The following is a 54,765-nucleotide window of genomic DNA, read 5'->3' as shown; positions in this document are numbered from 1 at the left end:
CAGAGTTTGGCGATATCCTCGCGGATCAGACCAATGTCGTCCAGCTGATCGTCGCTGAGCTTCGACAGAAGGATCCGTGTTTTACGTGCGTCGTTCCAGTTGACAACAGATTTGACGACGTTGGTGAAAGTGTCCGCCACGTGCAGGATGGTAGCTGCTCCGAGCGGCGCATGGATATTAGCGGTGGTTGCCATGTGCGCAGTCCTTTTTGAAGAAACAGCCGACCCGTTGTCGGTTGTGAGCCTCATGTAGTACCTCTGTGCCGGACTCACAATTGCTGGTCTGGTAGACCCGAATTGCATTTCTTGCATATCTTTTGGGCGGTTTCGGAACGGGTTGCGTCAACACCGCGCCCAGCCCATATATAGCGCCAGTGAAAACGGAGACGATCATGGCAGATAACGACTTTCCCGGTTGGCACGGCACGACGATCATTGGCGTCAAAAAGGGCGGTCAGGTCGTGATAGCCGGTGATGGTCAAGTCAGTCTGGGCCAGACGGTGATTAAGGGAACGGCCCGCAAGGTACGCCGCCTGTCACCCGGCGGGTTTGAAGTTGTGGCTGGGTTCGCTGGATCGACCGCGGATGCCTTCACGTTGCTGGAACGTCTGGAATCCAAGCTTGAGGCCACACCCGGCCAACTGGCCCGCGCCTCGGTCGAACTGGCCAAGGACTGGCGCACTGATAAATACCTCCAAAAGCTTGAGGCGATGCTGATCGTCACCGACGGCAAGGACCTTCTGGTGATCACCGGGGCAGGGGACGTGCTGGAGCCAGAACACAATGTGGCTGCCATCGGGTCAGGCGGAAACTTTGCCCTCGCCGCGGCCCGCGCGATGATGGACGGCGACAAAGAGGCCGAGCAGGTGGCGCGTGAGGCCATGGCAATTGCCGCCGACATTTGCGTCTATACCAACGGCAATCTGACGGTTGAGTCGATTTCAGGCTAACAGCGCCTTAATCTCTTTCCCCTTCCAGCGGCGGTGCATTCCGATCAGGCCTAAGATCGCGGCGAATACCACGATGTAGTAGGGCACACGGATGTCGATACTCATCAGCCCGCCGCCGATCAGGGACATGATGCCTCCGGCCAGACAGAAGACAGCGGTTGTCACGCCCATGACCCAGCCTTGATCCGTCTCACTGACGCTGGAGGAAAACAGGCCCAGCATCGTCGGATAAGCAACTCCGAACAGGAAGTAGAAGAAAAAGACCGGCACATAGCTGAAGACGCCGCTTGGGCTGAAGGCGAAAGCAAGTCCGCAAACCACCATGACCACAAGTGATGTGTAGATAATCGCATGTTTGCTGAATCTTTCCTGCGCGGGTTTCACAAGGAAGGTACTGGAGAAGGCCAATGCCACACCAATGACAACCATCGCCATACTGCCTCCGATGACTCCGTACCCGAAAGCACTGGTCAGGAAATTGTCGACGAACACGTAGAAAGTGACGTTTGCAATCATAAAGAACGAATAAACAGGCAGGATCTTCAGCACCATCGGGTGACCTCGTACCGCGACCAGGCTGTCTGCAATGTCACGGGGCCGGAACACAAAAGGCGCACGATCTATTCGGGTATCCTGGAAGAAGAAAAGCACCAGAAAGATAGCGATCAACACCAAAACGAAAGCGCCATAAAATGGGGTTTTCAGCGTCGCGAAACTGCCCAACAAGGCAGCATCTGACAAAACCGCTCCGATAATCGGCCCGCCGACAAGGCCAAAGCTGACGCCCGTTACAATATAGCCCATGTTACGGTCTCGATCCGCGGCATCAATACTGCCATCTATCATCGCGGCTTGAGCAATGGGCTGGTTGCCCGCAGTAAATCCGGTGATCGAACGCCCGACAATCAACAGAAGAAGGCTGTTCAGGTAAAGAGCGGCAATGGTCAGAGCATATCCGGCCAATGCCCCACAAAGACACACGAGCAAGGCGTTCTTGCGTCCGATCGAATCCGACACTTTCGAGACGTAGACAACGCCCAGAAACCACGACAGGAAGAAGCACCCGATTACCAGCCCATAATAGAAATGGCGGCGACCTACCGACGTGCTGTCAGCCAGGAAGCCAGATTTGGTTTCCATGATCAGGGAATTGATGATCGGAAAGACCAATCCTTGCCCGATCAGATCAACAAAAACTACAAAAAGTAGCGTGATCTTGGCAATTTTAGTCATAAAACGCCCCCGGTTCCAATGCCTTGGGGCGAGTGTAACAGACAGTTGCCCTGTTACCTAGCTGCGCGTCAGAGGCCGAAGCGCTCGGCCTCTGACGATCGTGATTACTTCAGTGTTGCCACACCCAGCGGTACACCGGCGACCTCGCACCAGATATAGACTTCGTTGTAGCCCGACACATCCATTGTCGGCGGTACAGCATAAGATTGCTTGCCCGTCAGATGCAGCAGCGCACCCAGCTTGCTGTCAGAAGCGTATTTGCCATCTTTGCCGAAGGCCACGCGCGGGTCGGGACCACCGTCCAGCGAAAAGTCGTCGCCCAGCTCAACGATGTAACGGTCGCCTTCCTTGACCAGTTTCACCGACCCGGTGGTGATGTGGTTCGAGCGGCCCTCGAACGAGCCTTTCTTTTTGGCGCCGCCTGCCACAGCAGCGGTGGTGCCGGCCAGGGTCAGCGCCGCGCCAGTTGCGGCGGCTTTCACAAAAAGCGAACGACGAGTCATCATGATGAGGTATCTCCATTTGTAAATTCAGGCTGGTTTGCCTGTTGTGAAAATCTATGCCTCACATGCCGTAGGTGTGACGATTCACATCACATCGATTTTTCGTGTGCTCGTGGTGAGTTGGCGTGAGATTTTCGCGATCAGCTTGTGTTTTCGCGTCGTATGATTAGGTTCCGTTGCGAAACAACGGATAGAATACCTATGACAGACCTGACCCCGCGCGAGATTGTCTCGGAACTGGACCGCTTCATCATTGGCCAGAAAGATGCCAAACGTGCGGTGGCCGTTGCCCTGCGCAACCGTTGGCGACGCAAGCAGTTGGCTGATGACATCCGGGATGAAGTCTATCCGAAGAACATCCTGATGATTGGCCCCACCGGTGTGGGCAAGACCGAAATCAGCCGCCGTCTGGCCAAACTGGCCCGTGCGCCGTTTATCAAGGTCGAAGCCACCAAGTTTACCGAGGTTGGGTATGTCGGGCGCGACGTGGAACAGATCGTCCGTGATTTGGCAGACGCAGCGATCCTCCAGACCCGCGAATACATGCGCGAAGACGTCAAAGCCCGCGCCCATCAGGCCGCCGAGGATCGCGTGATCGAAGCGCTCGCCGGAACGGATGCCCGTGAAGCGACACGTGAAATGTTCCGCAAAAAGCTCAAATCGGGCGACCTGGACGATACGGTAATCGAACTGGAGGTTTCCGACAGCGCGAACCCGATGCCGATGTTCGACATTCCGGGCCAGCCCGGCAGCCAAATGGGAATGATGAACCTAGGCGATATTTTCGGAAAGGCGTTTGGCGGTCGTACCGTCAAAAAACGCCTGAGTGTCGCCGAAAGCTATGACGTGCTGATCGGAGAAGAGGCCGACAAGTTGCTGGATGACGAAACCGTCAATCGGGTGGCGTTGGAGTCGGTCGAACAGAACGGCATAGTCTTTCTGGATGAAATCGACAAGGTTTGTGCTCGTTCGGACGCGCGCGGCGGTGATGTCAGCCGCGAAGGGGTTCAGCGTGATTTGCTGCCCCTGATCGAGGGCACAACTGTCTCGACCAAGCATGGCCCAGTGAAAACCGACCATATCCTGTTCATCGCGTCAGGGGCGTTCCACATCGCCAAACCTTCGGACCTGTTGCCGGAATTGCAGGGCCGTCTGCCAATCCGCGTGGAACTGCGTGCCCTGACAGAACAAGATTTTGTGCGCATCCTGACCGAAACGGACAACGCACTGACCCGGCAATACACCGCGCTGATGGGCACCGAAGAGGTAGCAGTCAGCTTTACCGAAGACGGCATCGCCGCGCTGGCGAAAATTGCGGCAGATGTAAACCAAAGTATCGAAAACATTGGCGCGCGGCGGCTTTACACGGTCATGGAACGGGTTTTCGAAGACCTGTCCTTTGCGGCCCCCGACAAAGCCGGAACAGAAATCACCGTCGATGCGCAGTTTGTCAGCGACAATCTTGGAGAATTGACCAAGTCCACCGACCTCAGCCGTTACGTTTTGTAACGGGGCAGGCCGGATTTCGCCGTTGTTTTTGCTCGGCCCTGCTGGACGCTGGGCGAGAATAAGATAGCGTATGCACGAACCACCCCGAGGGTTGATCCGTGCTGCGCTATTTCATCATTTTGTTCGTATCTCTTTCGCTCAGCGCCTGCGTTGACCGGACGGTGTCCGAGGTTGTGCCTGCTGCTGCAAGTATCGGCACACCCGAAACCATCTTTGCCAGCACGACCCGAGCGCGTGAGGCTGACGGATCATATGGGTTCCGACGTGGCGAAACGTTAAGGTTTTTGGAAACTACGGTTTCGATTCCGCCGACACATACTCCGGGTACACTCAAATTCTCCTACGCGAACCCTAATCCGCAAAAAGAATTTGTTCTGGCAGATGTGACAGAATTGGACGGCCCTAAAGGGCTGCGCGAACATCTACGAGGTCAGGATGACGTCACCATTTTTGTGCACGGCTACAACTCGACCCAGACCGAAACGATCTTCCGCGCCGCACAGCTGACGCATGACATCGGCCTTCCGGGATCGACGCTGGTGTATTCTTGGCCAAGCCGTGCGACGGGCTACGGATATGCCTACGATCTGGACAGTATGTTGTTTGCCCGCGACGGGTTGGAGCAAACCATCCGCGAACTGAAATCCATGGGTGTAAAACGCGTTATTCTGATCGCGCATTCTATGGGTGGGGCCTTGTCGATGGAAATGATGCGGCAAGCTGAATTGCAGGAACCCGGTTGGGCCAAACGAAACATCGAAGGCGTCGTGCTGATCTCACCCGACCTGGATCTTGATCTGTTCCGTTCACAAATGAAGCGGATCGACAACCCCCCCGATCCATTCCTTGTAATGGTGTCCCAAAAGGACAAGATTCTGAACATCTCGGCCCGCCTTCGCGGCACGCATGAGGGGCAAAGGCTGGGAAACATCAGCTCGATTGATCCGCTTGAGGAATTCCCGATCAGCGTCATCGATACAACAGCATTCAACAGTGACGCGGCGTCCTCGCATTTCGTTGCGGCGACATCCCCGGCATTGCTGTCGATCCTCAACTCGTTGCGGCGCGTCAACAGTACCTTTGGACGTGAGGACCGACCGGCAATCGACATTCTGGTGCCACCCTCCGAGCGCAATCCTGATGGTGCAACTGGAATTGTACTGACAGAAACAGGGCAGGCGGAGGTCGGCTCTCCGTGACGCGGTTCAACCTGCGTCAGTATCTGCTGGACAACGCAACCTGGCTTGGTGCCGGCGTTCTGCTGACTTTTCTGTCCAGCTTTGGACAAACCTTTTTCATTTCGATCTTCGCTGGCGAGATTCGCGCGGAATTTGGCCTCAGCCATGGTGCCTGGGGCGGGCTATACACATTGGGCACAACCCTGTCGGCCATTGTGATGGTTTGGGCCGGGGGGTTAACGGACATCTTCCGGGTCCGGGTATTGGGCCCTGTGGTTCTGGCAGGATTGGCCTTGGCCGCCATTGCCATGTCACTGAACACCTGGTTGCTGGTGTTGCCAGCAGTGATCTTTCTCCTGCGCTTGTTTGGTCAGGGAATGAGCACACATCTGGCCGTTGTCGCAATGGCGCGGTGGTTCACCGTTACGCGGGGCAAAGCGCTCTCCATTGCCTCAACGGGTTATGCGATCGGCGAAGCTTTGCTGCCGCTGATCTTTGTCGCTGCGATGGTTTACCTGGACTGGCGGTGGCTGTGGATTGTTGCTGCGGGTGTCACGTTGTTGGGCATACCCATGCTTATGCGCTTACTGAGTGACGAACGAACACCGCAAAGCTTGTCCAGCGAATCCTCTGCCACAGGCATGCAGGACCGTCACTGGAGCCGCCGCGACGCCCTGTTCCATCCTCTGTTCTGGTTCATGGTGCCATCGGCCCTGGGACCATCGGCATTCATCACCGCGTTTTTCTTCCACCAGGTTTATCTGGCTGATGTTAAAGGCTGGCAGCATATCCAACTGGTAGCGTTGTTTCCGGTCTATACCGGAGTATCGCTTTTGTCCCTGTTTGCTGCGGGCTGGGCATTGGATAAATGGGGCACCGCGCGCATCATGCCCTATTACCAAATCCCCATGGCGATCGGATTTGTCATTTTAGGCATGACCAATTCTATTTCAGGAGCAACGATTGGATTGATCTTTCTGGCTCTGACCGTTGGGGCGAACAGTACATTGCCCAGCGCTTTCTGGGCAGAATTCTATGGAACCCGGCACATCGGAGCAATCAAGGCAATGGCGGCAGCAGTCATGGTACTTGGGTCGGCCATTGGTCCGGGCCTGACCGGGCTTCTGATTGACGTTGGTGTATCGCTGAACACCCAGTTTATCTGGGTAGGCATGTTCTTCGTACTGGTATGCGGTCTGGTTTGGGTCGGAATTTCCCGCGCCCGTCGTGATCTTTAGCGCACGCGCCTGAGATACACATAGTAAGCCCCGTCGCCGCCATGGCTGATATGGGCGGGCGTGACCTGCATCACCGCCTGTGACAGTGGCGGGATGGACAGCCAGTGCGGCACCTGATTGCGCAGGACACCGCGTGGTGTAGGGATCGGGCCGGGCTCGTCCCGATCCTTGCCCTTACCAGTTACAACCAGAACCAGCCGCTTGCCCTGCGCCTGCGCCGTCAGGACAAAACGGATCAGCGCAGGATGCGCCGTGTCGACCCGCATACCGTGCAGATCCAGCTTGCCTTCGGGTTTCAGCTTGCCCCGCTTCATCCGGCCGAAGGCTTTGGTATCCATCTGAACCGGCAAATTGCGCAGCGTATCTGTGACCGATGGCTTCAAATCGTTCGGTTTCGGTTTGGCCTGATGGACCTGACTCATTTCAAACGCTTCAAACCGGGGTTTCGGCGTTTTCTTGGGCTTGGGTTTCGGCAAAGAAGTCGGATGGACCGTCTGCGGGATTTCCGGGTGCATCCGCTCGGCCTGTTTGGCGACCTTGCGCCACAGCTCGATCTCTTCGCTCGTCAGTTTGCGCCGGGTCATCAGAATTCATCCGGCAACAAAGCATAAGCACGCTGGATTGGTAACAAAACGACCATCCGGCCCGGATCTTTCAACCTGCCCGCCGCTTGTCCGGCTTCGTCACCCGTTCCGAAAAAGATGTCTGCCCTTTGCGCGCCTTTAATGGCCGCACCTGTATCCTGCGCGATCATCAAGCGCCGCATCGGGTCCTTTCCGTCTTTCTCAACCCAGACCGGAGCCCCCAACGGGGTATAGGCCGGATCCGCCGCAATGCTGCGCATCGTAGTGATCGATCGGTTCATGGCACCCAGCGGCCCAAGCTCAGGCGCAACGCGCGAGATTTCGCGGAAGAAAACAAAGGAAGGGTTGTGGAACAGCAACTCGGCACCAGCTTCTGGGTTCTTGCGTACCCATGCTCGGATCATCTGGGCGCTAACTTCATGCGCACCCAAGACCCCGCGTCGTACCAATTCAACTCCTATGGACCTGTAGGGGTGGCCATTGGCACCGCCATAACCGACGCGCAACGCACCACCATCAGGCAACCGGACACGCCCCGAGCCCTGAATCTGTAGGAAAAACAGTTCAACCGGGTCATCGACCCAGGCAATCTCAAGCCCGCGTCCCTGCATCACATCACCGGTCAGGATTTCCCGACGGCTGAGCCATGGCCCATTCCGCGCTTCGGGGGGCATTTTGTAAATAGGGTACTTGAAGCGATCAGTCCGGCTACGCGCACCATCAAGTTCAGGCTCAAAATACCCTGTAAAAACGGCATCCTTGCCATCCTCGACCAGAACCGGGCGGAAGAAGAGCTCAAAAAACGCCTGCGCAGCATCCGCGTCATATGTCGCCGCTACTCCGCATAACGCGCGCCAATCCGGGTCCTTCAGATCACCACATGTGTTCAGAAAAACGGAAAGGGCTGCACCGTGGTTATCGTCGGCCCAGCCCTGCAGATCGTCGAACGCCAGAATGGATCGCGTTGCCTCGGCTCCGGCAGCGCTGGCAGCGGTCATCGCAGCCACCAGAAAAAGCGACCGGAGCGTAGCAATCATGCGTCCGTGGCAACAAGCAGCCAGTTCGGATCGTCCTTGCCCATCACGCGGGCAAAGGTCCAGCTGTCCTTTTGGCGTTTCACGGTGTTCGGGCTGCCTTCAATGATGTCACCACCGCGATCTCGCACAACCGAGGTCAACTCACCCACAAACTTCATGGTGATTTCGGCCTCATTGGTATCCTTGTCGAACTTCACATCCGACAGGGCAGTCTCTCGGACGCCGATAAATTCGGCCTCGATGGTCAGTCCCTGATCTTCGCGTGCGGCCACGCCAGCAACGAAGGATTCAAAAACCTCTTCCGACAGGAACGGCTGGATGTCGTCCAGATTTCCCTTTTCGAATCCCATCACGATCATTTCATACGCACCACGTGCGCCATGAACAAATTCACCGACCGAAAAACTGGGCTCCACTCGTTTCATGGCGGCCAGGGTTTGCGCCTGCTCGCTGTCTTCTTCGACATGGTCAGTGATGTCATGATCCGGGCCGCCTTCGATCACCTCGAAATCGCGGCGCGACTTGTGCGCTTCGGGCTGTTGTTGCACAGGTGGTTTTTCAAAACCTTCACGCGTACCCAATACGCTTTTGAGGCGCAGGATCAGGAAAACGGCAATTCCGGCCAGGACCAGTAGCTGGATCATGGGTTCGTTCATTTCATCCTCTTTTCAGAACCGCGACTTTGTATACGCGGCCTCATGCTACTATGTAGGTGAGCGTGGGTGGCAAGTCCACAGCCCGGCCTTAGGGAAAGGATAACGTAAATGTACCTGTTCTTGGCATTTTTGTTGGTGCCTATCATCGAGATTGCGCTGTTTATTCAGGTTGGTGGCCTGATCGGCCTTTGGCCAACCCTTGCTATCGTTGTGCTAACCGCTGTGTTGGGTACGATTTTGGTGAGGACACAAGGTCGCATGGCGCTGGGGAATTTGCAGCGTTCGTTTGCTGAACTGGACGACCCGACCGAGCCCTTGGCCCATGGTGCGATGATCCTGCTGTCCGGTGCACTATTGCTGACACCGGGGTTTTTTACCGACGCCGTGGGATTTGCATTGTTGGTTCCGGGCGTTCGTGTTGCTGTATTTCGTTATCTCAGGTCGAAAGTCACCGTGGCTCATTTCCAGATGGGGCCAGGAGCCGGATTTCAGTCGCGCGAGAATCCTTTCGGGCAAGGGGACATCATTGACGGGGAATTCAGCGAAGTTCGCCCGAAAAAAGAGCCTTCAAAGCCGTCGAAATGGGTGGAAGGCCCCCACCAGCATTGAGGTGCCGCGCCCAACTTGCTAAGCAGTGGCGAAATTCAATTTTGGAGTAGATCCATGGCCGAAGAAAACGCTGCAGAAAACACTGCGGCCCAAGCCGCCCCGCAGGTTCAGATGCGTGTTCTGGGGCAGTTCATCCGTGACATGTCCTTTGAAAACGTGATGGCGCAGAAGGGTGTGTCAGGCGACGTGCAACCGGAAATTGCGGTTCAGGTGAACCTGGACGCCAAGAAACGCAGCGCCGACCATCAGTTCGAAGTGTCCATCAAGCTGAACCTGACATCAAAGGCCAAAGGCCTGGATGACGTGCTGTTCATGTGCGAGCTGGACTATTGCGGTCTGTTCCACGTGGAAGGTGTGCCGGAAGATCAGCTGCACCCGTTCCTGATGATCGAATGCCCGCGGATGCTGTTCCCGTTCCTGCGCCGTATTGTCAGCGACATCACCCGCGATGGCGGTTTCCCGCCAGTGAACCTGGACAATATCGATTTCGTGGCTCTGTATCGCAACGAATTGATGCGTCGTCAGGCCGAACAGGCCCAGAAAACAGACGCCTAAGGGTTTGACCCGTGCCTGAACTGATCAGGCGCGGGTCCACAGGGCGCTTTCGCCCAGTTTTCCAACAAATGCTTCGTGTGCTGCGCGTTCATCCTCGGTGATCCGGGATGGCAATGGTATCGCGCGCGGTGTTGGTCGCCAGTCATCGCTGCCGCCCGCCGCAGAAGACGCAGAAGCCGAAAGGCCGAAATCTGGCTGCCGCCCACCGATCAGCTCCAGATACACTTCGGCCAGAATTTCAGAGTCGAGCAAGGCGCCGTGCAGAACGCGGTTCGAGTTATCGATGTTGAAACGACGACACAGCGCATCCAGTGACGCCGGAGAGCCGGGAAACCGTTTGCGGGCGATTGCCAGCGTATCCAGCGCTTGCTCCATCGGGATTAACGTCGCGCCCATCCTTTTCAGTTCGGCGTTCAGGAACTTCATATCGAACGACGCGTTGTGGATCACCAGCCGCGCATCCCCAACAAAGTCACGAAACCCATGACCAACCTTGGCAAAAACCGGCTTGTCTTTCAGCGTCACCTCACCCTTTTCCGGTGGGCGCGGGTTGTCCAACAGGTCTGGACCAATGCCATGCACGCCAAACGCCTCATCCGGCATACCCCGTTCAGGATTGATATAGACGTGATACGTCTCACCCGTGGCGACGTGGTTCCGCAGCTCAACGGCACCGATTTCAATGATCCGGTCCCCGCTTTCGGGGTCGAATCCGGTGGTTTCGGTATCGAGTACAATCTCACGCATTGGCCATCCCCGCCCGTATCTGCCTGACCACATCCTGCACCTGCGCGCGGGCGTGGTCCAGAGTGTCTGTCACGATCACAAAATCCGATCGCGCGCATTTCTCTTCATTTGGCATCTGCTTGGAGCGGATCTGTTCGAACTGCGCCTCGGTCATTGTTCCACGCTTCAGGACGCGGCGCTTTTGTTCATCTGCCGGGATCGAAACACATGCTATCGCGTCCATCGCTGCATCTCCGCCGGTTTCAAACAAAAGCGGAATGTCGAACACTGAAATATCGGTTGATGTGCTTTCGCGGAATTCCGCGCGGTCGGCGGCGACCAAGGGATGAACAATGGCCTCAATAACCTTCAACGCATCAGCATCAGCGGCAATAATCTGTTTCAACCCATCCCGGCTGACAGCTTCGTCAACAATCGCGGCGGGGAAGGATGCGCGCATAGGTTCAACCGCTGCGCCTCCGGGCGCATACAACCGATGCACTGCTGCATCCGCATCCCACAGGGCGCAACCTTCTTCGACAAACATCTGCGCCGTGGTGCTTTTCCCCATGCCAATGGAACCGGTTAGGCCAAGGGCAAAGCTCATGCCAAAGCCGCCTTGCGCGTTTCCGCGTCCACTTCGGGGCGGACACCGAACCAGCGTTCAAAGCCGGGAACTGCCTGGTGCAGCAACATGCCCAAACCATCGACCGTGGTGCAGCCAGCCTCTTCTGCGGTTTGCAACAGATATGTTTTCAAAGGGGCATAAACCAAATCTGTGACAACGGCGCCGGGCTGCAACCCATCCAGGGGAACCCGCAACTCGGGCTGGCCCTGCATACCCAATGAGGTTGTGTTCACCACCAGTTCCGCGTTTTCGATGACATTCCCGGCCTGAACCCAATCGACAACACGGATGCGCTGACCGAACTCTTCTTTCAGATGATCCGCACGGGCGCGCGTTCGGTTGGCCAACAGGATTTCCGGCACACCTGCATCGGACAAGGCTTGCAGAACCGCACGTGCCGCCCCGCCGGCACCGAACACAACGGCTGGTCCGTCTTTGGCATTCCAGTCCGGCGCTCCGCTGCGCAGGTTTTCCATGAAACCGTACCCATCGGTGTTATCCGCGTGGATCGAGCCATCTTCACGGAACACCAGTGTATTCGCAGCGCCAATCACAGTCGCGCGGTCGGATACGTGATCCGCGATCTTCAAAGCTGCTTCTTTATGGGGAACGGTAACATTCGCCCCAACAAAACCTGCTTTGGGTAGAGTGCGCAGCACAGTCTCTAGGTCCGCGGATGCAACATCCATCGGGATGTAATGTCCGGCAAGGCCGTAGGTCTTCAGCCAATGGCCATGCAGTTTCGGGGAACGGGAGTGTCCGATGGGATGTCCGATCACCCCGGCCAGAGGAACCCGGTAGTCCGTCATTGATCGATCACCCCTTTGACAGCCAGAAAGTTGAGAAGCTCCAACAGGGGCATACCCAAAACGTTAAAATAGTCGCCGTCAATGGTGGCGAACAGGCGGACACCTTCTTCTTCCAGCTTATATGCGCCGACCGCATGACGGATACTGTCCCAGTTCCGAGAAACATAGTCCTTCAGATAGGCATCAGAACTGGCCCGCATCCGCAATCGCACCTGTCCCACATGCCGCCAGATCGGTTCGCCATCCTGATAGATCACCGCCGCCGACAAAAGCATGTGCCGCTTGCCACGCATGGCTTTCAGCTGAGCCATTGCCTGTTCGGGGGTTTCGGGCTTCGACAGCAGCTGACCGTCAAAATCCAGAACCTGATCACAACCCAGAACCATAGCACCAGGGTTCTTGTGACTGACCTTGCGGGCTTTCATTTCGGCAAGCGTATCAGCAATATCCCGTGATGATGCATTTTCGGCCAGTAGGGCGCGTTTGGCCATCTCTTCATCCACGCGTGCGGTTTGAACCGTGAATGGAACACCTGCGTTCTTGAGCAGCTGCGCCCGAATGGCAGATCCCGAGGCGAGAAGAATGGGGACAGACATGTGGAAAACCCCGTGTGCAAGTCGATGAGAGTTCTGGGGTGCTTTGTATGGTTTTCCGGTTGACACGCAACCCCGGGAAATTCGCAACAAAGATCCTCGAGTCGCTCAAATCCCATCCAGCCGGGACAAGGATAACTTAGAAAACCGGGATAACCTGATTATCCCATGATACCCAAAGAGTTATCCCCAAATCTCATCTTAGTATCAGCGTCATAAGATATTGTTTTTATTGTATAGTTTTTAATTTCAACAGAATCACCCTAAATTTCGAATGCTCTGTCCACATGGGGAAAACACTTGTGTAAAAAAGTAATCCACGGAATTTGCCTGCCCTACAAAACCATCATCCTTTTTCTTTTCTTATTTTTTTATTAGGGAGAGTCCCGAACAACGCCCGGAGCCGAAATGACAGATCTTCTTTTCACGCTGTACCCGTGGGTGAAGTCACTCCATATCATGGCTGTGATCTCATGGATGGCAGGTCTGTTCTATCTACCTAGACTATTCGTCTATCATGTTGAGAAAGCGCAATCAGTCGAAGGTGCGCAGGACATCTTCTTTGAAATGGAAGAAAAGCTGCTGCGTGTGATCATGCGCCCTGCGATGATCGTGGCTTGGGTCTGTGGCCTGATCATGGTGTTCACGCCGGGCATTGTTGGATGGGATTGGGCGTGGCCCTGGGTAAAGGGTGCCGCAGTAATCGGCATGACCTGGTTTCATCACTGGCTGATGGCACGGCGCAAAGATTTTCTGGAAGGGCAAAACAAGCTCACTGGGCGGCAGTATCGCATGATGAACGAGGTTCCCACCATTCTGATGGTTGTCATCGTTCTGGCGGTCGTTCTGAAGTTCTGAGGGCCTATTTGACTCCGAACGCTGTCGCGCTTATGTAAGGACCAACACGCCCGTCCGGGCGGCGTATCTTCCGTACTGAAATTCCACTTCATGCCGCAAACTCAGCGGTGAAGGTTTGTATCATGACAACAGAATCTCTGAATCTGGCCGATCTGAAAGCCAAAAGCCCCAAAGACCTTTTGGCGATGGCCGAAGAGCTGGAGATCGAAAACGCCTCGACCATGCGAAAAGGCGAGATGATGTTCCAGATCCTGCGTGAACGCGCGGATGAAGGCTGGACCGTTGGCGGCGATGGCGTGCTGGAGGTTCTTCAGGACGGTTTCGGTTTCCTGCGCTCGCCCGAGGCGAACTATCTGCCGGGTCCGGATGACATCTATGTGTCGCCCGAGATGATCCGCCAGCACTCGTTGCGGACCGGGGATACGGTTGAAGGCGATATTAAAGCTCCGGACGAAAATGAGCGCTATTTTGCACTGATCAAAGTTACAAAGATCAACTTTGAAGATCCTGAAAAGGCCAAGCACAAGATCGCCTTTGACAACCTGACACCGCTCTATCCCGATGAGCGTCTGAAAATGGAGGTCGAAGATCCCACCATCAAGGATAAATCCGCGCGTGTCATCGATCTGGTGTCTCCCATAGGTAAGGGCCAGCGTTCTTTGATTGTGGCGCCACCGCGGACCGGTAAGACCGTGATCCTGCAAAACATCGCCAACTCGATCGAGAAGAACCACCCTGAGTGCTATCTGATCGTCCTGCTGATCGATGAACGTCCCGAAGAGGTGACTGACATGCAGCGCTCGGTGAAAGGTGAGGTTGTATCCTCGACCTTTGACGAACCGGCAACGCGCCACGTGGCCGTGTCAGAAATGGTTATCGAAAAAGCCAAGCGTTTGGTCGAACATAAACGAGATGTTGTTATTCTTCTCGATTCGATCACAAGACTTGGTAGGGCGTTTAACACTGTGGTCCCGTCCTCGGGTAAAGTTCTGACCGGCGGTGTGGATGCCAACGCCCTGCAACGGCCCAAGCGGTTCTTTGGTGCCGCTCGGAACATTGAAGAGGGCGGTTCGCTGACCATTATCGCCACCGCGCTGATCGACACCGGCAGCCGGATGGACGAGGTGATTTTTGAAGAATTCAAAGGCACAGGTAACTCGGAAATCGTTCTGGATCGCAAGATTGCAGACAAGCGCGTGTTCCCGGCCATCGACATCCTCAAATCCGGCACCCGGAAAGAGGACCTGCTGGTCGACAAGGGTGATTTGGCCAAGACTTTTGTTCTGCGCCGTATTCTCAACCCGATGGGAACGACAGACGCAATCGAGTTCCTGCTGTCGAAGTTGAAGCAGACCAAGACAAACTCGGAATTCTTCGATTCAATGAACACCTGACGTCGAACCGGTTCTGACGCGGGGGCTATTCATGGATACGATATTTGCCCTGGCCAGCGCGCAAGGCAAAGCTGGAGTGGCGGTTATACGCCTCTCGGGCCCGGACTCGCATTCTGCGGCGGCGCGATTGACAGGTGGCACGCTACCTGAGCGTGGAATGGTTCTGCGTACCCTGCGAGATCAGGGCGGAGCACGTCTGGACGACGGATTGGTCCTCACATTCCAGGCTCCGGCCAGTTTCACCGGCGAAGATGTGGCAGAGCTCCAGATCCATGGCAGTACTGCGTCCGTCAACGCTGTGCTGCGATGCTTGTCGGATACTGATGGGCTGCGCATCGCGGAACCGGGTGAGTTCACGCGCCGGGCGCTTGAAAATGGTAAAATGGACCTGACGCAGGTCGAAGGTTTGGCCGATCTGATCGACGCCGAAACCGAGGCGCAGCGCAAGCAAGCACAAACCATTTTGGCTGGCGAGCTGGGCACTTTGGCAGAACGGTGGCGTCAGGATTTGATACGGGCTGCGTCCTTGTTGGAAGCTGTTATCGACTTTGCTGATGAAGAGGTTCCAACAGATGTAACGCCTGAAGTCCGTGAACTGATCCAGGGTGTCACGTCTGACCTTCGCCGCGAGGCAGATGGTGTGAAAATCGCCGAACGTATACGCACAGGGTTTGAAGTTGCAATCGTGGGGCTTCCGAATGCAGGTAAATCTACTCTTTTGAATGCCTTGGCCGGTCGAGAGGCCGCAATTACCTCAGAATATGCTGGGACCACGCGTGATGTGATTGAAGTTCGGATGGATCTTGCTGGATTACCAGTGACTTTGTTGGATACGGCCGGGTTGCGAGAAACCGAAGACCATGTCGAAAACCTGGGCATCGAGTTGGCGCGCAGCAGAGCAGAGGCTGCCGACCTACGTGTTTTCCTGTCAGATACACCGGAAGAACTTGGTGTTGGGAAGCAAGAGGGTGATATTCATGTTCTGCCAAAGGCTGACCTTCGAGGTGAAAAAAGTCACGGTGTATCTGGAAAAACAGGGCAGGGGCTCGATGCGCTTATAAACCAGATTTCGTATGAACTGGGTGAAAGAACCACTACCCATGGTATTGCAACACGGGAACGCCATCGCGTTGCGATCAATAGGGCGTTGGATTCTCTCCAGTCGGCGATCTCGGTTCTGGAATCAGGCCCGAACTTGTATGATATCGCTGCAGAAGAACTGAGAACCGCCATACGGGCTCTTGAATCTCTGGTTGGCAGAATAGATGTCGAAACACTGCTGGATGAAATCTTCTCTAGCTTCTGTTTGGGAAAGTAAGGAGTGTTTCACGTGAAACATTCGAAGTTTGATGTCATCGTAATTGGCGCAGGGCACGCCGGGACCGAGGCCGCTCATGCCTCTGCACGGATGGGCGCCAATACCGCGTTGGTAACCCTATCTGCATCAGACATAGGTGTTATGTCTTGTAACCCAGCGATTGGGGGCTTGGGGAAAGGTCACCTGGTTCGCGAGATTGACGCGCTTGATGGCGTTATGGGACGTGTCGCGGACCAAGCGGGCATTCAATTTCGTTTATTGAACCGACGAAAGGGACCGGCAGTGCAGGGTCCCAGAACACAAGCAGACCGCGCCCTTTATCGGGCGGCGATGCAGAGAGAAACGCAGAATCAGATCAACCTGTCTGTTATCGTCGGTGAGGTTCTCGACTTTCTCATGGATGGATCGCGCGTTTCCGGCGTGCTACTTTCGGACGGATCAGAGATTGCTGGTCGCGCAGTTATACTGACATCTGGGACATTTTTGCGTGGCGTCATTCATATCGGTGACGTGTCCCGCCCTGGTGGAAGGATGGGAGACCGCCCCTCTGTCAAGCTTGCCGAACGTCTGGATAGTTATGATTTACCGTTGGGACGTTTGAAAACAGGTACGCCACCTCGCCTGGACGGGCGGACAATCGACTGGTCCGACCTAGAGCGTCAAGACGGGGACGAAAAGCCAACACTGTTCTCGTTTCTATCTACGGACGTGGTCGCACCGCAGATTTCCTGTGGAATCACACATACCAACGCAAAAACACATGAGATCATCGAGGCCAATCTTTCGAAGTCAGCGATGTATGGCGGCCATATTGACGGCATAGGTCCTCGATACTGTCCCTCTATTGAGGATAAGATCGTACGATTTGCAGACAAAGAATCGCATCAGATTTTCCTGGAACCCGAAGGGGTAAACGATCACACGATCTACCCCAATGGTATTTCGACGTCGCTTCCTCAAGACGTGCAGTTGCAGTATGTCCGATCCATAAAAGGCCTTGAAAGCGCAGAGATCTTACAGCCGGGTTATGCTATCGAGTATGACTACGTCGATCCTCGTGTTTTAACTGGAACTCTGTCGCTGCCCGATGTTCCGGGACTGTACTTGGCGGGTCAGATCAATGGAACCACAGGGTATGAGGAAGCGGCCGCGCAAGGTATGGTTGCCGGCCTCAATGCCGCACTGGAAGTGCACGGCCGTGATCCTGTACATTTTACCAGATCCGACAGCTATATCGGAGTTATGATAGACGACCTGACAACACGCGGCGTGGCTGAACCCTACCGGATGTTTACCTCGCGGGCAGAGTTTCGTCTTTCCCTTCGCGCAGATAACGCCGACCAACGCTTGACGCCAATCGGGATAGAGCTCGGATGCGTTGGATCTCACCGCCAGGCACATTTTGAAGACAAAATGAACCAACTTGATGAGGTGAAGGCTAAGCTGACTAAGCGAACCTACACGCCAAAAGAAGTGCTTTCTGCCGGGATAAACGTCAACCAAGATGGGAATCGCCGCGACGGGATGGCGATCCTGGCCTTTCCGGACGTATCTTTTGACAACTTGTTGCGTTTGATCCCGGATCTGCAAGATGTAGATGAAAAAATCAGGCTTCAGGTCGAACGTGATGCGCTTTATGCAAACTATATTGCTCGCCAGAAACGCGATGTGGAAGCAATGAAGCGGGATGAATCATATGTTATTCCACGCGATTTCGATTATTTCTCTTTGGAAGGCTTGTCATCGGAGATGAAGCAAAAGCTTTCGCAGGCGAAACCTTCAAATATCGCCCAGGCAAGTCGGGTCGAGGGGGTTACACCTGCTGCGCTGACGCTTGTGCTCGCAAAGCTCCGCCGTGATGACAGGGCGCGACGGGCATGACTGCAGAATATTCCACATTTGAGCGTTTGAATGTTTCACGTGAAACATTCGAGCGATTGGAAGTCTATGTTGATCTCGTAAAACGCTGGAATCCCAAGATCAATCTTGTGTCCCGCAATAGTCTGGAGCACATCTGGGATCGCCATATCCTCGACTCCGTGCAAGTTTATAAATGCGCCGATCAGTTCGAAAACTGGGTGGATATCGGAAGCGGAGGCGGGTTTCCGGGGATGGTGTGCGCTTTGATTGCGGCTGATCAATCACCAGATTCCAAGTTTTCCTTCGTTGAAAGCGATCAAAGAAAGTCCGCTTTCTTACGTAGTGTTGCACGGGAATGTGGAATTAAGTGCACTGTGGTTTCAAAACGAATCGAAAGCGTTGATCCTTTGTATGCAGATATCCTTTCTGCCCGCGCACTGGCAGAATTGCGGGTTTTATTGTCCTTTTGCGACAGGCATTTAAGCAAGAATGGTACCGCTTTGTTGCCCAAAGGCGCAAACTGGAAAAAAGAGCTGTCAGAGGCTCAAGAAGAATGGAAATTCGATGTCGAGCCGATTACAAGTTTAACTGAACCTCAGGCCGTTATCCTTAAAATCAAAGGAGTATCACGTGGTTGATCTGTCCCGACCTTCAGGACCTCGGATAATAGCGGTCGCCAATCAGAAGGGCGGGGTAGGGAAGACAACGACGGCAATCAACTTGGCAGCGGGTTTGGCGGAATCCGGTTGCAGGGTTTTGGTGGTTGATCTTGACCCTCAGGGGAATGCGTCCACCGGTTTGGGTGTAGAGGATCGGGATTGGACAACTTATGATCTCATCCTTGACGATGCTCCGTTGGAGGCCGTCGTTCAGGAAACGGAAATCGAAAATCTTCTGGTTGTTCCGGCTACAGTCGATCTGAGTTCGGCTGACATTGAATTGATTTCGAACGAAAAGCGTAGTTATTTGCTGCATGATGCGCTGCGGCAGACTGCGGTTGATGTCTACAACCTGGACTTTATCCTTATTGATTGCCCGCCGTCGTTGAACCTGTTGACCGTCAACGCGATGGTGGCGGCGCATTCGGTCCTTGTGCCGCTGCAAAGTGAGTTCTTTGCTCTGGAAGGTCTCTCTCAGCTGATGCTGACGATCCGGGAAGTTCGACAAACCGCGAATCCTGACCTGAGAATCGAAGGTGTTGTGTTGACCATGTATGACAACCGCAACAACTTGTCCCGTCAGGTCGAAATGGATGCGCGTGACAATCTGGGTGAGATGGTCTTTAAGACAAAGATACCCAGGAATGTGCGGGTCAGTGAGGCACCGTCGTATGCGCTGCCTGTCTTGCAATACGACTCGGGTTCGCTTGGTGCGATGGCTTATCGGCATCTGGCCCGCGAGATCATGCACAAGAACAACAAGACCGCTGCTTAGGCGGAAGTGAGGAGGGCGGCATGAGCGCCAAGAAAGCAAAATCCAGAGGGTTGGGGCGCGGGCTGTCCGCTCTTATGGCAGATGTAAATCCCGAAACGGAAGGGCGAGTACTGACCGAAGCGCGTCGGCCTGATCTGAAGGTTCCTGTTGAAAAGCTGAAGGCCAACCCCAATCAGCCCCGCCGCACTTTCCTGCCCGAACAGCTGGACGAGCTGGCCGCTTCGGTTAAGGAAAAGGGCATTATCCAGCCTTTGATTGTGCGTTCAACCGGGGTCGATGAATATGAGATCGTTGCAGGTGAACGCCGTTGGCGCGCGGCGCAAATGGCTCAGCTGCATGAAATTCCGGTCATTGTGCGGGATTTCGACGACACCGAAGTTCTGGAAGTTGCAATCATAGAAAACATCCAGCGTGCGGACCTGAACGCCGTGGAAGAAGCCGCTGGCTATAAGCAGCTAATGGATCGCTTTGGCCACACGCAGGAAAAACTTGCCGAGGCCTTGGGTAAAAGTCGTAGCCACATCGCCAACCTTCTGCGTCTTTTGTCTTTGCCGTTGGATGTTCAAGATCTTGTTATTGAAGGGAAAATATCGGCAGGACATGCGCGGGCGCTGATTACGGCCGAAAACCCTTCGGAGTTGGCGAAGCAGATCGTCCAAGGGGGTCTGTCGGTGCGTGCAACCGAAGCTTTGGTTAAGAAGCAGCAACAAGGTGATGCTGAGCGTCCTGCACCGCGATCCAGAAACCTGGACGCGGGCAAGGATGCCGATACACGGGCGTTGGAAAAAGATCTGTCTGCAATTTTGGCGATGAAGGTCTCGATCAATCACAAGGCTGGAACTGAAACGGGTCAGGTTGTCCTGACGTATGAGAACCTAGACCAGCTTGACGATCTGTGTGCCAAGCTCAGCCGTTAGGTCGCGTCCAGATAAAGGCCATTACACCGCCCAGGACGACGGCTTGAATGGCCAGAACGAAATTCGGGGCGGACATCCAAATTGAGAGACCAAAAACGGCGGCGACTGAAACAGTCGCCGCCTTTTTTGCCGCAGGTCGAATAGCGCCAGAGCTCTGCCAGTCTTGTATCAACGATCCGAACAGTTGATGAGTCAGCAGCCAAGTGTGCAAGCGTGAAGAAGATCGGGCAAAGAAAAATGCAGCCAATAGCAGGAATGGAACAGTAGGCAGAAGGGGAAGGACTACCCCAACCGTCGCCAGCGCAACACATAAAAGTCCCAGTCCGGCCCAAAGGTAATGCATGGTTAGCTCAAAAGCTCCCGAATGACGGCGTTCAGTACGGCACGACCGTCAGCTGTTGCCCGAAGCCTGCCGTTTTCATGTTCAATCTTTTTGATCCCGATCAGGTGGTCAATGGTATCTTCTGAGAGTTTTCGACCCGCTAAGCGCTCCCACCTATCTATATCTAGACCTTCTGAAATCCTCATACCCATCATAAGGTATTCATTGGCCTGATCTTCAAGAGATAGCGCTGTTCGCCCCTTCTCTCCGCTGCTGCGCGTAGCCGCATCAAGCCAGCGCTGTGGATTCAGGTAGGTCTCGGTCGCGTATTTCTGTTCGTTCAGAGTAAGTCGCCCATGGGCACCGGGACCAATGCCCACATAGTCTCCGTAACGCCAATAGATCAGGTTGTGTTGCGATTGCGCGCGCGTGCGCGCGTGGTTGGACACCTCATAAGCGGGTAACCCATGTGCTTCACAAATTTCCTGCGTGATCAGATACATGTCGGCGGCGCTGTCGTCCTCTGGCAGACCACGTAGTTTTCCAACGGCATAGCGGTCGCCAAAGGCAGTTCCGTCTTCGATCGTCAATTGGTACAGCGACAGGTGGTCCACGGCCATCGACAGGGCTTCGTTTAGTTCCGCACGCCAGGCTTCGGGTGTTTGGTGCTGTCTGGCATAGATCAGATCAAAACTCACGCGATCAAAGCAGGTCCGGGCGATGTCAAAGGCGGCGCGGGCCTCGGCAACTGAATGAATGCGGCCCAGGCGACGCAAATCTTCGTCATTCAGGGCCTGAACCCCCATCGAGATTCTATTGACGCCTGCGTCCCGATAGGCCGCAAACCGGCCAGCCTCGACCGATCCGGGATTGGCCTCCAGCGTGATTTCCATGTCGTTGGAGGGGCGCCAGAGCGCGCGCGCCTCATCAATTACCGCAGAAACGGTTTCCGGGTCCATCAGGGAGGGGGTACCACCCCCAAAGAAGATCGCGTTCAGTACCCGACCTGGCGTTTCAGCGGCAGAGCGTTTCAGCTCGCTCAGATAAGATTCAAGCCATTGTTTTTGATCAATTTTATTCGAAACATGGCTGTTGAAATCGCAATAGGGGCATTTGGCCTCGCAAAAAGGCCAATGGACATACAGGCCAAAGCCCCCGTTGCGCCAATCATCCGCCAAAGCAGCCTTTCACGAACTTCTCAACCGCGCGGCCGCGGTGGCTGATCTTGTTCTTTTCCCAGCGATCCATCTCGGCAAATGTAATGTCGTATCCGTTAGGAACAAACATCGGGTCGTAGCCAAATCCGCCTTCACCACGAATGGGCCAGACCAGGTGGCCGGGGGCGATGCCTTCGAACACTTCATCATGGCCGTCGGGCCAGGCCAGCACAAGAGTACTGCGGAATTGCGCGGTGCGGGGGTGCGGGGCGTTTTTTGCCTCCAACTCATCATGCGCGCGGGTCATAGCCATCAGGAAATCGCGGCCGTTGCCGGTTTCCGCCCAATCCGCAGTGTAGACACCGGGCGCGCCGTCCAACGCATCGATGGTGATCCCGGAATCGTCCGACAGGGCAGGCAGACCCGTGGCTTTGGCGGCGGCGTGGGCTTTGATCCGCGCGTTGCCTACAAATGTGTCCTCGGTTTCTTCCGGCTCGGGCAGGTTCATATCCCCAGCACCCACAACAGTGACACCAAATGGCTCGAGGAGATGCGTCACCTCTTCAAGTTTGCCTTTGTTATGGGTGGCGACCAGCAGCCTGTCCCCATCGAACGTGCGGGTCATGCCGTTGCGGCTTTCTGGGCAGCAGCCAACTCGCCGACACCCTTTTCGGCCAGATCCATCAGCTGATCCATTTGCGCACGACTAAAGACAGAACCTTCGGCACTCATCTGCACTTCGATCAGTTTACCCGATCCGGTCATGATGAAGTTGCCATCGACACCGGCTTCGCTGTCTTCGGGATAATCCAAATCCAGCACCGGCTGACCGGCATAAATACCGCAGGACACAGCCGCAACAGGGTCTACCAAGGGATCCGAGATCACGTCGCCCGTTTTCATCAGCTTGTTCACAGCCAGGCGCAGGGCCACCCATCCGCCGGTGATCGAGGCGCAGCGCGTCCCACCATCTGCTTGAATCACATCGCAGTCGACGGTGATCTGACGCTCACCCAACGCAACGCGATCCACACCGGCACGCAGGGCACGGCCGATCAGACGCTGGATTTCCACGGTACGACCGCCTTGTTTACCGCTGGCAGCTTCGCGCCGCATCCGGGTGTTTGTGGCGCGGGGCAGCATACCGTACTCTGCTGTGACCCAGCCCAGGCCCGAACCCTTGATAAAGGGCGGCACGCGATCCTCGATCGTTGCAGTGCACAAAACGTGTGTGTCGCCCATTTTGATCAGGCAGGAACCTTCGGCATGTTTAGTGAACCCCGTTTCGATTGAAACGGCGCGCATTTCGCTTAAATCTCTTCCAGAGGGTCGCATCGGAATTCCTTTGTTTGCTGGGTTGGGGATAACGCCCCGCAGCGTTACGATGCAACCCCGATTGACCTTTCATTTGCCTGCTATTTAATGACGAACGAGCAGGGGAAGACGCATGAGCGAAGCAAGCAAGATTCTGGACGAAATGAACACCCGGTCACGGGAAGTGTTCCGGCTGATTGTCGAGAGCTATCTGGAAAGCGGTGAACCCGTCGGCAGCCGTACGTTGACGCGTACCTTGTCCGAGAAAGTAAGCGCCGCCACCGTTCGCAATGTGATGCAGGATCTGGAATTCCTGGGCCTTTTGGACAGCCCTCATGTCAGTGCCGGTCGAATTCCAACGCAGCAGGGTCTGCGGATGTTTGTGGACGGGTTGCTTGAGGTCGGAGATCTGGGCGCGGATGATCGGCAAAAACTGGAACAGACTTTAGGCTCTAATACGGGCGATGTTGGCGGGATGCTCGACCGTGTGGGTTCGGCTTTGTCACACGTGACACAAGGGGCCTCGCTGGTTTTGACGCCCAAGCATGAATCGGAAATCAAGCATATTGAATTCGTATCGCTGGGCCATGATCGGGCTTTGGTGGTTCTGGTTTTCTCGGATGGTCATGTGGAAAACCGTCTGTTCAGCCCGCCACCCGGACAAACCCCCAGTTCAATGCGCGAGGCCGCGAACTTCCTCAATGCGCTCATCGAGGGGCGGACGCTTAGCGAAGTGCGCCGGCAGATGCAGACGCAGATCGATGCACGCAAGCAGGAAATCGACATTCTGGCGCGTGAGATGGTGGAAAGCGGAATGGCTGCCTGGGACGGAGATGGTAGCGACTCGGCCCGTTTGATCGTGCGCGGGCGAGCGAATCTGTTGAACGAACCGGGTCAGGCCGAGGAACTTGAACGGATTCGGACCCTGTTTGATGATCTGGAACGCAAGCGGGACATCGCAGAATTTCTTGAATTGACCGAAGATGGCGAAGGTGTGCGCATTTTTATTGGGTCTGAGAACAAACTTTTCTCACTTTCGGGTTCCTCTTTGGTGGTGTCTCCATATATGAACGCTGATCGAAAGATAATCGGTGCGGTCGGGGTCATCGGACCCACGCGTCTGAATTATGGACGGATCGTGCCGATCGTGGATTATACGGCGCAACTGGTCGGAAAACTGATATCCGACCGGAGCTAGAGGGTAAGAGATGGCAGAGCCCAAGAACGAAGATTTTCTGGACGATATCGCAACCGCCGAAGCGGAAGAGCTGGCCGAAGAGCTGATGGATATCAGCGAAGAAGAACTGGAGCTGGACGCGCTGCGTGCCGAGCGAGACGACTACAAAGACAAGTTCATGCGCGCATTGGCAGATGCCGAGAATGCGCGCAAACGTGGCGACAAGGCGCGTCGCGATGCGGAACAGTATGGCGGGTCGAAACTGGCCCGCGACATGCTGCCGGTTTACGACAACATGAAACGTGCGCTTGAAGCCGCGACGGATGAGCAGAAAGAAGTTGCCGCCGGTCTGCTGGAAGGCGTTGAGCTGACGATGCGTGCGTTGAAGGATGTGTTCCAGAAGCACGGGATTGAGGTGATCACACCTGAGGTTGGCGACCGGTTCGATCCCAATGTGCATGAGGCCATGTTTGAGGCACCGGTTCCGGGAACCAAGGCCGGAGACATCATTCAGGTTTCCGCCGAAGGGTTTATGCTGCACGACCGCCTGCTGCGTCCGGCGCAGGTGGGCGTGTCTTCGATGCCTGCAAGCTAATTGGCTTCAAAGAAGCTAAGCATTTAGCGCAAGAATTATTGAAGATATAGGGGCGGTCAGGATCTGGCCGCCTCTTTCAGTTTGTAGATCAGGTCGAGCGCTTCGCGGGGGCTGAGTTCGTCGGGCAAGACATCGTTCAACATATCCGTGACAGGAGATGCCTTTGGGGCAGGTGGCGGAGGTGGCGACACGGCTGAAAACAACGGCAGATCGTCGATCAGGGCCTTCTGCTTGCCGCCTTCCCACTCGGTTTTCTCGAGTTGATCCAATACGATACGGGCTCGTTCCACGACCGACGTGGGCAGGCCTGCAAGCTGTGCAACTTGCACACCATAAGATCGGTCGGCGGCGCCTTTGTGGACCTCGTGCAGGAAGATCACCTCACCTTCCCATTCCTTGACCGCAACGGTTGCGTTGTCCACGCCTTCCAGTTTACCAGCCAAAGCTGTAAGCTCGTGATAGTGTGTGGCGAACAGAGCGCGGCATTTGTTGGTGGCGTGCAGATGCTCCAGAGTCGCCCAGGCAATGGACAAACCATCATAAGTTGCTGTTCCACGCCCGATTTCGTCGAGGATAACCAGGGCGCGGTCATCGGCCTGGTTTAGAATTGCAGCGGTTTCGACCATTTCGACCATGAAAGTCGAGCGTCCTCGGGCCAGGTCATCCGACGCGCCGACCCGGCTGAACAATTGGCTGACAACACCGATATGGGCCTGTTCAGCAGGCACATAGCTACCTATTTGTGCCAGCAGAGCGATCAGGGCATTTTGGCGCAGGAAGGTCGATTTACCAGCCATGTTGGGGCCGGTCAGCAACCAGATGGCGGCACCGTCATCCGCGCTGAGATCGCAGTCGTTGGCGATGAAGGAATCGCCGCTTTGCTGCCGCAGGGCGTGTTCAACAACCGGATGTCGACCGCCTTGCACGCTGAACGTGCGTGATGTGTCCACTTGTGGTCGGCACCAGTTTTCCCCGCGCGCCAAATCGGCGAGCGCGGCAGTCAAATCCAGCTCCGCCAGCCCACGGGCGGCTTGATTTAGTCGCGCCGCAAGGGCCAAAATATCATCAGAAAGCCTTTGATAGAGCCGCTTTTCGATCTCAAGTGCCAGATTTCCAGCGTTTAGGATACGGGTTTCGATCTCAGAGAGTTCGACGGTGGTGAACCGCACCTGATTGGCGGTGGTCTGACGATGAATATAGGTCTCGCTGAACGGTGGATTCAGCATTTTCTCGGCATGGGTTGCCGTGGTTTCGATGAAATACCCCAGCACGTTGTTGTGCTTGATCTTAAGCGAGGTAATACCCGTGTGTTCCGCGTATTTCTGCTGAAAGCCGACGATGACCGAGCGGCCTTCGTCGCGCAGGGTGCGGGCTTCGTCCAGTTCGGCTTCGAAACCGGGGGCGATGAAGCCGCCGTCACGCGCCAGCAGTGGCGGTTCCGCAACCAGCGCTTCGTCCAGAAGGGACAAGAGGTCGTCAAACCCGGTCAGGTTTTGAACGGCGGCAGATAGCAATACTGGCAACTCTTGAACACTGCACAAGTTGGCAATTGCGGCCGCTTGCTCCAACCCGTTGCGGATGGCAGCCAGATCGCGCGGACCACCCCGTTCCAGCGACAAGCGAGACAAGGCGCGGTCCAGATCCGGTGTTTTCCGCAGTGCTTCACGCAGGTCTGACGCAATCAGGCTGTCTTCCGCTGCGAAGCTTACTGCATCCAGGCGTGTGTGGATCACGTCCAGATTTCTGGACGGGCTGGACAGGCGTTGTTCCAACAATCGTGCTCCGCCCGGTGTCACGGTGCGATCGACCACGGACAACAAAGACCCGGCGCGACCACCAGAGAGAGACCGCGTCAGTTCCAGATTGCGGCGCGTGGCGGCATCGATCTGCACGACGCGGTCTTCTGATTCCTTGAGAGGGGTTTGCAGCAGGGGCAATTTGCCTTTTTGCGTGATCTCAAGATAGTCGATGAGTGCACCCATCGCCGAAACTTCGGCGCGACCGAAGTTCCCGAATGCATCCAGCGCACCGACGTGAAACAAACCGCAAATGCGCTTTTCCGCCGCTGCGCTGTCAAAGCTGGCGCGTCCCACAGATGTCAGAGAAATCCCCAGATCCCGAACCGGTTCATTGATCTTGTCTTGCACTCCGTCGGCCACGATCAACTCGGAAGGGGCCAGCCGCGCCAGTTCGGGGCTGAGGCGCGCGCCGGTCAAAGGCATCACGTGAAACGCGCCGGTCGAGATGTCGGCCCAAGCCAGCGCGGCTTCATCCCGCACCTCGGCATAGGCGGCCAGAAAGTTGTGACGGCGGGCCTCCAGCAGGGCGTCTTCGGTCAGTGTTCCGGGCGTGACCAGACGCACCACATCTCGCTTTACGACTGATTTAGAGCCTCTTTTTTTGGCTTCTGCGGGGCTTTCCATCTGTTCGCAGACAGCGACACGAAAGCCCTTGCGGATCAGAGTTAGCAAGTAACCTTCGGCCGAATGCACCGGCACGCCGCACATCGGAATGTCTTCGCCGTTGTGCTTGCCGCGCTTGGTCAGGGCGATGTCCAGCGCTTCGGCTGCATTGACGGCATCTTCAAAGAACATCTCGTAAAAGTCGCCCATGCGATAAAACAGCAGGGCATCGGCGTGGGCCTTTTTAATTTCGAGATATTGCGCCATCATCGGCGTGACTGTGGACAAAAGCGGCCCCCTTTTGGCGTATTCCGGGCGCGACCTTACAAACCCGGCCCCCGCGACGAAAGGCGAAAACGTATTCTCGTTGAGGCGCGCCGTTGCCTGCGCTATCACGCACAAGTCCCGCAGTTGTAAAGAAACGACCTATTCCATGCCCAAAGCGAAGATCACCAAAGAAGAGGCGCTGGCCTTTCACCTGGACCCCACCCCCGGCAAGTGGGAGGTGCAGGCCACCGTTCCCATGACCACGCAACGCGATCTGTCGCTGGCCTACAGCCCTGGTGTGGCTGTTCCATGTGAAGCAATCGCGGCAAATCCCGAAACGGCTTATGACTATACCAACAAGGGCAACTTGGTGGCCGTGATTTCAAACGGAACCGCGGTTCTCGGTCTTGGCAACCTTGGTGCACTGGGCTCGAAGCCGGTGATGGAGGGTAAATCGGTCCTGTTCAAACGGTTCGCCGATGTGAACTCGATCGATATCGAACTGGACACCGAAGACCCGGATGAGTTCTGTCGCGCCGTGCGCCTGATGGGACCGACATTTGGCGGTATCAACCTTGAGGACATCAAGGCGCCCGAGTGTTTCATCATCGAACAGCGCCTGAAGGAAGAGATGGACATCCCAGTCTTCCACGATGACCAGCACGGTACGGCGGTGATCTGTGCGGCGGGCCTGCTGAACGCCCTGCATATCTCGGGCAAAAAAATCGAGGATGTGAAAATCGTCCTGAACGGTGCGGGTGCCGCGGGGATCGCCTGTATCGAGCTGCTTAAGTCCATGGGTGCGCGGCACGAGAATTGCATCGTCTGTGACACCAAAGGCGTGATCTATCAGGGCCGGACCGAGGGTATGAACCAGTGGAAGTCCGCCCACGCAATCACCACGGATCTGCGCACGCTGGAAGATGCCATGAAAGACGCGGATGTGTTCCTGGGCGTGTCGGTCAAAGGTGCAGTCACGCAGGAGATGGTCGCCAGCATGGCCGATAATCCGGTGATTTTCGCGATGGCGAACCCCGATCCCGAGATCACACCAGAAGAAGCGCACGAAGTCCGCGTTGATGCCATCGTGGCGACCGGGCGCAGCGACTACCCGAACCAGGTGAACAACGTTCTGGGCTTCCCCTATCTGTTTCGAGGCGCCTTGGACATCCACGCCAGGGCTATCAATGACGAGATGAAAATTGCCTGTGCCCATGCGCTGGCCAATCTGGCGCGCGAGGATGTACCGGATGAGGTTGCCATGGCGTATGGCAAATCGCTGACCTTTGGGCGCGACTATATCATCCCGACGCCGTTTGACCCGCGCCTGATCCACCGTATTCCTCCAGCTGTTGCGAAAGCCGGGATGAACACAGGCGCCGCACGCCGTCCGATCATTGACATGGAAGCCTATGAGTTGAGCCTCAAATCCCGGATGGACCCGACGGCCAGCATCCTGCGTGGCTTGAACGCGCGCGCGCGTCAGGCGCAAAGCCGCATGATCTTCGCCGAGGGCGATGATCCCCGCGTGTTGCGTGCAGCAGTCATGTATCAGCGTTCGGGCTTTGGCAAAGCGCTGGTGGTTGGCCGAGCCGACGACGTCAAACTGAAGCTGGAAGAAGCGGGATTGGGCGATGCCGTGCGCGAGTTGGAGGTGGTGAATGCCGCCAACACGGCGCATCTCGAGACCTATTCGAATTTCCTCTACGAACGCCTGCAGCGTAAAGGTTTTGATCGCAAGGATATTCACCGCCTGGCGGCGCGGGATCGGCACGTATTTTCGTCGCTGATGTTGGCGCATGGTCATGGCGACGGCCTGGTCACCGGAGCAACGCGCAAGTCTGCACATGTGCTTGACCGGATCAACCACGTGTTTGACGCGGATGCCGCTCATGGCGCTGCTGGTGTGACGGCATTGTTGCACAAGGGTCGGATCGTTCTGATTGGCGACACGCTGGTGCATGAATGGCCGGACGAAAACGATCTGGCCAACATTGCCGAGCGTTCCGCAGCCGTCGCCCAACACATGGGCCTGGAGCCCCGGGTGGCATTTGTCAGTTTCTCTACCTTTGGCTATCCGGTTTCGGAGCGCGCTGAGAAAATGCACCGTGCGCCAGCGGTTCTGGACCAACGCGGCGTTGATTTCGAGTATGAAGGCGAGATGACCGTGGATGTGGCACTGAACGTGGATCAGCAGGTTGCCTATCCGTTCTCGCGTCTGACCGGCCCGGCAAATATCCTGATCGTTCCGGCGCGGCACTCGGCGTCGATCTCAACTAAATTGATGCAGGAAATGGGTGGCGCGACCGTGATCGGTCCGATCCTGTCGGGCATCGACAAACCGATTCAGGTCTGTTCGACCGTGTCGACCGCCAACGATATTCTGAACATGGCCATTCTGGCTTCATGTGACATTGGATAAGTCATGACAATCTGGAACCTCGGCTCAATCAACGCGGATATGGTCTATGATTTGCCGCATCTGCCCGCGCCGGGGGAAACCCTGGCTGCCCTTGGACTGGATCGGTTTCTGGGCGGCAAGGGGGCCAACATGTCGGTGGCGGCAGCTCGGGCCGGATCGCGTGTCAGCCATATTGGCGCTGTTGGCCAGGATGGGCGCTGGGCGAAAGATCGATTGACGGAATATGGCGTGGATACGCTTTTTATTTCTGAGGTGGATTTGCCTACTGGGCACGCGATCATTGCGGTGGATGCTGAGGGTGAGAACCTGATCATCCTTTATCCAGGTGCCAACCACGCGTTGGATGTCAGCCATCTGGGGCAGGCGCTGTCATCGGCAAACACGGGTGATCTGCTGATCTTGCAGAATGAAACCAACGCGCAGGTGGAAGCTGCGCAATTGGGGCACCGGTTGGGATTAACCGTGTGTTATGCTGCAGCGCCGTTTCAGGCACAGGCGGTGAAGGCGGTTCTGCCCTATTTGGATTTCCTCATCCTCAACGAGGTCGAGGCTGAACAACTGCGTCAGGAAACCGGGTTGAGCGCATCTGATATGCCGGTTCGGCACGTCATCGTCACGCTGGGCTCAAAAGGCGCGCGGTATTTGCAGCAGGGCAGCGACCCGGTCGAGTTTGCGGCACATAAGGTGCAGGCCGTGGATACAACTGGGGCGGGCGATACATTCACCGGTTATGTTCTTGCAGGTATGGATCGCGGGATGCCGATGGAGCAGGCCATTTTACAAGCAAACCGCGCCGCAGCCCTAATGGTGATGCGGCACGGAACGGCTGATGTAATTCCTGATCTCAAAGAAGTTCGCGACGCACCCTTCGATTAAGACCCGACAAATGGTGCATCTGTGCCCCAAAGCTGTTTGACACGCGCGTCACGACCGCAGGCTTTGCGGTAGGCTTTGTAGGCATTGTGCTGTCGCTTGGGGCCGAACCGCGTCAAGATCAGTTTGTTCCCCTTGTAGTAGTCCTGATGATACGCCTCAGCAGGATAAAAGGTGCCCGCGTTCAGGATCGGGGTCACAACGGCTTGGCCCAAGACCCGCTGCGCATCAGCTTTTGCTTCCGTGGCCAAAGCCTTTTCCCCTGTGTTAGAGACGAAAACCGCAGTGCGATAGCTGTCTCCACGGTCGCAGAACTGACCTCCGGCATCTGTTGGGTCGACCGAGCGGAAGAACATGTTCAGAAGCGTTTCGCGTGAGACCTGACCCGGATCAAACGTGATCTGGACCGCCTCATAGTGGCCGGTTCCCCCTTTTGAGACCTGATCATATGTGGGATTTGCCGACTTGCCGCCGGTATAGCCTGAAACTGCTTCGATGACGCCCGGCACGGATTCAAAATCCGATTCCACGCACCAAAAACATCCACCGGCCACGGTCAGCGTTTCGGTTCCTGCCGCCGGTGCCGGAAGCGCGCGCAGAATTGCAACCAAGGTGATCAGCGTGAAAAGAAGGGCTGGTTTGAGCGTGTCGAGATAAGCAGTCCGTGTCATATCAGGTCTCCTTTTGGGACCAAGGTGACCCGAGATCGACCAACTTGCAATTGCCTGACATCTCATGTCACGCGCTGGTGAGACGAGTTTATCGACAACGGTCATGTCTGAAGAAACCTTGTGTATCGGTAGTAAAAGAACTCTTCTGAAATTTGGTGAAGCAAGGTTGGGATCAGGATCGATGGTTCAGGAGGCGCAGGTATCAACCCGTTTGTTGGTCATTGTTGCACCCAGCTTCAACATGGCGGCGACCATGGGGTTCATTGACCCGTTTCGGGCTGCGAACTATCTGGACGGAAAGCCTTATTTCACATGGGAGTTCCTGTCCGAAACGGGGGGCTTCTGCGTATCCAGCAATGGTGCGGGTATCGAGACTCGGGCGCTTGATAAACAACGTTTGACCGAAGCTGACATTGTCATTGTGTCCTCAAGCTGGACGCCAGAGCGGCACCTGACATCTAAACTGGGAACAGTTTTGCGACAGCTTGCACGAAGCGGTGCGACTTTGGGCGCCTTGGATACCGGCGCTTTCATACTGGCGCAAGCCGGGCTGCTGAATGGACGGCGCGCGACTGTCCACTATGAGCACATTGATGCGTTGCAAGAGCTTTACCCGGACATAGAAGTTGTCGAGAACCTGTATGTTATGGACGGCAATCGGCTCACTTGCTGCGGTGGATCGGCGGCAATCGACTTTGGGCTGCAAATTCTTCAGGGGGTACATGGCAGCGCCCTTGCCAACGCAGCAGCCAGATACGTGTTTCATGACCGGTTGCGTGGCCCGGCGGAACAACAGCAGCCGCAAGGTACTGAGCCTTTGGGAACAACGGTGCCAACCAAGCTAAAAATGGCGATTCAGGTGATGGAGGCCAACCTGGAGGAAACTGTACCCGTTCCCGAGATTTGCAGGCGTGCCGGGATTTCTCATCGTCAGCTGGATCGGTTGTTCGCGACGTATATCAAGAAAACACCTGCGCTTTACTACCGTGACATTCGGCTGGATCGGGCCCGTGGTCTGGTCACACAGACTGAGCTTCCTATTGCAGAGGTCGCTTTGGCCTCAGGCTTTTCCGGCCCTGTGCATTTCAGCCGCGCATATAAAGAAAGGTTTGGCTTGCCTCCGACGCGCGACAGGGTCGAGGGCAGGGTCCCGTTCGAATTCCGCGCCTGGCCGATGCATCGCAAGCCCAAAGTCTGACACTGTAGTATTTATCAAGTTGGCTAAAAATGAATATAGTGCGGCGAAAAAAGTAAAGAGTTTAGCTGAGACTCAGAAGATCATACGCGTCACACGTCAATTATTGGGGCAGAGCTGCCCCTGAGCTGTGGAGCCACCCATGAACCAGCTGCCGTCCAAAACCCAGTTCAAACGGATTTCTGATGGTTTTAGCACCGATCCTTTTAACACCAGTTCCCTGAAGGCCGAGGCCTATGTTGACCCGGCCTGGTATCAGGTCGATCAAAATGAAATCCTGGCCAAGACATGGCAATGGGTCTGTCATGTCGAAAAGCTGCGCGCTCCGGGCTCTTACACAACAGTTGAAATTGCCGGGCGACCAATTGCGGTGGTGCGCGACCGCGAGGGTGTACTTCGCGCCTTTTACAACGTGTGCAAACACCGAGCCCATCATCTGCTGTCGGGCGAAGGCGAAACCACCCGTATCATGTGCCCATATCACGCCTGGGTCTACAAACTGGACGGCCAACTGGTACGCGCTCCCGAGACCGAGGATCTGGCCAACTTCAATACGTCAGATATCTGCCTCGATCAGGTACAAGTCGAAGAATTTGCAGGCTTCATCTATGTAAATCTAGACTCTAACGCAGTACCTTTACTAGACGTTTCCGGAAATCTGGAAACCGAAATCCGCCACTGGGCACCAGATATCGAGCGGCTGACATTTGGTCATCGCCTGACCTATGACATCAAGTCGAATTGGAAGAATGTCGTCGACAACTTCCTTGAATGCTACCACTGCCCCACCGCCCACAAGGACTTCTGCGATCTGGTTGATATGGACACCTACAAGGTGACCACATACGGCATCTACTCCAGCCATATGGCCGAGGCGGGCAAGGGTGCCAACACGGCTTATGACGTTTCCAACGCCTCTGTGCGCACCCATGCTGTTTGGTGGCTGTGGCCCACCACATGTCTGATGCGCTATCCGGGGCGGTCTTCGATGATCGTGCTGAACATCATCCCGATTGGTCCTGACCGGACGCTCGAGACCTATGATTTCTTTCTCGAAACCCCTGAACCAGACGAGGCCGAGCTGGAGGCCATCCGCTACCTCGATGAGGTTCTGCAACGCGAAGATATCGACATTGTTGAAAGTGTTCAGCGCGGGATGAGCACCCCGGCCTTTACGCAAGGCCGGATCGTGCATGACCCGAATGGATCGGGCAAATCGGAACATGCGGTACATCACTTCCACGGGCTTGTTCTGGACGCCTACGCAAAGGCCGCACCGTGACACGACCCAACATCGTTGTGATCATGGCCGATCAACTGGCGCCGCATTTTTGCGGCGCTTACGGCCATCCAACGGTCAAGACCCCTCATATCGACGCACTTGCCGCGCGCGGGATGCGATTTGATGCGGCCTATTGCAACTCGCCCCTCTGCGCACCGTCACGGTTTGCGTTCATGTCCGGGCAGTTGATCAGCCGGATCGCGGCCTATGACAATGCCAGCGAGTTTCGCGCCTCGGTCCCGACCTTTGCGCATTACCTCAAATCGCTGGGCTATCGCACCTGCCTGTCGGGCAAAATGCACTTTGTTGGACCGGACCAGAAACACGGGTTTCAAGACCGCGTGACCACCGACATTTACCCCGCCGATTTCGCCTGGACCCCGGATTGGGAAGCCCCGGACGAGCGGATCGACAAGTGGTATCACAATATGCAAACGGTTAAGGAAAGTGGCGAGGCGGTCGCCACCTTCCAGACAGACTATGACGACGAAGTCGAGTTTGCGGCGCGCCGCTGGTTGATCGACAGGGGCCGAGACCGGGCGGCTGGGGAGGAAGCCCCGTTCTGCATGGTGGCCAGCTTTATCCATCCGCATGACCCTTATGTGGCCAACCCGGAATGGTGGAACATGTATTCCGACGCAGACGTTCCGATGCCGGAGTTCACTCTGACGCCTGAGGAACAAGACCCGTTCTCGCGCCGCGTCATGGATGGGATTGAGGCGAGCTATGTCCCTTTGACCGAAGAAGAAATCCGACGAGCGCGACGTGCCTATCTGGCAAACGTCAGCTTTTTCGACAGCAAGGTTGGCGCGATGGTGAAGGCGCTGCAAGATATCGGAGAATTGGACAACACCATCGTCATCGTCACCGCAGACCACGGCGATATGCTGGGTGAGCGAGGCCTTTGGTACAAGATGAACTTCTTCGAGCACTCAGCCCGTGTTCCGTTGATCATGGCAGGCCAGGGCGTAGCCAAAGGTTGCGCTTCCAACGCCTGTTCCTTGCTTGATCTGTTGCCGACATTTGTGGACATCGCCGGCGGCTCTGATGCGATCTACGGCGAACCGATTGACGGTCGATCCCTAATGCCTCTTGCGCGCAGAGAAACCGACCCAGTGGATGAAGCCATCGGAGAGTATTGCGCCGAAATGACGCCATATCCGGTGTTCATGATCCGGCGCGGCCCCCTGAAATACATTCACTGCGACCCGGACCCTCCACAACTTTACGATCTATCAAAAGACCCGCTGGAGAAAGTGAATCGTGCTGGCGACCCTGCCTACGCTGAACAGTCCGCACAGTTTGCTGAAGAAGTTGCACGACGTTGGAACAGCGAAAGCCTGCGCGCGGACGTGATCTCGACACAAAGGTCCCGTCGCGCCCTTCACGCTGCGATGGAGGCGGGTGCCGGTGAGGCCTGGGACTACAACCCGCCACGAGATGCCACTCAGGAATACGTGCGCAACCATATGGATTGGACGGTCGCTGCGACCCGTTATCGCTATCCGCCTTTGAAGGAGACCAAAGAATGATGCTGGAAGGAAAAACAGCCCTTGTGACCGGTGGGCGCGGCGGGATCGGGCGCGCGATCGTGGCGCGTTTCCTGCGCGAGGGTGCGCGGGTCTATGCGGCTGATCTGACGCCCGAGGGATCTCTGACGGTCCATAACGACGACGGCAGCATCTTTGTGAAACTGGACGTCACGCAGGAAGCTGACGCAATTGCGGCGATGGAACAGGTTGGGGCCGAGGCCGGCCAATTGGACATTTTGGTCAACGCCGCTGGCATCGAGATTGAAAAGACCATTGAACAAACCACGCTGGAAGAATGGAACCTGTCCTTTGCGGTGAATGTCACTGGCACATTTTTAACTTCAAAACACGCGTTGCCACTTTTGCGCAAAGGGGCTGCGTCGGGAGCATCAGCCTCAATCATCAATTTTGGCAGCTATGACGGGTTCATTGCTGATCCCGGCCTTGCCGCCTATTGCGCAACCAAGGGTGCGGTTCATGCCCTGACCCGTGCTATGGCGTGTGATCACGGGCCGGAAGGTATTCGCGTGAATGCCATATGCCCTGGCTATGTCGACACGCCCATGTTGCAGAGCTTTTTTACCGGCGATGGTTCTGGCGGAGGCGGAAAGACCATCGATCAACTGCAACAGGCCGTGCGTGACGTGCATCCGATGCGCACATATGGAACGCCTGACGATATTGCCAATCTGGTGAACTGGCTGGCTTCGGACGAGGCGCGCTATGCCAGCGGTCAGCTTTGGGTTCTCGACGGAGGGCTGAGCGCGCAAGTTCAGCAGATGAAGCTATGAGCAAACCGGTCATCATCACCTGTGCTCCGACTGGCGGGATTCACACGCCCACCATGTCTGAACATCTTCCTATCACACCGAATGAGATTACCGAGGCCAGCATCGGTGCGGTCGAGGCTGGGGCATCGATCATTCACTTGCATGCCCGCAACCCCGAAAACGGTCGCCCTGACCCGGATCCGGACCTCTTTATGCAATTCCTTCCCCGCATAAAACAGGCGACGGGTGCTGTCATGAACGTCTCAACCGGAGGCGGGCTGGGCATGACGCGCGAAGAACGCCTGCGCGCGGCGCTGCGTGCCAGCCCCGAAATGGCCAGCATGAATATGGGATCGATGAATTTCGGCATTTTCCCGATGATGCAGAAATACTCGGGCTGGAAACATGACTGGGAGCCCGAGTTTCTGGATATGACCCGCGACTTCATCTTCCGCAATACATTCGCTGATATCGAATATGCGATGAAGGAACTGGGTGAAGGCCACGGCACGAAGTTCGAGTTTGAATGCTACGATCTGGGGCACCTCTACAACCTGGCCTGGGTCGTCGACCAGGGCTGGGTAAAGCCGCCGTTTTTCATCCAGATGGTTTTTGGAATTCTGGGCGGCGTGGGGGCCGACCTCGATAACCTGATGCACATGCATTCGATTGCTGAAAAGCTGTTCGGCGACAGCTACGAATGGTCGGTACTGGCCGCCGGTCGCCACCAGATGGCCTTTACCACTCAGGCCGCAATTCTTGGCGGCAACGTGCGGGTTGGGCTGGAAGACAGCCTTTACATCGGGCCCGGTGAAAAGGCGAAATCCAACGCTGATCAGGCCCGCAAGATTCGCTCAATCATCGAAAACCTTGGCCTGACGGTCGCGACTCCGGATGAGGCCCGCCAACGGTTAGGCTTGAAGGGCAACGACCAGACCGCATTTTGACGGGGGAAGATATGCAGACAAACACGCGTTTTGGCGACGGGTGCCGAGGGAAGGTATACTGATGCGGTTGACTGGGAAAAGAGCGCTGGTGACAGGTGGACGGCAAGGCATTGGTCGCGGGATTGTCGAGGCCTTTTGCAGTGAAGGCGCGACAGTGACGACGTGCGGGCGCGGGGCGCGGCCCGATGGGCTTGCAGACGACATCATCTGGTATCCGCTGGATGTCACGGACCCGGATGCGGTCAAAGCGTTGGCCGCAACCACAAACGGCACCGACATTCTTGTGAACAACGCAGGCGTTCAGGTCGAAAAGACTGTCCCTGACAGTTCGGACGCGGATTGGGACGCAGTGATCGGCACCAATTGCCGGGGCGTTTTCAACATGTGCCGGGCCTATATCCCAAGGATGGATGAGGGCGCTTCAATCATCAACATAGGCTCTATTTCTGGGCAATTCGCCGATCCAGTCATGGCGCTGTACAACGCCTCCAAGGCCTTTGTGCATGGTTTGACCCGTTCTATTGCGGTCGATCACGGGCCAAAAATCCGCTGCAACGCGATTTGTCCCGGTTGGATCGAAACAGGAATGTTGGACGCCGCGTTCGAGTTGGCCAATGATCCCGACGCCGCGCGCCGGGATGCGATCGCCCGCCATGCCACGCGCCGCTTTGGCAAGCCCGAGGATATTGCGAGTATGGCCGTCTGGCTGGCGTCGAATGAGGCAAGCTTTGCGACAGGTCAACTTTTCACGGTGGACGGTGGTATGACGGCCGCCTCACCTTTGAACCCGGGATTGTTCTAATGAAAATACAACACACGGCCTGCCTGGGCGGAGGCGTCATTGGTGCCAGTTGGGCGGCGCTTTTTCTGGCGTCAGGGCGTTCCGTTGCCCTCTTTGATCCCGACCCAAAAGTCGAACGGAAAGTACGCCAATACATCGAGGACGCATGGCCGACGCTGGATGCGCTGGGTCTGACGGAAAACGGAAATCCGGACGAAATTACGTTTCATTCCAGCCCTGCTGCTGCGGTGGCCGGTGCAGGATTTGTTCAGGAAAATGTGCCCGAGCGTCTGCAGATCAAACATGCAACCTTTGCCGAGATCGAATCCGCTCTGCCAAAGAGCGCAATTGTCGCCAGCTCTGCGTCGGGTTTAACACTGGGACAAATGCAGCCGGGCTGGTCTGACCCGTCACGCTTTGTATTGGGACATCCGTTCAACCCGCCACACCTGATCCCGCTGGTCGAGGTGATGGGAAATGAAAAAACGGCCAACGGCGTCGTTGATGCAGCGCAGGCGTTTTATGAAAGCGTGGGCAAGACCACGATCCGGGTCAACAAAGAGGTGCCTGGCCATGTTGCAAACCGGCTGCAAGCTGCGCTGTGGCGCGAAGCTATCCATCTAGTGGTATCGGGGGTTGCATCGGTCGAGGATGTGGACAAGGCCGTCTGGGCCGGACCGGGCGTCAGATGGGCGGCGATGGGGCCAACCATGTTGTTCAATCTCGGTGCCGGGGAAGGTGGGCTCAGGGCGTTTTGCGACCATTTCTCCGATACGTTCAATGGATGGTGGGACGATTTAGGTCAGGTCTATTTGACCGATGAGGTCGCTCAGCAGCTTGCAGACGGTGTGATCGCTGAGGCCGCAGGGAAAACGCCAGCCGAGCTGTCTGGGCAGCGGGACGCATTGATCCTGGCGATGCAGAAATCTATTGCGGAGTTCCGCTGAGCTTAGCCCAGCAGCTGCCCCAGCTTCATTGCGACGCCCATATTGCCCGAGATCTTGAGCTTACCCATAGCAACACCTGTCATCGGGTTCAGCTTTCCAGTCAGCAGCTTGGTCAGATTGTCCTGTGAGATGCGGATGGTGCAATCCGTTTCCTGATCCTGCGTCGTGGCCTGACTGTCAGCCAGAACAATCACCCCGTCCTCGCCACAATCGAATTTCAACGATCCATCAAAGGTTTTGCCGTTCAGGCCCTTTTGAATTCCGTCAGCGATGTCTTGAAGCATCCGGGTTCCTTTCGCAGTTTCCGAATGCGTAAAGGGTCAGCCGGCGCGCAGGCAAGGCTGACCCAACGGGAACTTCCGATTACGAAGTGGCAAGGCTCTGAACTGTCCGAGCGCAGGGTTCACCACCAAAAAAGGTGTCGAGAACAGCTTGAAACTCTTCCGGAGCGTCCGCTGCGGAAGAAAACAGTGTCATCGACGACCGAAGCTTTTTCGCATCGATCCCACCCAGAATGTCGGCGGCATCCCGCCCTTTGTGCAACAGCATAAGCGACGCTGCTTTGGTCAGGCGACGGCGCAGTTCCGGGTGGTTCAGATAGGCCGTGGCCTCATCCAGATCTTCGATCCCGTAGAGCTGAGCCATATGGGATTGACCCAGCTCGGCCAGTTGCGGAAACACAAACCACATCCAGTGGCTGGTTTTCTGCCCCTGCTCCAATTCACGCAGGACATCGGCCCAAACCGTGTCCTGCGCCTCGATGAACATATCGAGTTCGTCGTCGTTATCGTCTTCGTCAATCACTTGGACAAACGCTTGTCGCGTGCGGCCAGCAGTTTCAGACGCAGCGCATTCAGCTGAATGAAACCTGCTGCGTCTGTCTGATCATACGCGCCGGCGTCTTCCTCAAACGTCACATGCGCCTCAGAGTACAGCGAGTGATCTGACCAGCGGCCCACGGTCGAGGCCAGACCCTTGTACAGTTTCACACGAACGGTGCCTGTGACATGTTCCTGAGATTTGTCGATGGCGGCTTGCAGCATCTCACGCTCGGGCGAATACCAGAAACCGTTATAGATCAGCTCAGCATATTGCGGCATCAGCTGATCTTTCAGGTGCATCGCGCCACGGTCCATGGTGATGGATTCGATCCCGCGATGCGCTTCCAGCAGGATGGTGCCGCCGGGCGTTTCATAGATGCCACGCGACTTCATGCCCACGAAACGGCCTTCGACCAGGTCCAGACGGCCAATGCCGTGCTTGCCGCCATATTCGTTCAGCTTGGTCAGGATGGTGGCCGGGCTCATCGCCTCGCCATTGATGCTGACCGCGTCGCCTTTTTCGAAGCCGATTTCGATGAATTCAGGCTCGTTCGGCGCATCCTCGGGGTGAACGGTGCGCTGATAGACATAGTCGGGTGCCATATCGGCGGGGTCTTCCAGAACCTTGCCTTCGGACGAGGTATGCAGAAGGTTCGCGTCAACCGAGAACGGAGCCTCGCCGCGTTTGTCTTTGGCAATCGGAATCTGGTGTGCTTCGGCCCATTCCAGCAGCTTGGTGCGACTGGTCAGGTCCCATTCGCGCCAGGGCGCGATCACCTTGATCTCGGGGTTTAGCGCATAGGCTGCCAGTTCGAACCGCACCTGATCGTTGCCCTTGCCGGTCGCACCGTGTGCGACAGCATCGGCACCGGTGGCCTCGGCAATCTCAACCAGACGTTTCGAGATCAGCGGGCGCGCGATCGAAGTGCCCAGCAGGTACAGACCTTCATACTGGGCGTTGGCGCGGAACATGGGGAAAACGAAATCGCGGACGAATTCTTCACGGATGTCTTCGATATAGATGTTCTCGGGCTTGATCCCCAGCAGCTCGGCTTTTTGGCGCGCGGGCTCCAATTCTTCACCCTGACCCAGATCGGCGGTGAAGGTCACGACCTCACAACCATACTCGGTCTGCAGCCATTTCAGGATGATTGAGGTATCAAGGCCACCGGAATAGGCCAGAACAACTTTTTTGGGCGCGGACATCTGACTTCCCCTTATTCGTAAGACGACTGGCCCCTAGCGGGTTTTGTGACCGGGGGCAAGTTGTGAGGATTGACGCAGAACGGGATTTGGGGTGAAACATACGCAATTTAAACAATGTTTGGTTGAAGGGGCAGTTTCAAATGTTGGGATGGCAAATATTTTTGCATTCGGTGCGGATGGTGTTCGGAAACCTGAAGCAGGTCCTGCAGATTACGGTTGGCCCAGCTCTGATTGCTACAATCATTATTGTGGGCGTGTTTTTGGCACTTGGTATTCCGCTTGAGGCGCTTGAAGACAATGCAGGCGACTTGCCGCCAGGTGCAACCGCAGGTTCGGCTTTTGTATTTGTGGTCGTTTTGCTGGCGGTAATGTTCGTCACCATGTTCTGGATCGCGGTGTCATGGCACCGCTTCATCTTGATGGAAGAATATCCCACGGGAATATTCCCGACATTCCGTTTCGACAGGATTCTTGCCTATTTCGGTCGCTTTCTGATGTTGGGGGTGTTGATGGTGATCGCGTGTATCCCCATGGGTTTGGTCGCTGCTGCATTGGGCGAAAGTCTTGCAGGGCTTTCGATCATTCTGGTGATTGTTTACACCGTTTTTCTGGTTGTTTGCTTCTATCGCCTGTCAATAATCTTGCCGGCGGCGGCGATTGGTGACCCCATTTCGCTCAGCGATGCTTGGAACAAAACAGCGGGAGTCGGCAGTGCAATCTTGTTACTGCTACTTGTTGCCTTCCTGTTCCAGGTTTTGGTGCAGCTGGCTTTCACTGTTCTGGCATTAATTCCGGTTTTGGGCGTTTTGCTGACCGTGTTCTTCGGCACGCTCATCCTTCCGATGATCAACGTCAGTATCTTTACCACCATGTACGGCGTCTTCATCGAAAAACGGGAACTCACCTAAGCCCCGTACACATATGTATTCCTTGCCCTTCTCGCACTGATGCGGCAGTGAAACCGACATGACTGATTTCAAGACCCGCGCCCGCGCCGCCGAACAGGCGATGCGCTCTGTCTTTCCGGCGACGCCGTTGCAGCGGAATGCCCATTTGTCTGATCGCTATGGGGCCGATATCTGGCTTAAGCGCGAGGACCTGAGCCCGGTGCGGTCGTATAAAATCCGCGGCGCGTTCAATGCGATGCGCAAGCAACAGGGGCAGGACCTGTTCGTCTGTGCCAGTGCGGGAAATCACGCGCAGGGCGTGGCGTTCATGTGCAAGCATCTGGGCGTGAAAGGTGTGATCTTCATGCCGGTGACAACCCCGCAACAGAAGATTCAGAAAACCCGTATCTTCGGCGGCGACAATATCGAAATCCACCTGACCGGCGACTATTTCGATGACACGCTAGCTGCCGCGCAAACCTGGTGCACGCAGCAGGGGGGGCATTTCCTGTCACCGTTTGACGATGCGGATGTGATTGAAGGGCAGGCTTCTCTGGCGGCCGAGATCGAAGAGCAACTGGGCGGTGTGCCGGATCACGTCGTGTTGCCGGTCGGCGGTGGCGGCATGTCCTCGGGTGTGGCCACATGGTTCGGGGATCGCAGCCATTGTCTGTTTGTTGAACCCGCTGGAGGCGCGTGCCTGCGTGCCGCATTGGCGGCAGGACATCCTGTTTCGCTGGATCATGTGGACACTTTCGTCGATGGTGCCGCCGTTGGGCGGATCGGTGAGAAGCCGTTCGAACTACTGAAATCACGCCACCTGTCGGATGTGCTGGTCCTGTCCGAAGACCGTATTTGTACCACGATGATCGAGATGCTGAATGTAGAAGGCATCGTCTTGGAACCCGCGGGCGCGCTGGCGGTCGAAGCAGTGGGCGATATCCAAAGCTTTGTGCGTGGCAAGACGGTGGTCTGCGTGACGTCCGGTGGCAACTTTGACTTTGAACGCCTGCCTGAGGTCAAAGAGCGCGCGCAGCGCTATTCCGGGGTGAAGAAGTACTTCATTCTGCGCCTGCCGCAGCGCCCGGGTGCGTTGAAAGAATTTCTTGGCATACTTGGCCCCGAGGATGACATTGCCCGCTTTGAGTACATGAAAAAGTCAGCGCGCAATTTCGGTTCGGTCCTGATCGGGATCGAAACCCGCAAGCCTGAAAACTTCATGCGCCTGTTTGCGCATCTGGACGAGGCCGGGTTTACTTATACTGATATTACCGAAGACGAAACGCTGGCGCAGTTCGTGATCTAGCCCAGCTTCTGGTGCAGTTCCGCTTCGAACTTGAGTTTCGAGCTGTCAAAAACGGCCAGAAGGGCAGGCAGATCAACGTCTGCGCCCTGACCTGCGGATGCCTGCCGTTCGCCATCCTGGCAGAGTTTCGAAAACTGATCGAACCCAAGGCTGAGCGCGCTGCCTTTCAGGAAATGCAGGTTTTGTTCCAGCTCAACCCGGTCGATGTCGCGATGCAGGCGCGCGATGACCTCGTGCACCTCTTCCAGAAAAATCTCGACCACCTCGTCAAATTCATCTGGGCCAACTTCGTCCCGCAATTGCATGACTCTGTCCCAACGGATCATGGTGAAATACCTGCCATTTAACCTTCAAGGTTCTGCGTAAACCACGGCTGGTAAAAACCCGGTTAATGGCACCATTTGAACGCGGGTCGGGTCTTCACCGGATGTTAAACCTGCGGACGCTAGGGTCGCCCTGACCGGTCAATCTCATGAGAGCAGAACGTAAATGGTACCAGGGGCGAGTCTTGAGGACACCAGATCCGATCTGGACTTCGGCGCGATCCGCAAGGTGCTGGTTGTGGATGACAGCCGTTTGCAGCGTCGCATTCTGGTGGCCTCGCTCAGGAAATGGGGGTTTGACGTGGTCGAGGCTGATACCGGCGAGGCCGCGTTGGAGCTTTGCCAGGCAGACCCGCCCGATCTTGTGCTCAGCGACTGGGTAATGCCGGGGATGAGCGGTCTGGAGTTCTGCTGCACGTTTCGCGCGCTGGATACAGACCAATACAGCTATTTCATTCTGTTGACGTCCAAAAGCGAAAAGCAAGAGGTCGCGCGTGGTTTGGACGCCGGGGCGGATGATTTTCTTATCAAACCTTTGGAAGCGGACGAGCTGCGCGCGCGCATTTCGGCCGGCGCGCGCATATTAGACATGCAGCGCGAGCTTTCGCAAAAGAACCGCCTGATTGAATCCGCACTGGAAGAATTGAAACTGGCGCATGACGCGATCGATAAAGACCTGATGCAGGCCCGCAAGATCCAGGAATCGCTGGTGCCTGAACTAACGCGGGAATTTGGCAACTCGCGAGTCAGCCTGTTACTGAAACCTTGTGGTCACATTGGTGGGGATCTTGTCGGTATGTTTTCACCTGGCGTGAATCGGCTGGGGTTTTATAGCATTGATGTGTCCGGCCACGGGATCACCTCGGCCATGATGACGGCCCGGTTGGGCAGCTATCTGTCCAGCAAGCATTTTGATCAGAATGTCGCGATGGAGCAGCGGTTCAACAAGTTCTACGCGCTTTTGCCGCCAGAGGAGGTTGCGAGAACGCTCAATTCCCGTCTGATGGCGGATGAAGGGATCGAAGAATATTTCACGATGGTTTACGCCATCGTAGATTTGCGCAACGGGCATCTGAAAATGGTGCAAGCCGGGCATCCACACCCCCTTCTGCTTCGACGGGATAGCAGCAGCTGTTTTCTGGGTGAAGGAGGGTTGCCCGTCGGATTGATCGAAGGTGCGAGTTTTCAGCAAATCGAGACTCAGCTGCAGCCAGGCGACAAACTATTGTTGTATTCAGACGGTTTTACCGAATGCGCTCTGGCCGATGGTAGCCTGTTGGACGAAGGTGGTTTGCAAGAGATGGCACAACTCTGCGTTTCGGAACATGGCGGGTCCGAGTTTCTGGATGACATGTTCTGGCGTCTGACGCAGGTGATGTCGCCCAAAGAAGGAATAGGGGATGACGTCTCGGCCGTGTTCTTCGAATATAACGGCCCCTAGAGCGACCAAAGATGCATTCTGGCAAAATGCCGGTCACCGCCATTTCCAAGTTTTTCAACCGCATCTGACGCATCCACCCATCGCGCTTCGTGAAACGCTTCGGCTGGCGGGCCCATGCGGCGGACGGGGCGCGCGCGATAGATCATACAGATCTTTTCCGCCCACAGATCATATTCCGGCATATAGCTAAAGCGGCGAAAGGCGCCGACACGGCGCGGGTTGGCAACTAGCCACCCGGTTTCTTCATAGACCTCGCGATGCAGTGCCGTGATCGGCGATTCGCCCGGATCAATGCCTCCACCCGGCAGTTGCAGCTCTGGGTTGAGGCCGTCGTCATACCATGTCACCAGCAAAGACCGTCCACGAGGCAAAAGCACGTACACTCCGGGTCTTTGCGTATATTTCTGCCCTGCCTGAGGGGTTTCGCCAAACCGTCTGATCATGTATGGCCCCTTAAAACCCAATCTGTACGACCTATATGGTGCCGGTATGCCAACCCGTGGCGTGTAAGGAAACCCCATGTCTCTTGGAACAAAAATCGCGTGGGACGACACCGTCCTGCCCTTTCAACTTGATGCATCCGACATGCGCGGCCGCGTGGCCCGTCTGGATGGCGTGCTGGATGGCATCTTGAAGCAGCACGATTATCCGCAGCAAGTCGAAGCGCTGGTGGCTGAAATGGCCTTGCTGACCGCGTTGATCGGCCAGACCGTTGCACTGCGCTGGAAGCTGTCGCTGCAAGTGCAGTCCAAAGGGGCGGTCCGCATGATCGCGACCGACTATTACGCGCCGCAGGAAGAGGGCCAGCCCGCCCAAATTCGCGCTTATGCCAGTTTTGACCACGACCGTCTGACCGATGCTGCACCCTTTGATCAGGTGGGCGAAGGGTATTTCGCCATCATGATCGACCAGGGTGAAGGCACGCAACCGTATCAGGGCATCACGCCGCTGGCTGGCGGATCGCTGAGCGCGTGCGCCGAAGCGTATTTCGCGCAATCCGAACAGTTGCCGACGCGGTTCTCCCTGAGCTTTGGCAAATCAACCGAGCCCGGCGCGGGCGAGCATTGGCGTGCAGGCGGCATCATGTTGCAACACATGCCCAAAGCGTCGCCCTTTGCAGCATCAGGGGAAGGTACGGGTGAAGTCCTGACTGCCACCGATCTGGTTGACGGCGAAGAAGGTGAAAACTGGGGTCGCGTCAATATCCTGCTGGATACTGTCGAGGATCTGGAAATGATCGGCCCCTCTGTTGCGCCGACCGACCTTTTGGTTCGCCTGTTCCACGAGGAACAGCCGCGTGTTTATGACGCGCAATCGGTTCAATTCGGCTGTACCTGTTCCGAGGATCGGGTGCGTCAGAGCTTGTCGATCTATTCGGCGAAGGACATCGAAAAGATGACAACTCCCGAAGGTCTGGTCACAGCTGATTGCCAGTTCTGCGGCGCGCATTACGTGCTGGATCCGGCCACAGTGGGCTTTGAAGCTGAAGACAGCGAAGGTGCATGATCCGGTTGAACAGATCCGGGCGGCCTTGCGCCGCCCCGGTCACGGATCCAGCGATTTTGACCTGAACCCCGATACCGTTCTGCCACCCGGGCGGCGGCTGCGCCCTGCAGGTGTTCTTGTGGCCATCTCATTGGCCGGTGATACGCCTCGGGTGATCCTGACCAAAAGGTCTTCTGCATTAAAGCACCATCCGGGGCAAATCGCCTTTCCCGGAGGCAAACAGGATGAAACGGATGCCGATGTCACGGCAGCGGCTTTGAGGGAAGCACAGGAAGAGATCGGGCTGCCACCTGATTTGCCAGAGGTTCTGGGGTTTCTGCCGATGCATGAAACAGTCACCTCTTTCAACGTCACACCCGTGGTCGCAGTCGTGCGTGACAGATTCGAACCTGTGCCTGAACCCGGCGAAGTGGACGAGGTATTCTCGACCCCTCTTGCTCATCTCTTGAATCCCGAGAATTATCTGGTTGAGTCGCGTCGCTGGCGCGGCCAGAAACGCAGATACTACGCAGTTCCGTACGGCCCTTATTACATATGGGGGGCGACGGCCCGCATATTGCGCGGGCTTGCAGCACGGGTGAATGAATGATGCAGATTAATGAGCCTTGGGTCAGTGAACCAGCGACCCAACAGGTATGCGCAGCCCTGACCTCATCCGGCGCACAGGCGCTTTTTGTGGGTGGCTGTGTGCGCAACGCACTTCTGGGCGCTCCTGTCTCGGACATCGATATTGCCACCGATGCCCGACCAGAGCAGGTGGTTCAGATGGCACAAGCTGCGGGGCTCAAAGCTATTCCAACCGGTATAGACCACGGTACGATTACGGTGGTCAGCGCAGGTATCCCGCACGAGATCACGACCTTCCGACGTGACGTAGAAACCGACGGTCGGCGAGCAGTCGTCGCCTTTTCCAAACACGTTGAAGAAGACGCTGCGCGGCGCGATTTTACCATGAACGCGCTTTACGCACTGCCCGATGGCGCTGTGTTAGACCCGCTTGGCGGCCTTCCCGACCTTAAAGCTCGGTCAGTGCGGTTTATCGGAACGGCCGAGAATCGGATCCGCGAAGACTATCTTCGCTCGCTTCGTTATTTCCGCTTTCACGCCTGGTATGGTGATCCTGTCGCCGGTTTTGATCCCGATGCGCTGGCGGCCATCGGTGCCAACCTTGAAGGGTTGGAATCGCTGTCGCGCGAACGGGTCGGGGCAGAATTGCTGAAGCTTCTTGGTGCGCATGATCCAGCCCCCGCCGTTGCAACGATGCGCAGCACAGGTGTTTTGACCCGGTTGTTGCCGGGTGCGGACGATCGGTCTTTGGCACCTTTGATTGCGCTGGAACAGGCGGCGGGTGCCGATCCCGATCCGGTGCGGCGTCTGGCAGCTATCACCACGCCCGAGGATGCAGCGACACTGCGGTTAAGCCGTGCGCAGCTGCAACGCCTGACCAGAATGCGTGACGAGGCGCAGGCCACAACCAGTGTGGCAGAGCTTGGGTACCGCTATGGCGACGAAGGTGGCTTGCACGAGACCCTCTTGCGCTGCGCCTTTCTGGAACGACCATGGTCCGAAGACCTAAGACGTGACTTGCATGCAGGGGCAACGGCCCGCTTCCCGATACAGGCCAAGGATCTGATTCCCAGCTTTACCGGGCCGGCGCTGGGCAAAAAGCTGGCAGAGCTTGAAAACCGCTGGATCGCGTCCGGCTTTGCGCTTTCGCGTGAGGAGTTGCTTGCAACTTAGCGCGAAGTCTCAAAAGGGGATGACAACTTTTTTCCTTTGTGCTTAGGTGCGCCTGACACATGGATGGAGGAATGCGAATGTATTACGGGATCTGGTTCGGCTAAAGCCAGGACACTTGCCCCGTAACGGGTGGTGTTCAGGCGCCATCTTTCTTCGCACGTCTTTTATCTGCTCAATCGGAGCACTCTCCATGTTTCGCTATTTCGAAAATCTTGTTGACCCTTTTGTCGCCTATACGGAATCCGACAAACCACCGACCAGGCTGTGGCCGTTTATGTTGGACTATTCGCGGCCCTTCTTTCGGGTATTTGTCTGGACCGCGTTGATTTCCATCATCGTCGCGGGGGTTGAAGTCGGGCTGATCTACTACATGGGCCGCGTTGTCGATCTTTTGGGGGGCGCCCCGGCCGAGGTCTGGCAGAATCACGGAACAGAACTGTTGTTGGTGGCTGCATTTGTACTGCTGTTGCGCCCGTTGCTGCATCTGATCGACGTGCTGTTGCTTAACAACACGATCCTGCCGAGCTTTGGCACCCTGATCCGCTGGCGCGCGCATAAACATGTTCTGCGCCAATCAGTTGGGTGGTTTGAGAACGATTTTGCCGGTCGGATCGCCAACCGAATCATGCAGACGCCGCCCGCCGCGGGCGAAGTGGTTTTTCAGGTTTTTGACGCGATTTCCTTCTCGTTGGCCTATCTGATCGGTGCGGCGATATTGCTGTATGTTGCGGACGCACGCTTGTTGATCCCGTTGCTGATCTGGTTCGCATTTTACGCGATGCTGGTGCGTTGGACGGTGCAGCGTGTGGGCCCGGCGTCAAAGGCGGCCTCGGATGCGCGCTCGACAGTGACGGGTCGGGTGGTGGACAGCTATACGAACATCCACTCGGTCAAAATGTTCGCCCATGGCCCGCAAGAGCTGGACTATGCCCGCGAAGCCATCCAGGAAACCCGCCGAACCTTTCAGATCGAGATGCGGATTTTCACCATCATGGATGCGGTTCTGGTCACGCTGAACGGTATGCTGATCGTGGGCGTTGTTGGCTGGGCGATTGGGCTTTGGATGCAGGGAACAGCTTCGGTTGGTGTTGTTGCAGCCGCGACTGCGTTGACCCTGCGTCTGAACGCCATGACCGGATGGATCATGTGGGCATTGACCAGCTTTTTCCGCCAGTTGGGTATCGTGGCCGAGGGTATGGAGACCATTGCGCAGCCCATCGATCTGCTGGATGCACCGACTGCGAAACCCCTGCATCTCAGCAAGGGCGAGATTCAGATCCGCGATCTTTCGCACCACTACGGTCGTGAGACCGGAGGCTTGGACCATGTCAACCTGACCATCCAGCCTGGTGAAAAGATCGGTTTGATTGGGCGTTCCGGCGCCGGTAAATCGACTCTGGTTAAGCTTCTTTTGCGGTTTTACGACGTCGAGCGCGGTGGGATTTTGATCGATGATCAGAACATCGCGCAGGTCACGCAAGACAGCCTGCGCAGCCATATCGGCATGGTCCAGCAAGACAGCGCGTTGTTGCACCGGTCTGTGCGCGACAACATCCTGTATGGTCGGCCGGATGCGTCCGAGGCGCAGATGATCGCGGCCGCCAAACAGGCTGCAGCGCATGAGTTCATCCTTGATCTGCAAGACCCGCAGGGTCGGACCGGGTATGATGCACATGTGGGGGAACGCGGCGTGAAGCTGTCCGGGGGTCAGCGTCAGAGAGTGACCCTAGCGCGAGTTATCCTGAAGGATGCGCCGATCTTGTTGTTGGATGAAGCGACATCTGCCCTAGATTCCGAGGTTGAAGCGTCAATTCAGGAAACTCTCTACGGCATGATGCAAGGCAAAACCGTGATCGCAATTGCGCACAGGCTCAGCACCATCGCGCAGATGGACCGCATTTTGGTGATGGATGCTGGCCGCATCGTGGAAGAAGGCTCACATTCAGACCTTCTGGCGCAGGGCGGCCTTTACGCGCAGTTCTGGGCGCGGCAGTCTGGCGGCTTTGTGATCCCGGAGGCCGCTGAATGAGGGTTGCTGACCTCATCTACCCGTTCAAAAACATCGAAACGCCGCCACCACAGACTTTGGGGGCGTTTATTCGCTGGAGCCTGTCCGGGGCATGGCCCATGCTGTTTGTCGCGGCTTTCTTCTCGGCCACAGCAGGCGCGATGGAGGCAGGGACAGCGTGGATTCTGGGTCGCGTGATAGATGTGGCAACCTCCAGCGGGCCCGAAAGTTTTCTGACCGCAGCAAATATGTGGATGATCTTTGGCGCGGCTGCGTTCTTTATGCTGCTGCGCCCGATCCTGTTTGGCCTGTCGTCTCTGTCGAACAACTACATCGTCATGCCCAACATCACACCTTTGGTGCTGGCCAAGTTGAACCGTTGGACGTTGGGCCAGTCGGTGACTTATTTCGACGACGATTTTGCCGGTCGGATCGCGCAGAAACAGATGCAGACGTCGAACGCCATGGCTTCTGTCGTGTCGGAAACGATCAGCGCGATTGTGTTTGCCTTGGCGTCTCTGGCCGGATCTTTGCTTTTGTTAGGATCTATTCATCCATTGGTGATGTTGCCCTTTGCGGCCTGGCTGGTGGTCTATTTCCTGCTTGTACGCTGGTACCTGCCGCGCATCCGCGTGCGTTCTGCCGCGCGGGCCGGGGCGCGGGCGATGGTGTCGGGGCAGGTGGTCGACACGATCACCAACATCAAGACCGTCAAGCTGTTCGCGCATTCCGCTTTCGAAGATCAGGCCGCGCGCCACTCGATGGTGGAATTGCGCGAACGATCTCTGGATTTCGGCAAACTTTCGGCCAGTTTTCGATTCATTCTCATGACGCTGGCCGGTGTGCTGCCCGTTCTGCTGTTGGGCGCGACGCTATGGTTGTGGCAACTCGGCATGGCGACCGCAGGGGATATTGTGGCGGCCGGTGCGGTATCGATCCGCATCGCGCAGATGACCGGTTGGGTCAGTTTCACGCTGATGGGTCTTTACGCCAACGTGGGTGAGATCGAAAACGGAATGAAAACGCTGGCCAAGCGTGACCGGGTCGAGGATGCGGGCGACGCAAAAGACCTGACCGTGCACGACGGATCGATCTCATTCGAAAATGTCAGTTTTGCCTATGGTCGGGATATAGGCGGTGTCACGGATCTGACCTTGACCATAGAACCCGGCGAAAAGCTGGGTATCGTCGGTGCCTCGGGCGCGGGTAAGTCCACACTCGTTTCGCTTCTGCTCAGGCTCTATGACAGGGAAAGTGGCGCAATTTGTATCGACGGGCAGGATGTGTCGCAGGTGACGCAAGACAGCCTGCGCCGTCAGATTGGCATGGTCACGCAGGAAACGGCGATGTTCAACCGCTCAGCGCGCGAGAACATCCTGTACGGTCGCCCGGACGCATCCGAGGATGAGATGATTACTGCCGCGAGGAAGGCCGAGGCGCATGAATTCATCCTGAGCCTTGAGGACGCAAATGGTCGCAAAGGCTATGACGCCCATCTGGGCGAGAGAGGCGTTAAACTCAGCGGTGGGCAGCGGCAACGTATCGCTTTGGCCCGCGCCATTCTGAAGGACGCGCCGATTTTGGTTCTGGACGAGGCGACCTCGGCGCTGGATTCCGAGGTCGAAGCCTCGATCCAGACGGCGCTGCATCGGGTGATGGAAGGCAAGACCGTTCTGGCCATTGCGCACCGCCTGTCCACCCTCAGCGAGATGGACCGGATCGTTGTTCTGGATCAAGGGCAGATCGCAGAATCCGGAACGCATGAGGCTCTGCTGGATCAAGGCGGGCTGTATGCGCGGTTCTGGCACCGTCAGTCAGGCGGCTTCATTCAGGCGGAAGCTGCGGAATAAGGGTTTTGTTGCCGTCAAAGCCCGGCTATCAGGCACTCCATGACGCAGCAATTCACAATCACACGGCTTGGCCATCAGGGCGACGGCATTGCCGATGGTCCCGTCTATGTACCGCGCACGCTTCCCGGCGAAGTCGTTAGTGGTACTCTGACAGGCCAAGTGCTGACCGACATACGGGTGGAAACGCCGTCTGAAGACCGGGTCAAAGCCCGGTGCCGCCATTACAAAGCCTGCGGAGGATGTCAGTTACAGCACGCGTCTGACGCCTTTGTTGCTGATTGGAAGCTTGAAATCGTTCGCAACGCCTTGGCGGCGCAGGGTCTGGATGCGCCCATGCGCCCGATACACACGTCCCCCGAACAGTCGCGTCGACGCGCAACGATTGCGGTAAGGCGTACGAAAAAGGGCACATTGGCCGGATTTCATGGTCGCGCCTCGGACACGATCACGGAAATCCCCGACTGCCGGTTGTTGGACCCGGCGCTGATCTCGGCCATTCCAGTGGCAGAGGCGCTGGCCGTTCTGGGTGGAAGCCGTAAGGGCGTATTGGCCGTCACGCTCACATTGTCCGAAGGTGGGCTGGACGTCGCCGTCAAAGGTGGCAAACCCTTGGACGGGCCGCTGGAACTGGCACTGGCTCAAGCGACCGAGAAGCACGGTTTGGCGCGGTTGAGCTGGGATGATGAAGTGATCGCCATGCGGCAGGCGCCGCTTCAGTGCTTTGGAACAGTTGAAGTCACGCCGCCGCCCGGTGCGTTCTTGCAGGCGACGAAGGACGGAGAACAGGCTCTATTACAAGCAGTTTTGGAGGCAACTGAAGGTGCCAAGCGAGTCGTCGACCTGTTTGCGGGTAGCGGTACATTTTCGCTTCCTCTGGCCCAAGCCGCCGAAGTTCATGCGGTGGAAGGCGAGGCTGCCATGGTTCAGGCGCTGGATCACGGTTGGCGCAAGACGCAGGGCCTGAAACGCGTGACAACCGAGGCCCGGGACCTGTTCCGCCGTCCGTTGATGCCCGACGAGCTAAAGACATTTGACGCGATCGTGTTGGATCCGCCTCGTGCCGGGGCCGACGCACAGGTGGAGGAACTTGCTCAAGCCAAGCGCCCTGCCATTGCGTATGTCTCGTGCAACCCAGTGACATTTGCGCGGGATGCGAAAAACCTTGTTAACGCAGGCTACACCCTTGAATGGGTACAGGTCGTTGACCAATTTCGGTGGTCGTCACATACGGAACTTGCAGCGCGGTTTGTCCAGAACACCGCATCTTGATCAGACAGGAGATTGCGACACATGGGTGTCAAACAGCGCTTGCTGAACATTGTCGAAGCGCCCGTGTTTGGGCGGTTTATAACGGCCGTCATCATCTTCAATGCGATCCTTCTGGGAATGGAGACGTCGCCGACCCTGATGGAAATAGCTGGTCCAGTGATTGTGGCGCTGGACAAGCTGTGTCTTGCGATCTTCGTGGCCGAAATCACGATGAAGCTGATCGCCACCGGGCGCAGATTTTTCACGAACGGCTGGAATATCTTTGATTTCCTGATCGTGGGGATCGCCCTAATCCCCAGCGCCGGAGGCTTGTCCGTGCTGCGTGCCCTTCGGATTCTGCGGGTATTGCGCGTGATTTCCGTGGCGCCCCGCCTGCGTCGCGTGGTCGAAGGATTTATTTCGGCTCTGCCGGGGATGGCCAGTGTCTTCCTGCTGATGGCGATCCTGTTCTATATTGGCGCCGTAATCTCGACCAAACTGTTCTCAGGCTCGTTTCCGACTTGGTTCGGTGATCTGGGCCTGTCGGCTTATACCTTGTTCCAGATCATGACGTTGGAAAGCTGGTCCATGGGCATTGTCCGCCCTGTAATGGAGGTTTTTCCCTACGCATGGCTATTCTTTGTGCCTTTTATCATGGTCACGACCTTTGCCGTGGTGAACCTGTTGGTGGGTCTGATCGTGAACTCGATGCAGGATGCCCACCATGCCGAGGATGAAGTCAAGACCGACGCCTATCGCGACGAAGTGCTGGAACGGCTGGAAAGCATCGAGCGCCGCCTGACCGAGCAGATGAACAGCAAAAAGTGATTTCCGTTTCTTGATGTTTTTGGCATATTGATTCCAAAAAACAGAGCAGGCAGTGAAACATGGATCGTCGAGCATTCGGATTGGGGGCGATGGCAACGCTGAGCCTTTCGGCTTGTGCCTCAGCCAGCCCAAGATTTCTAAGTTATAATGGGCCCGAGGTGACCTCGTTGGTGGTCAACAAGGGTGCCCGCAAACTCTATCTGCTGCATCATGGGCAGATTTTGCGAGAATATGATGTGGATTTGGGATTTGCGCCACAAGGTACAAAGACCAAAAAAGGGGATGGTCGCACGCCCGAGGGCAGCTATCTGATCGACCGCAGGAATCCTCGCAGTCGCTATCATCTGTCGCTGGGCATT

Annotated in this window: 56 protein-coding genes (2 of these 56 only partly in view); 35 read left to right on the top strand and 21 right to left on the bottom strand. The window is 56.4% G+C overall.

Annotated elements, in window-relative coordinates; genetic code table 11:
- Positions 1–194: the 5' portion of a DUF1127 domain-containing protein gene (locus AC2FJZ_RS13470; protein WP_050604664.1), read on the bottom strand. Its footprint begins 1 nt before the window's first position; 194 of the gene's 195 nt are visible here — the first part of the coding sequence; it begins with the start codon at positions 192–194; its stop codon straddles the left edge of the window (only 2 of its three bases are visible, at positions 1–2).
- Positions 195–391: 197 nt separating this feature from the next.
- On the opposite strand from AC2FJZ_RS13470, the gene hslV reads away from it, so the two are divergent.
- Positions 392–949 carry an ATP-dependent protease subunit HslV gene (hslV, locus tag AC2FJZ_RS13465; RefSeq protein ID WP_050604663.1) on the top strand — a complete coding sequence of 186 codons (558 nt, stop codon included), beginning with the start codon at positions 392–394 and terminating at the stop codon, positions 947–949.
- Here hslV and AC2FJZ_RS13460 read toward each other — a convergent pair.
- Together AC2FJZ_RS13460 and AC2FJZ_RS13455 are read right to left on the bottom strand one after the other, a co-directional pair.
- Positions 941–2,182, bottom strand: a complete 1,242-nt coding sequence (locus tag AC2FJZ_RS13460; RefSeq protein WP_496778147.1) for an MFS transporter — start codon at positions 2,180–2,182, stop codon at positions 941–943. The two genes, hslV and AC2FJZ_RS13460, sit on opposite strands and share 9 nt — an antisense overlap.
- 104 nt (positions 2,183–2,286) lie before the next feature.
- Positions 2,287–2,688, bottom strand: coding sequence for a DM13 domain-containing protein (locus tag AC2FJZ_RS13455; RefSeq protein ID WP_050604661.1), 402 nt, complete (start codon positions 2,686–2,688; stop codon positions 2,287–2,289).
- 198 nt (positions 2,689–2,886) lie between these two features.
- On the opposite strand from AC2FJZ_RS13455, the gene hslU reads away from it, so the two are divergent.
- The 3 genes from hslU to AC2FJZ_RS13440 all read left to right on the top strand — a co-directional run bounded on the left by hslU (position 2,887) and on the right by AC2FJZ_RS13440 (position 6,610).
- Positions 2,887–4,194, top strand: coding sequence for an ATP-dependent protease ATPase subunit HslU (gene hslU, locus AC2FJZ_RS13450; protein ID WP_496670235.1), 1,308 nt, complete (start codon positions 2,887–2,889; stop codon positions 4,192–4,194).
- A 98-nt stretch (positions 4,195–4,292) separates the two neighbouring features.
- On the top strand, positions 4,293–5,393 hold the full coding sequence (locus AC2FJZ_RS13445) for an alpha/beta hydrolase (protein ID WP_496670234.1): 1,101 nt from the start codon (positions 4,293–4,295) through the stop codon (positions 5,391–5,393).
- Positions 5,390–6,610 carry an MFS transporter gene (locus AC2FJZ_RS13440; protein ID WP_496778144.1) on the top strand — a complete coding sequence of 407 codons (1,221 nt, stop codon included), beginning with the start codon at positions 5,390–5,392 and terminating at the stop codon, positions 6,608–6,610. Before AC2FJZ_RS13445 ends, AC2FJZ_RS13440 begins: the two co-directional genes overlap by 4 nt.
- Here AC2FJZ_RS13440 and AC2FJZ_RS13435 read toward each other — a convergent pair.
- From AC2FJZ_RS13435 to AC2FJZ_RS13425, 3 genes are read right to left on the bottom strand one after another with little or no spacing between them, the layout of a single operon-like run.
- A complete protein-coding gene (locus AC2FJZ_RS13435; RefSeq protein ID WP_496778142.1) occupies positions 6,607–7,194 on the bottom strand; it encodes a Smr/MutS family protein in 588 nt (195 codons plus the stop codon). The genes AC2FJZ_RS13440 and AC2FJZ_RS13435 overlap by 4 nt on opposite strands.
- Positions 7,194–8,231, bottom strand: a complete 1,038-nt coding sequence (gene mltA, locus AC2FJZ_RS13430; protein ID WP_496778140.1) for a murein transglycosylase A — start codon at positions 8,229–8,231, stop codon at positions 7,194–7,196. Before mltA ends, AC2FJZ_RS13435 begins: the two co-directional genes overlap by 1 nt.
- On the bottom strand, positions 8,228–8,887 hold the full coding sequence (locus tag AC2FJZ_RS13425) for a Tim44/TimA family putative adaptor protein (protein ID WP_496778139.1): 660 nt from the start codon (positions 8,885–8,887) through the stop codon (positions 8,228–8,230). The genes mltA and AC2FJZ_RS13425 overlap by 4 nt, the downstream gene beginning before the upstream one ends.
- Positions 8,888–8,995: 108 nt before the next feature.
- On the opposite strand from AC2FJZ_RS13425, the gene AC2FJZ_RS13420 reads away from it, so the two are divergent.
- Both AC2FJZ_RS13420 and secB read left to right on the top strand, forming a co-directional pair.
- Complete coding sequence (locus tag AC2FJZ_RS13420) at positions 8,996–9,496, top strand: FxsA family protein (RefSeq protein ID WP_496778135.1); 501 nt, start codon at positions 8,996–8,998, stop codon at positions 9,494–9,496.
- A gap of 54 nt (positions 9,497–9,550) precedes the next feature.
- Entirely contained in the window at positions 9,551–10,051 is a 501-nt protein-coding gene (gene secB, locus AC2FJZ_RS13415) for a protein-export chaperone SecB (RefSeq protein WP_496778133.1), read from the top strand.
- Between the two features lie 24 nt (positions 10,052–10,075).
- Here secB and dnaQ read toward each other — a convergent pair whose 3' ends face one another.
- Genes dnaQ through AC2FJZ_RS13395 form a run of 4 tightly spaced genes read right to left on the bottom strand, consistent with a single transcriptional unit; the run spans position 10,076 to position 12,810 of the window.
- The gene (dnaQ, locus tag AC2FJZ_RS13410) at positions 10,076–10,798 is read right to left on the bottom strand and encodes a DNA polymerase III subunit epsilon (RefSeq protein WP_496778131.1); all 723 of its coding nucleotides are present in this window, start codon (positions 10,796–10,798) and stop codon (positions 10,076–10,078) included.
- Complete coding sequence (gene coaE / locus AC2FJZ_RS13405; protein ID WP_496778129.1) at positions 10,791–11,384, bottom strand: dephospho-CoA kinase; 594 nt, start codon at positions 11,382–11,384, stop codon at positions 10,791–10,793. The genes dnaQ and coaE overlap by 8 nt, the downstream gene beginning before the upstream one ends.
- Positions 11,381–12,214, bottom strand: a complete 834-nt coding sequence (locus tag AC2FJZ_RS13400; protein ID WP_496778126.1) for a shikimate dehydrogenase — start codon at positions 12,212–12,214, stop codon at positions 11,381–11,383. The genes coaE and AC2FJZ_RS13400 overlap by 4 nt, the downstream gene beginning before the upstream one ends.
- Positions 12,211–12,810, bottom strand: a complete 600-nt coding sequence (locus AC2FJZ_RS13395) for a Maf family protein (RefSeq protein WP_496778124.1) — start codon at positions 12,808–12,810, stop codon at positions 12,211–12,213. The genes AC2FJZ_RS13400 and AC2FJZ_RS13395 overlap by 4 nt, the downstream gene beginning before the upstream one ends.
- A gap of 405 nt (positions 12,811–13,215) precedes the next feature.
- Between AC2FJZ_RS13395 and AC2FJZ_RS13390 the strand changes: the two genes are divergently transcribed.
- From AC2FJZ_RS13390 to AC2FJZ_RS13360, 7 genes are all read left to right on the top strand, one after another.
- Entirely contained in the window at positions 13,216–13,665 is a 450-nt protein-coding gene (locus AC2FJZ_RS13390) for a CopD family protein (RefSeq protein ID WP_050604649.1), read from the top strand.
- A 122-nt stretch (positions 13,666–13,787) separates the two neighbouring features.
- Positions 13,788–15,059, top strand: coding sequence for a transcription termination factor Rho (rho, locus tag AC2FJZ_RS13385; RefSeq protein WP_050604648.1), 1,272 nt, complete (start codon positions 13,788–13,790; stop codon positions 15,057–15,059).
- Positions 15,060–15,090: 31 nt separating this feature from the next.
- A complete protein-coding gene (mnmE, locus tag AC2FJZ_RS13380; RefSeq protein WP_496778122.1) occupies positions 15,091–16,377 on the top strand; it encodes a tRNA uridine-5-carboxymethylaminomethyl(34) synthesis GTPase MnmE in 1,287 nt (428 codons plus the stop codon).
- Positions 16,378–16,389: 12 nt separating this feature from the next.
- The gene (gene mnmG, locus AC2FJZ_RS13375) at positions 16,390–18,258 is read left to right on the top strand and encodes a tRNA uridine-5-carboxymethylaminomethyl(34) synthesis enzyme MnmG (protein ID WP_496778120.1); all 1,869 of its coding nucleotides are present in this window, start codon (positions 16,390–16,392) and stop codon (positions 18,256–18,258) included.
- Positions 18,255–18,875, top strand: a complete 621-nt coding sequence (rsmG, locus tag AC2FJZ_RS13370) for a 16S rRNA (guanine(527)-N(7))-methyltransferase RsmG (protein WP_496778118.1) — start codon at positions 18,255–18,257, stop codon at positions 18,873–18,875. The genes mnmG and rsmG overlap by 4 nt, the downstream gene beginning before the upstream one ends.
- Positions 18,868–19,671 (top strand): ParA family protein, encoded by an 804-nt coding sequence (locus tag AC2FJZ_RS13365; protein WP_496778116.1) that lies wholly within the window; start codon positions 18,868–18,870, stop codon positions 19,669–19,671. The genes rsmG and AC2FJZ_RS13365 overlap by 8 nt, the downstream gene beginning before the upstream one ends.
- 20 nt (positions 19,672–19,691) lie before the next feature.
- Complete coding sequence (locus AC2FJZ_RS13360; RefSeq protein ID WP_496778114.1) at positions 19,692–20,588, top strand: ParB/RepB/Spo0J family partition protein; 897 nt, start codon at positions 19,692–19,694, stop codon at positions 20,586–20,588.
- On the opposite strand, the gene AC2FJZ_RS13355 is transcribed toward AC2FJZ_RS13360, so the two are convergent.
- Genes AC2FJZ_RS13355 through rph form a run of 4 tightly spaced genes read right to left on the bottom strand, consistent with a single transcriptional unit; the run spans position 20,578 to position 23,402 of the window.
- Positions 20,578–20,931 carry a YbaN family protein gene (locus tag AC2FJZ_RS13355; protein WP_496670218.1) on the bottom strand — a complete coding sequence of 118 codons (354 nt, stop codon included), beginning with the start codon at positions 20,929–20,931 and terminating at the stop codon, positions 20,578–20,580. The genes AC2FJZ_RS13360 and AC2FJZ_RS13355 overlap by 11 nt on opposite strands.
- A 2-nt stretch (positions 20,932–20,933) precedes the next feature.
- A complete protein-coding gene (gene hemW / locus AC2FJZ_RS13350; RefSeq protein ID WP_496778112.1) occupies positions 20,934–22,088 on the bottom strand; it encodes a radical SAM family heme chaperone HemW in 1,155 nt (384 codons plus the stop codon).
- Positions 22,078–22,692 carry an RdgB/HAM1 family non-canonical purine NTP pyrophosphatase gene (rdgB, locus tag AC2FJZ_RS13345; RefSeq protein WP_496778110.1) on the bottom strand — a complete coding sequence of 205 codons (615 nt, stop codon included), beginning with the start codon at positions 22,690–22,692 and terminating at the stop codon, positions 22,078–22,080. Before rdgB ends, hemW begins: the two co-directional genes overlap by 11 nt.
- On the bottom strand, positions 22,689–23,402 hold the full coding sequence (rph, locus tag AC2FJZ_RS13340; RefSeq protein ID WP_050604640.1) for a ribonuclease PH: 714 nt from the start codon (positions 23,400–23,402) through the stop codon (positions 22,689–22,691). Before rph ends, rdgB begins: the two co-directional genes overlap by 4 nt.
- Before the next feature lie 112 nt (positions 23,403–23,514).
- Between rph and hrcA the strand changes: the two genes are divergently transcribed.
- Both hrcA and AC2FJZ_RS13330 read left to right on the top strand, forming a co-directional pair.
- Positions 23,515–24,579 carry a heat-inducible transcriptional repressor HrcA gene (gene hrcA / locus AC2FJZ_RS13335; protein WP_496670215.1) on the top strand — a complete coding sequence of 355 codons (1,065 nt, stop codon included), beginning with the start codon at positions 23,515–23,517 and terminating at the stop codon, positions 24,577–24,579.
- A gap of 10 nt (positions 24,580–24,589) precedes the next feature.
- Entirely contained in the window at positions 24,590–25,153 is a 564-nt protein-coding gene (locus AC2FJZ_RS13330) for a nucleotide exchange factor GrpE (RefSeq protein ID WP_496778108.1), read from the top strand.
- A gap of 56 nt (positions 25,154–25,209) precedes the next feature.
- Here AC2FJZ_RS13330 and mutS read toward each other — a convergent pair whose 3' ends face one another.
- Positions 25,210–27,825, bottom strand: a complete 2,616-nt coding sequence (mutS, locus tag AC2FJZ_RS13325; RefSeq protein WP_496778198.1) for a DNA mismatch repair protein MutS — start codon at positions 27,823–27,825, stop codon at positions 25,210–25,212.
- Positions 27,826–27,988: 163 nt separating this feature from the next.
- Between mutS and AC2FJZ_RS13320 the strand changes: the two genes are divergently transcribed.
- Positions 27,989–30,244 carry an NADP-dependent malic enzyme gene (locus AC2FJZ_RS13320; protein ID WP_496670213.1) on the top strand — a complete coding sequence of 752 codons (2,256 nt, stop codon included), beginning with the start codon at positions 27,989–27,991 and terminating at the stop codon, positions 30,242–30,244.
- A gap of 3 nt (positions 30,245–30,247) precedes the next feature.
- On the top strand, positions 30,248–31,120 hold the full coding sequence (locus AC2FJZ_RS13315) for a ribokinase (protein WP_496778106.1): 873 nt from the start codon (positions 30,248–30,250) through the stop codon (positions 31,118–31,120).
- Here AC2FJZ_RS13315 and msrA read toward each other — a convergent pair.
- Positions 31,117–31,788, bottom strand: a complete 672-nt coding sequence (gene msrA / locus AC2FJZ_RS13310; RefSeq protein WP_496778104.1) for a peptide-methionine (S)-S-oxide reductase MsrA — start codon at positions 31,786–31,788, stop codon at positions 31,117–31,119. The genes AC2FJZ_RS13315 and msrA overlap by 4 nt on opposite strands.
- 103 nt (positions 31,789–31,891) lie before the next feature.
- On the opposite strand from msrA, the gene AC2FJZ_RS13305 reads away from it, so the two are divergent.
- From AC2FJZ_RS13305 to AC2FJZ_RS13275, 7 genes are all read left to right on the top strand, one after another.
- A complete protein-coding gene (locus tag AC2FJZ_RS13305) occupies positions 31,892–32,986 on the top strand; it encodes a GlxA family transcriptional regulator (protein WP_496778102.1) in 1,095 nt (364 codons plus the stop codon).
- A gap of 139 nt (positions 32,987–33,125) precedes the next feature.
- Complete coding sequence (locus AC2FJZ_RS13300; protein WP_496778100.1) at positions 33,126–34,265, top strand: aromatic ring-hydroxylating oxygenase subunit alpha; 1,140 nt, start codon at positions 33,126–33,128, stop codon at positions 34,263–34,265.
- Positions 34,262–35,797, top strand: a complete 1,536-nt coding sequence (gene betC / locus AC2FJZ_RS13295; protein WP_496778098.1) for a choline-sulfatase — start codon at positions 34,262–34,264, stop codon at positions 35,795–35,797. Before AC2FJZ_RS13300 ends, betC begins: the two co-directional genes overlap by 4 nt.
- Entirely contained in the window at positions 35,794–36,588 is a 795-nt protein-coding gene (locus AC2FJZ_RS13290) for an SDR family NAD(P)-dependent oxidoreductase (RefSeq protein ID WP_496778096.1), read from the top strand. The genes betC and AC2FJZ_RS13290 overlap by 4 nt, the downstream gene beginning before the upstream one ends.
- On the top strand, positions 36,585–37,514 hold the full coding sequence (gene kce, locus AC2FJZ_RS13285) for a 3,5-dioxohexanoate:acetyl-CoA acetone transferase (RefSeq protein ID WP_496778094.1): 930 nt from the start codon (positions 36,585–36,587) through the stop codon (positions 37,512–37,514). The genes AC2FJZ_RS13290 and kce overlap by 4 nt, the downstream gene beginning before the upstream one ends.
- A gap of 61 nt (positions 37,515–37,575) precedes the next feature.
- Positions 37,576–38,316, top strand: coding sequence for an SDR family NAD(P)-dependent oxidoreductase (locus AC2FJZ_RS13280; protein WP_496778092.1), 741 nt, complete (start codon positions 37,576–37,578; stop codon positions 38,314–38,316).
- The gene (locus AC2FJZ_RS13275; protein WP_496778090.1) at positions 38,316–39,242 is read left to right on the top strand and encodes a 3-hydroxyacyl-CoA dehydrogenase NAD-binding domain-containing protein; all 927 of its coding nucleotides are present in this window, start codon (positions 38,316–38,318) and stop codon (positions 39,240–39,242) included. Before AC2FJZ_RS13280 ends, AC2FJZ_RS13275 begins: the two co-directional genes overlap by 1 nt.
- A gap of 2 nt (positions 39,243–39,244) precedes the next feature.
- Here the strand turns inward: AC2FJZ_RS13275 and AC2FJZ_RS13270 are convergent, their stop codons facing one another.
- The 3 genes from AC2FJZ_RS13270 to AC2FJZ_RS13260 form a co-directional block, all read right to left on the bottom strand.
- Entirely contained in the window at positions 39,245–39,526 is a 282-nt protein-coding gene (locus tag AC2FJZ_RS13270) for an SCP2 sterol-binding domain-containing protein (protein ID WP_050604628.1), read from the bottom strand.
- A gap of 79 nt (positions 39,527–39,605) precedes the next feature.
- Positions 39,606–40,010 carry a DUF1810 domain-containing protein gene (locus AC2FJZ_RS13265; RefSeq protein ID WP_496778195.1) on the bottom strand — a complete coding sequence of 135 codons (405 nt, stop codon included), beginning with the start codon at positions 40,008–40,010 and terminating at the stop codon, positions 39,606–39,608.
- Between the two features lie 32 nt (positions 40,011–40,042).
- Positions 40,043–41,269: an argininosuccinate synthase gene (locus tag AC2FJZ_RS13260; RefSeq protein WP_496778088.1), complete on the bottom strand. Its 1,227-nt coding sequence runs from the start codon at positions 41,267–41,269 to the stop codon at positions 40,043–40,045.
- A 140-nt stretch (positions 41,270–41,409) separates the two neighbouring features.
- On the opposite strand from AC2FJZ_RS13260, the gene AC2FJZ_RS13255 reads away from it, so the two are divergent.
- The gene (locus AC2FJZ_RS13255; protein ID WP_496778086.1) at positions 41,410–42,177 is read left to right on the top strand and encodes a hypothetical protein; all 768 of its coding nucleotides are present in this window, start codon (positions 41,410–41,412) and stop codon (positions 42,175–42,177) included.
- Positions 42,178–42,235: 58 nt separating this feature from the next.
- The gene (ilvA, locus tag AC2FJZ_RS13250; protein ID WP_496778084.1) at positions 42,236–43,462 is read left to right on the top strand and encodes a threonine ammonia-lyase IlvA; all 1,227 of its coding nucleotides are present in this window, start codon (positions 42,236–42,238) and stop codon (positions 43,460–43,462) included.
- Here the strand turns inward: ilvA and AC2FJZ_RS13245 are convergent.
- Positions 43,459–43,788 carry an Hpt domain-containing protein gene (locus tag AC2FJZ_RS13245; RefSeq protein WP_496778082.1) on the bottom strand — a complete coding sequence of 110 codons (330 nt, stop codon included), beginning with the start codon at positions 43,786–43,788 and terminating at the stop codon, positions 43,459–43,461. The two genes, ilvA and AC2FJZ_RS13245, sit on opposite strands and share 4 nt — an antisense overlap.
- A gap of 163 nt (positions 43,789–43,951) precedes the next feature.
- On the opposite strand from AC2FJZ_RS13245, the gene AC2FJZ_RS13240 reads away from it, so the two are divergent.
- The gene (locus tag AC2FJZ_RS13240) at positions 43,952–45,226 is read left to right on the top strand and encodes a PP2C family protein-serine/threonine phosphatase (protein WP_496778080.1); all 1,275 of its coding nucleotides are present in this window, start codon (positions 43,952–43,954) and stop codon (positions 45,224–45,226) included.
- On the opposite strand, the gene AC2FJZ_RS13235 is transcribed toward AC2FJZ_RS13240, so the two are convergent.
- Positions 45,223–45,669 carry an NUDIX hydrolase gene (locus AC2FJZ_RS13235; RefSeq protein ID WP_496778078.1) on the bottom strand — a complete coding sequence of 149 codons (447 nt, stop codon included), beginning with the start codon at positions 45,667–45,669 and terminating at the stop codon, positions 45,223–45,225. The genes AC2FJZ_RS13240 and AC2FJZ_RS13235 overlap by 4 nt on opposite strands.
- 76 nt (positions 45,670–45,745) lie before the next feature.
- Between AC2FJZ_RS13235 and hslO the strand changes: the two genes are divergently transcribed.
- From hslO to AC2FJZ_RS13195, 8 genes are all read left to right on the top strand, one after another.
- Entirely contained in the window at positions 45,746–46,732 is a 987-nt protein-coding gene (gene hslO, locus AC2FJZ_RS13230) for an Hsp33 family molecular chaperone HslO (RefSeq protein ID WP_496778076.1), read from the top strand.
- Entirely contained in the window at positions 46,704–47,321 is a 618-nt protein-coding gene (locus AC2FJZ_RS13225) for a CoA pyrophosphatase (RefSeq protein ID WP_496778074.1), read from the top strand. Before hslO ends, AC2FJZ_RS13225 begins: the two co-directional genes overlap by 29 nt.
- On the top strand, positions 47,318–48,472 hold the full coding sequence (locus AC2FJZ_RS13220; RefSeq protein ID WP_496778073.1) for a CCA tRNA nucleotidyltransferase: 1,155 nt from the start codon (positions 47,318–47,320) through the stop codon (positions 48,470–48,472). Before AC2FJZ_RS13225 ends, AC2FJZ_RS13220 begins: the two co-directional genes overlap by 4 nt.
- A gap of 190 nt (positions 48,473–48,662) precedes the next feature.
- Positions 48,663–50,501: an ABC transporter ATP-binding protein gene (locus AC2FJZ_RS13215; RefSeq protein ID WP_496778071.1), complete on the top strand. Its 1,839-nt coding sequence runs from the start codon at positions 48,663–48,665 to the stop codon at positions 50,499–50,501.
- Entirely contained in the window at positions 50,498–52,330 is a 1,833-nt protein-coding gene (locus AC2FJZ_RS13210; RefSeq protein WP_496670196.1) for an ABC transporter ATP-binding protein, read from the top strand. The genes AC2FJZ_RS13215 and AC2FJZ_RS13210 overlap by 4 nt, the downstream gene beginning before the upstream one ends.
- 39 nt (positions 52,331–52,369) lie before the next feature.
- On the top strand, positions 52,370–53,599 hold the full coding sequence (locus AC2FJZ_RS13205) for a class I SAM-dependent RNA methyltransferase (RefSeq protein WP_496670195.1): 1,230 nt from the start codon (positions 52,370–52,372) through the stop codon (positions 53,597–53,599).
- A 21-nt stretch (positions 53,600–53,620) separates the two neighbouring features.
- On the top strand, positions 53,621–54,406 hold the full coding sequence (locus AC2FJZ_RS13200) for an ion transporter (protein ID WP_050604614.1): 786 nt from the start codon (positions 53,621–53,623) through the stop codon (positions 54,404–54,406).
- A gap of 59 nt (positions 54,407–54,465) precedes the next feature.
- Positions 54,466–54,765, top strand: partial view of a L,D-transpeptidase family protein gene (locus tag AC2FJZ_RS13195; RefSeq protein ID WP_496778068.1) — the 5' portion only. The gene runs 219 nt beyond the window's last position; 300 of the gene's 519 nt are visible here — the first part of the coding sequence; its start codon is at positions 54,466–54,468; the stop codon falls past the right edge of the window.

This window comes from Ruegeria sp. CDSA079 (assembly GCF_059612245.1).
This window is presented reverse-complemented; position numbering and strand designations above follow the sequence as displayed.

Excerpts from the sequence above, each read along its gene's own strand:
- hslV (WP_050604663.1), top strand. The coding sequence starts at position 392 with ATGGCAGATAACGACTTTCCCGGTTGGCACGGCACGACGATCATTGGC.
- AC2FJZ_RS13460 (WP_496778147.1), bottom strand. The coding sequence starts at position 2,182 with ATGACTAAAATTGCCAAGATCACGCTACTTTTTGTAGTTTTTGTTGAT.
- AC2FJZ_RS13455 (WP_050604661.1), bottom strand. The coding sequence starts at position 2,688 with ATGATGACTCGTCGTTCGCTTTTTGTGAAAGCCGCCGCAACTGGCGCG.
- hslU (WP_496670235.1), top strand. The coding sequence starts at position 2,887 with ATGACAGACCTGACCCCGCGCGAGATTGTCTCGGAACTGGACCGCTTC.
- AC2FJZ_RS13435 (WP_496778142.1), bottom strand. The coding sequence starts at position 7,194 with ATGACCCGGCGCAAACTGACGAGCGAAGAGATCGAGCTGTGGCGCAAG.
- mltA (WP_496778140.1), bottom strand. The coding sequence starts at position 8,231 with ATGATTGCTACGCTCCGGTCGCTTTTTCTGGTGGCTGCGATGACCGCT.
- AC2FJZ_RS13425 (WP_496778139.1), bottom strand. The coding sequence starts at position 8,887 with ATGAACGAACCCATGATCCAGCTACTGGTCCTGGCCGGAATTGCCGTT.
- AC2FJZ_RS13420 (WP_496778135.1), top strand. The coding sequence starts at position 8,996 with ATGTACCTGTTCTTGGCATTTTTGTTGGTGCCTATCATCGAGATTGCG.
- secB (WP_496778133.1), top strand. The coding sequence starts at position 9,551 with ATGGCCGAAGAAAACGCTGCAGAAAACACTGCGGCCCAAGCCGCCCCG.
- dnaQ (WP_496778131.1), bottom strand. The coding sequence starts at position 10,798 with ATGCGTGAGATTGTACTCGATACCGAAACCACCGGATTCGACCCCGAA.
- coaE (WP_496778129.1), bottom strand. The coding sequence starts at position 11,384 with ATGAGCTTTGCCCTTGGCCTAACCGGTTCCATTGGCATGGGGAAAAGC.
- AC2FJZ_RS13400 (WP_496778126.1), bottom strand. The coding sequence starts at position 12,214 with ATGACGGACTACCGGGTTCCTCTGGCCGGGGTGATCGGACATCCCATC.
- AC2FJZ_RS13395 (WP_496778124.1), bottom strand. The coding sequence starts at position 12,810 with ATGTCTGTCCCCATTCTTCTCGCCTCGGGATCTGCCATTCGGGCGCAG.
- AC2FJZ_RS13390 (WP_050604649.1), top strand. The coding sequence starts at position 13,216 with ATGACAGATCTTCTTTTCACGCTGTACCCGTGGGTGAAGTCACTCCAT.
- rho (WP_050604648.1), top strand. The coding sequence starts at position 13,788 with ATGACAACAGAATCTCTGAATCTGGCCGATCTGAAAGCCAAAAGCCCC.
- mnmE (WP_496778122.1), top strand. The coding sequence starts at position 15,091 with ATGGATACGATATTTGCCCTGGCCAGCGCGCAAGGCAAAGCTGGAGTG.
- rsmG (WP_496778118.1), top strand. The coding sequence starts at position 18,255 with ATGACTGCAGAATATTCCACATTTGAGCGTTTGAATGTTTCACGTGAA.
- AC2FJZ_RS13360 (WP_496778114.1), top strand. The coding sequence starts at position 19,692 with ATGAGCGCCAAGAAAGCAAAATCCAGAGGGTTGGGGCGCGGGCTGTCC.
- AC2FJZ_RS13355 (WP_496670218.1), bottom strand. The coding sequence starts at position 20,931 with ATGCATTACCTTTGGGCCGGACTGGGACTTTTATGTGTTGCGCTGGCG.
- rdgB (WP_496778110.1), bottom strand. The coding sequence starts at position 22,692 with ATGACCCGCACGTTCGATGGGGACAGGCTGCTGGTCGCCACCCATAAC.
- rph (WP_050604640.1), bottom strand. The coding sequence starts at position 23,402 with ATGCGACCCTCTGGAAGAGATTTAAGCGAAATGCGCGCCGTTTCAATC.
- hrcA (WP_496670215.1), top strand. The coding sequence starts at position 23,515 with ATGAGCGAAGCAAGCAAGATTCTGGACGAAATGAACACCCGGTCACGG.
- AC2FJZ_RS13330 (WP_496778108.1), top strand. The coding sequence starts at position 24,590 with ATGGCAGAGCCCAAGAACGAAGATTTTCTGGACGATATCGCAACCGCC.
- mutS (WP_496778198.1), bottom strand. The coding sequence starts at position 27,825 with ATGATGGCGCAATATCTCGAAATTAAAAAGGCCCACGCCGATGCCCTG.
- AC2FJZ_RS13320 (WP_496670213.1), top strand. The coding sequence starts at position 27,989 with ATGCCCAAAGCGAAGATCACCAAAGAAGAGGCGCTGGCCTTTCACCTG.
- AC2FJZ_RS13315 (WP_496778106.1), top strand. The coding sequence starts at position 30,248 with ATGACAATCTGGAACCTCGGCTCAATCAACGCGGATATGGTCTATGAT.
- msrA (WP_496778104.1), bottom strand. The coding sequence starts at position 31,788 with ATGACACGGACTGCTTATCTCGACACGCTCAAACCAGCCCTTCTTTTC.
- AC2FJZ_RS13305 (WP_496778102.1), top strand. The coding sequence starts at position 31,892 with ATGTCTGAAGAAACCTTGTGTATCGGTAGTAAAAGAACTCTTCTGAAA.
- AC2FJZ_RS13300 (WP_496778100.1), top strand. The coding sequence starts at position 33,126 with ATGAACCAGCTGCCGTCCAAAACCCAGTTCAAACGGATTTCTGATGGT.
- AC2FJZ_RS13290 (WP_496778096.1), top strand. The coding sequence starts at position 35,794 with ATGATGCTGGAAGGAAAAACAGCCCTTGTGACCGGTGGGCGCGGCGGG.
- kce (WP_496778094.1), top strand. The coding sequence starts at position 36,585 with ATGAGCAAACCGGTCATCATCACCTGTGCTCCGACTGGCGGGATTCAC.
- AC2FJZ_RS13280 (WP_496778092.1), top strand. The coding sequence starts at position 37,576 with ATGCGGTTGACTGGGAAAAGAGCGCTGGTGACAGGTGGACGGCAAGGC.
- AC2FJZ_RS13275 (WP_496778090.1), top strand. The coding sequence starts at position 38,316 with ATGAAAATACAACACACGGCCTGCCTGGGCGGAGGCGTCATTGGTGCC.
- AC2FJZ_RS13270 (WP_050604628.1), bottom strand. The coding sequence starts at position 39,526 with ATGCTTCAAGACATCGCTGACGGAATTCAAAAGGGCCTGAACGGCAAA.
- AC2FJZ_RS13265 (WP_496778195.1), bottom strand. The coding sequence starts at position 40,010 with ATGTTCATCGAGGCGCAGGACACGGTTTGGGCCGATGTCCTGCGTGAA.
- AC2FJZ_RS13260 (WP_496778088.1), bottom strand. The coding sequence starts at position 41,269 with ATGTCCGCGCCCAAAAAAGTTGTTCTGGCCTATTCCGGTGGCCTTGAT.
- AC2FJZ_RS13255 (WP_496778086.1), top strand. The coding sequence starts at position 41,410 with ATGTTGGGATGGCAAATATTTTTGCATTCGGTGCGGATGGTGTTCGGA.
- ilvA (WP_496778084.1), top strand. The coding sequence starts at position 42,236 with ATGACTGATTTCAAGACCCGCGCCCGCGCCGCCGAACAGGCGATGCGC.
- AC2FJZ_RS13245 (WP_496778082.1), bottom strand. The coding sequence starts at position 43,788 with ATGATCCGTTGGGACAGAGTCATGCAATTGCGGGACGAAGTTGGCCCA.
- AC2FJZ_RS13240 (WP_496778080.1), top strand. The coding sequence starts at position 43,952 with ATGGTACCAGGGGCGAGTCTTGAGGACACCAGATCCGATCTGGACTTC.
- AC2FJZ_RS13235 (WP_496778078.1), bottom strand. The coding sequence starts at position 45,669 with ATGATCAGACGGTTTGGCGAAACCCCTCAGGCAGGGCAGAAATATACG.
- hslO (WP_496778076.1), top strand. The coding sequence starts at position 45,746 with ATGTCTCTTGGAACAAAAATCGCGTGGGACGACACCGTCCTGCCCTTT.
- AC2FJZ_RS13220 (WP_496778073.1), top strand. The coding sequence starts at position 47,318 with ATGATGCAGATTAATGAGCCTTGGGTCAGTGAACCAGCGACCCAACAG.
- AC2FJZ_RS13215 (WP_496778071.1), top strand. The coding sequence starts at position 48,663 with ATGTTTCGCTATTTCGAAAATCTTGTTGACCCTTTTGTCGCCTATACG.
- AC2FJZ_RS13210 (WP_496670196.1), top strand. The coding sequence starts at position 50,498 with ATGAGGGTTGCTGACCTCATCTACCCGTTCAAAAACATCGAAACGCCG.
- AC2FJZ_RS13205 (WP_496670195.1), top strand. The coding sequence starts at position 52,370 with ATGACGCAGCAATTCACAATCACACGGCTTGGCCATCAGGGCGACGGC.
- AC2FJZ_RS13200 (WP_050604614.1), top strand. The coding sequence starts at position 53,621 with ATGGGTGTCAAACAGCGCTTGCTGAACATTGTCGAAGCGCCCGTGTTT.